The organism is Massilibacteroides vaginae, from assembly GCF_900178525.1.
Lineage (GTDB): Bacteria > Bacteroidota > Bacteroidia > Bacteroidales > Tannerellaceae > Massilibacteroides > Massilibacteroides vaginae.
On the sequence record NZ_FXDJ01000007.1, the window covers coordinates 576,714 to 632,297 of the forward strand.

46 protein-coding genes, 1 tRNA gene and 1 pseudogene (1 of these 48 cut by a window edge) are annotated in these 55,584 nt (G+C 38.6%); 28 read left to right on the top strand and 20 right to left on the bottom strand.

The window, feature by feature from the left end; translation table 11 throughout:
- The 5 genes from B9Y81_RS05265 to mutY form a co-directional block, all read right to left on the bottom strand.
- Positions 1-433: the 5' portion of a 4'-phosphopantetheinyl transferase family protein gene (locus B9Y81_RS05265; protein ID WP_085535939.1), read on the bottom strand. It extends 191 nt beyond the left edge of the window; only the first 433 of its 624 coding nucleotides appear in the window; its start codon is at positions 431-433; its stop codon lies beyond the left edge, outside the window.
- Entirely contained in the window at positions 433-984 is a 552-nt protein-coding gene (gene gldD, locus B9Y81_RS05270) for a gliding motility lipoprotein GldD (RefSeq protein WP_085535940.1), read from the bottom strand. Before gldD ends, B9Y81_RS05265 begins: the two co-directional genes overlap by 1 nt.
- Before the next feature lie 14 nt (positions 985-998).
- Positions 999-2,246: a gliding motility-associated protein GldE gene (gene gldE, locus B9Y81_RS05275; RefSeq protein ID WP_245832400.1), complete on the bottom strand. Its 1,248-nt coding sequence runs from the start codon at positions 2,244-2,246 to the stop codon at positions 999-1,001.
- A 97-nt stretch (positions 2,247-2,343) separates the two neighbouring features.
- Positions 2,344-2,820 (bottom strand): single-stranded DNA-binding protein, encoded by a 477-nt coding sequence (locus B9Y81_RS05280; protein WP_085535941.1) that lies wholly within the window; start codon positions 2,818-2,820, stop codon positions 2,344-2,346.
- Positions 2,821-2,866: 46 nt separating this feature from the next.
- Entirely contained in the window at positions 2,867-3,928 is a 1,062-nt protein-coding gene (gene mutY, locus B9Y81_RS05285) for an A/G-specific adenine glycosylase (protein ID WP_085535942.1), read from the bottom strand.
- Between the two features lie 256 nt (positions 3,929-4,184).
- On the opposite strand from mutY, the gene B9Y81_RS05290 reads away from it, so the two are divergent.
- Together B9Y81_RS05290 and B9Y81_RS05295 are read left to right on the top strand one after the other, a co-directional pair.
- Positions 4,185-4,589, top strand: a complete 405-nt coding sequence (locus B9Y81_RS05290; RefSeq protein WP_245832406.1) for a threonine/serine exporter family protein — start codon at positions 4,185-4,187, stop codon at positions 4,587-4,589.
- A gap of 225 nt (positions 4,590-4,814) precedes the next feature.
- A pseudogene (locus B9Y81_RS05295) lies at positions 4,815-5,093 on the top strand (hypothetical protein); the annotation flags it as partial.
- A gap of 63 nt (positions 5,094-5,156) precedes the next feature.
- On the opposite strand, the gene B9Y81_RS05300 reads toward B9Y81_RS05295, so the two are convergent.
- The gene (locus tag B9Y81_RS05300; RefSeq protein ID WP_085535945.1) at positions 5,157-6,617 is read right to left on the bottom strand and encodes a Gfo/Idh/MocA family protein; all 1,461 of its coding nucleotides are present in this window, start codon (positions 6,615-6,617) and stop codon (positions 5,157-5,159) included.
- A 155-nt stretch (positions 6,618-6,772) separates the two neighbouring features.
- Between B9Y81_RS05300 and B9Y81_RS05305 the strand changes: the two genes are divergently transcribed.
- On the top strand, positions 6,773-8,083 hold the full coding sequence (locus B9Y81_RS05305; protein ID WP_085535946.1) for a Gfo/Idh/MocA family protein: 1,311 nt from the start codon (positions 6,773-6,775) through the stop codon (positions 8,081-8,083).
- A gap of 60 nt (positions 8,084-8,143) precedes the next feature.
- On the opposite strand, the gene B9Y81_RS05310 is transcribed toward B9Y81_RS05305, so the two are convergent.
- A complete protein-coding gene (locus B9Y81_RS05310) occupies positions 8,144-9,670 on the bottom strand; it encodes a DUF4301 family protein (RefSeq protein WP_085535947.1) in 1,527 nt (508 codons plus the stop codon).
- 171 nt (positions 9,671-9,841) lie between these two features.
- Here B9Y81_RS05310 and B9Y81_RS05315 point away from each other — a divergent pair, with 171 nt between their 5' ends.
- Positions 9,842-12,064, top strand: coding sequence for a RelA/SpoT family protein (locus tag B9Y81_RS05315; protein WP_085535948.1), 2,223 nt, complete (start codon positions 9,842-9,844; stop codon positions 12,062-12,064).
- 29 nt (positions 12,065-12,093) lie between these two features.
- Here B9Y81_RS05315 and B9Y81_RS05320 read toward each other — a convergent pair whose 3' ends face one another.
- Together B9Y81_RS05320 and B9Y81_RS05325 are read right to left on the bottom strand one after the other, a co-directional pair.
- On the bottom strand, positions 12,094-13,521 hold the full coding sequence (locus B9Y81_RS05320; RefSeq protein ID WP_085535949.1) for a CCA tRNA nucleotidyltransferase: 1,428 nt from the start codon (positions 13,519-13,521) through the stop codon (positions 12,094-12,096).
- A gap of 55 nt (positions 13,522-13,576) precedes the next feature.
- A complete protein-coding gene (locus B9Y81_RS05325) occupies positions 13,577-14,110 on the bottom strand; it encodes an NUDIX hydrolase (RefSeq protein WP_085536012.1) in 534 nt (177 codons plus the stop codon).
- A gap of 343 nt (positions 14,111-14,453) precedes the next feature.
- Between B9Y81_RS05325 and B9Y81_RS05330 the strand changes: the two genes are divergently transcribed.
- The 11 genes from B9Y81_RS05330 (at position 14,454) to B9Y81_RS05375 (ending at position 27,773) form a co-directional block, all read left to right on the top strand.
- Positions 14,454-16,205 (top strand): hypothetical protein, encoded by a 1,752-nt coding sequence (locus B9Y81_RS05330; protein WP_139822895.1) that lies wholly within the window; start codon positions 14,454-14,456, stop codon positions 16,203-16,205.
- Positions 16,206-16,338: 133 nt separating this feature from the next.
- Positions 16,339-16,698, top strand: a complete 360-nt coding sequence (locus B9Y81_RS05335) for a DUF3244 domain-containing protein (RefSeq protein WP_085535951.1) — start codon at positions 16,339-16,341, stop codon at positions 16,696-16,698.
- Between the two features lie 208 nt (positions 16,699-16,906).
- Positions 16,907-18,466, top strand: coding sequence for a vitamin K epoxide reductase family protein (locus B9Y81_RS05340; RefSeq protein WP_085535952.1), 1,560 nt, complete (start codon positions 16,907-16,909; stop codon positions 18,464-18,466).
- A 97-nt stretch (positions 18,467-18,563) separates the two neighbouring features.
- On the top strand, positions 18,564-18,716 hold the full coding sequence (locus B9Y81_RS15205) for an rSAM-modified peptide (RefSeq protein WP_139822896.1): 153 nt from the start codon (positions 18,564-18,566) through the stop codon (positions 18,714-18,716).
- Between the two features lie 117 nt (positions 18,717-18,833).
- Positions 18,834-20,069, top strand: a complete 1,236-nt coding sequence (locus B9Y81_RS05345) for a 6-bladed beta-propeller (protein WP_085535953.1) — start codon at positions 18,834-18,836, stop codon at positions 20,067-20,069.
- A gap of 14 nt (positions 20,070-20,083) precedes the next feature.
- Positions 20,084-20,785, top strand: a complete 702-nt coding sequence (locus B9Y81_RS05350) for a hypothetical protein (RefSeq protein WP_085535954.1) — start codon at positions 20,084-20,086, stop codon at positions 20,783-20,785.
- Positions 20,786-20,870: 85 nt separating this feature from the next.
- Complete coding sequence (locus tag B9Y81_RS05355; protein WP_176221453.1) at positions 20,871-22,007, top strand: glycosyltransferase; 1,137 nt, start codon at positions 20,871-20,873, stop codon at positions 22,005-22,007.
- Between the two features lie 96 nt (positions 22,008-22,103).
- Complete coding sequence (locus B9Y81_RS05360) at positions 22,104-23,006, top strand: glycosyltransferase family 2 protein (RefSeq protein WP_085535956.1); 903 nt, start codon at positions 22,104-22,106, stop codon at positions 23,004-23,006.
- Between the two features lie 46 nt (positions 23,007-23,052).
- Complete coding sequence (locus B9Y81_RS05365) at positions 23,053-25,266, top strand: peptidase domain-containing ABC transporter (protein WP_085535957.1); 2,214 nt, start codon at positions 23,053-23,055, stop codon at positions 25,264-25,266.
- Positions 25,266-26,573, top strand: coding sequence for an HlyD family secretion protein (locus B9Y81_RS05370; RefSeq protein ID WP_085535958.1), 1,308 nt, complete (start codon positions 25,266-25,268; stop codon positions 26,571-26,573). Before B9Y81_RS05365 ends, B9Y81_RS05370 begins: the two co-directional genes overlap by 1 nt.
- Before the next feature lie 78 nt (positions 26,574-26,651).
- A complete protein-coding gene (locus tag B9Y81_RS05375) occupies positions 26,652-27,773 on the top strand; it encodes a 6-bladed beta-propeller (protein WP_176221454.1) in 1,122 nt (373 codons plus the stop codon).
- Positions 27,774-27,847: 74 nt separating this feature from the next.
- Here B9Y81_RS05375 and B9Y81_RS05380 read toward each other — a convergent pair.
- A tRNA-Met gene (locus tag B9Y81_RS05380) sits at positions 27,848-27,921 on the bottom strand.
- Positions 27,922-28,111: 190 nt separating this feature from the next.
- Here B9Y81_RS05380 and B9Y81_RS05385 point away from each other — a divergent pair.
- The 7 genes from B9Y81_RS05385 (at position 28,112) to B9Y81_RS05415 (ending at position 37,004) form a co-directional block, all read left to right on the top strand.
- The gene (locus B9Y81_RS05385) at positions 28,112-28,486 is read left to right on the top strand and encodes an START-like domain-containing protein (protein ID WP_085535960.1); all 375 of its coding nucleotides are present in this window, start codon (positions 28,112-28,114) and stop codon (positions 28,484-28,486) included.
- Positions 28,487-28,558: 72 nt separating this feature from the next.
- Entirely contained in the window at positions 28,559-30,511 is a 1,953-nt protein-coding gene (locus B9Y81_RS05390) for an LptF/LptG family permease (RefSeq protein WP_245832401.1), read from the top strand.
- A gap of 70 nt (positions 30,512-30,581) precedes the next feature.
- Positions 30,582-31,799, top strand: a complete 1,218-nt coding sequence (locus B9Y81_RS05395) for a bifunctional 3,4-dihydroxy-2-butanone-4-phosphate synthase/GTP cyclohydrolase II (RefSeq protein ID WP_085535962.1) — start codon at positions 30,582-30,584, stop codon at positions 31,797-31,799.
- An 80-nt stretch (positions 31,800-31,879) separates the two neighbouring features.
- Positions 31,880-33,073 carry a pyridoxal phosphate-dependent aminotransferase gene (locus B9Y81_RS05400; protein WP_085535963.1) on the top strand — a complete coding sequence of 398 codons (1,194 nt, stop codon included), beginning with the start codon at positions 31,880-31,882 and terminating at the stop codon, positions 33,071-33,073.
- Positions 33,074-33,257: 184 nt separating this feature from the next.
- Positions 33,258-34,019: a YaaA family protein gene (locus tag B9Y81_RS05405; RefSeq protein ID WP_085535964.1), complete on the top strand. Its 762-nt coding sequence runs from the start codon at positions 33,258-33,260 to the stop codon at positions 34,017-34,019.
- A gap of 62 nt (positions 34,020-34,081) precedes the next feature.
- Positions 34,082-35,146, top strand: coding sequence for a hypothetical protein (locus B9Y81_RS05410; protein ID WP_085535965.1), 1,065 nt, complete (start codon positions 34,082-34,084; stop codon positions 35,144-35,146).
- Between the two features lie 34 nt (positions 35,147-35,180).
- Entirely contained in the window at positions 35,181-37,004 is a 1,824-nt protein-coding gene (locus tag B9Y81_RS05415) for a YgiQ family radical SAM protein (RefSeq protein WP_085535966.1), read from the top strand.
- A gap of 35 nt (positions 37,005-37,039) precedes the next feature.
- On the opposite strand, the gene B9Y81_RS05420 is transcribed toward B9Y81_RS05415, so the two are convergent.
- From B9Y81_RS05420 to purB, 9 genes are all read right to left on the bottom strand, one after another.
- On the bottom strand, positions 37,040-38,047 hold the full coding sequence (locus B9Y81_RS05420; RefSeq protein WP_085535967.1) for a Gfo/Idh/MocA family protein: 1,008 nt from the start codon (positions 38,045-38,047) through the stop codon (positions 37,040-37,042).
- 254 nt (positions 38,048-38,301) lie between these two features.
- The gene (locus B9Y81_RS05425; RefSeq protein WP_085536013.1) at positions 38,302-39,642 is read right to left on the bottom strand and encodes a Gfo/Idh/MocA family protein; all 1,341 of its coding nucleotides are present in this window, start codon (positions 39,640-39,642) and stop codon (positions 38,302-38,304) included.
- Positions 39,643-39,774: 132 nt separating this feature from the next.
- Positions 39,775-40,533 (bottom strand): glucosamine-6-phosphate deaminase, encoded by a 759-nt coding sequence (locus B9Y81_RS05430; protein WP_085535968.1) that lies wholly within the window; start codon positions 40,531-40,533, stop codon positions 39,775-39,777.
- Positions 40,534-40,712: 179 nt separating this feature from the next.
- Positions 40,713-41,885 (bottom strand): XylR family transcriptional regulator, encoded by a 1,173-nt coding sequence (locus tag B9Y81_RS05435; protein WP_085535969.1) that lies wholly within the window; start codon positions 41,883-41,885, stop codon positions 40,713-40,715.
- 126 nt (positions 41,886-42,011) lie between these two features.
- The gene (locus B9Y81_RS05440; RefSeq protein WP_085535970.1) at positions 42,012-43,526 is read right to left on the bottom strand and encodes a peptide MFS transporter; all 1,515 of its coding nucleotides are present in this window, start codon (positions 43,524-43,526) and stop codon (positions 42,012-42,014) included.
- 29 nt (positions 43,527-43,555) lie between these two features.
- Complete coding sequence (locus tag B9Y81_RS05445) at positions 43,556-44,623, bottom strand: DUF4831 family protein (protein ID WP_085535971.1); 1,068 nt, start codon at positions 44,621-44,623, stop codon at positions 43,556-43,558.
- A gap of 203 nt (positions 44,624-44,826) precedes the next feature.
- Positions 44,827-46,257: an asparagine--tRNA ligase gene (gene asnS / locus B9Y81_RS05450; RefSeq protein ID WP_085535972.1), complete on the bottom strand. Its 1,431-nt coding sequence runs from the start codon at positions 46,255-46,257 to the stop codon at positions 44,827-44,829.
- Positions 46,258-46,328: 71 nt separating this feature from the next.
- On the bottom strand, positions 46,329-47,882 hold the full coding sequence (locus B9Y81_RS05455) for a pseudouridine synthase (RefSeq protein ID WP_085535973.1): 1,554 nt from the start codon (positions 47,880-47,882) through the stop codon (positions 46,329-46,331).
- A 59-nt stretch (positions 47,883-47,941) separates the two neighbouring features.
- Positions 47,942-49,285 (bottom strand): adenylosuccinate lyase, encoded by a 1,344-nt coding sequence (purB, locus tag B9Y81_RS05460; RefSeq protein WP_085536014.1) that lies wholly within the window; start codon positions 49,283-49,285, stop codon positions 47,942-47,944.
- Between the two features lie 471 nt (positions 49,286-49,756).
- Here purB and B9Y81_RS05465 point away from each other — a divergent pair, with 471 nt between their 5' ends.
- The 6 genes from B9Y81_RS05465 to kdsA all read left to right on the top strand — a co-directional run bounded on the left by B9Y81_RS05465 (position 49,757) and on the right by kdsA (position 53,784).
- Positions 49,757-49,984 (top strand): YtxH domain-containing protein, encoded by a 228-nt coding sequence (locus tag B9Y81_RS05465; protein WP_085535974.1) that lies wholly within the window; start codon positions 49,757-49,759, stop codon positions 49,982-49,984.
- Between the two features lie 4 nt (positions 49,985-49,988).
- Positions 49,989-50,405, top strand: coding sequence for a hypothetical protein (locus tag B9Y81_RS05470; protein ID WP_085535975.1), 417 nt, complete (start codon positions 49,989-49,991; stop codon positions 50,403-50,405).
- Entirely contained in the window at positions 50,362-50,739 is a 378-nt protein-coding gene (locus tag B9Y81_RS15210; protein WP_139822897.1) for a hypothetical protein, read from the top strand. Before B9Y81_RS05470 ends, B9Y81_RS15210 begins: the two co-directional genes overlap by 44 nt.
- A gap of 233 nt (positions 50,740-50,972) precedes the next feature.
- Positions 50,973-51,977 (top strand): type I glyceraldehyde-3-phosphate dehydrogenase, encoded by a 1,005-nt coding sequence (gap, locus tag B9Y81_RS05480; RefSeq protein ID WP_085535977.1) that lies wholly within the window; start codon positions 50,973-50,975, stop codon positions 51,975-51,977.
- 70 nt (positions 51,978-52,047) lie between these two features.
- Positions 52,048-52,968 carry a tRNA (adenosine(37)-N6)-dimethylallyltransferase MiaA gene (miaA, locus tag B9Y81_RS05485; protein WP_085535978.1) on the top strand — a complete coding sequence of 307 codons (921 nt, stop codon included), beginning with the start codon at positions 52,048-52,050 and terminating at the stop codon, positions 52,966-52,968.
- A 12-nt stretch (positions 52,969-52,980) separates the two neighbouring features.
- A complete protein-coding gene (gene kdsA / locus B9Y81_RS05490) occupies positions 52,981-53,784 on the top strand; it encodes a 3-deoxy-8-phosphooctulonate synthase (protein ID WP_085535979.1) in 804 nt (267 codons plus the stop codon).
- Between the two features lie 62 nt (positions 53,785-53,846).
- Here the strand turns inward: kdsA and B9Y81_RS05495 are convergent, their stop codons facing one another.
- A complete protein-coding gene (locus B9Y81_RS05495; RefSeq protein ID WP_085535336.1) occupies positions 53,847-55,496 on the bottom strand; it encodes an IS1182 family transposase in 1,650 nt (549 codons plus the stop codon).
- Positions 55,497-55,584 lie beyond the last annotated feature (88 nt).

Here is a 55,584-nt window from a genome sequence, read left to right on the forward strand (position 1 = left end):
ACCAACAGATCAGCAGATATCCGGTTTCATTCTCCTGATCAACCATTTCAAGTTCTTCTTCCGACAAAAATTTGTGCTTGATCTTCAGTATTCTGTTTGCCCAGTATTCAATATCTATACCAACCGGTGCGCCTTCTTTACAATAAACCGCCACATAACCTTTCGTATGGGAAACACTGATAGACATATCAGGTCGGTCCGGCAGATACGGCGCACCATCCGAATAATAGGCAATCATCAACTCTTCGCCTAATAATTCTTTTAGCAAAACACGCGTCGCAAGCCATTCTTTTTTGCGTGTTTCCACCTTGTGCTTATTCAAAAAAAGCTGATAAGCCTTATGCGGATCCAGAAGGTTCAATAATTCAGCTTCCGTTTCTTCAATTTTCCATATTCCCAAAAGCAGGGAAGAATGTCTTTTAAGTAATGCCATCAATCTTTCCAACTAAAGGTTTGAACTAATTCTATCATATCCTTTCGTAAATAGTCCGTCACAGGAGCTATTGAGTCTGATTCGGGAACCTTATGGTAATATAATGCTCCACGAAAAAAACGCGAAAGGCTATCCGTCAAAAAAAATTGTAGCGGTGAGGCCACATTGCCGCTTATTTCAAAAAACTTTCCGTAAACCTTTGATTCCGGATTCTCGTAAGCAGAAACTTTGGATGGTTGGCCCATTCGTTCTACAAGCTTATGCGCTTCGCCGGTTAATTCGGGTAGTTTATCGTTTGTTACAAGAAAAAAGCTGCCATATAAAGTAGCGTTAAGCTCCGGGTAAGTAAATGTAATCCACCCTACAGGTTGTTCGTCTGGGAGTTCTATCGTTACTTTATCTGAAATTGAGAAAGAATAAGGTATATCCGTTACAGGCAATTGAACATAAAGAGCTGCTGCCGGTTCGAGTCGGACATACCCTCGTGGTTTAGGTGTATATTCCGAACAGGAAAGCATAAAGAGTAAGCAGATATAAAACACCCGGTACATTGTATATATAAATCTTATGACTGCGTTTCTTGGTCTGTATTGTAAAACTTCACTTTCAGGATTCGCCTGTTGTCAAGTTCCAATATCTGAAAACGGTATTTCTTATACGCAATAATTTCTTTTCGTTGCGGAAAACCGCCTTTTATTTCAAGTAATAATCCACCTAATGTTTCCACTTCTTCGGTCAGATCATCAAACTCATCCGGGTCGACATCGGTCATACGGAAAAAGTTGGTCAACAATATTTTGGTTTTTAGAATAAAACTTCCGTCGGCCAAACGAATACATTGTTTTTCATCTTCATCATATTCATCGAATATCTCGCCTACGATTTCTTCCAGAATATCCTCCATTGTTACAATACCGGATGTACCGCCAAATTCATCTACAACAATGGCCATGTGGATCTTATTCACTCTGAATTCTTCCAACAAATCGTCAATCTTTTTGGTTTCCGGAACAAAGTAAGCCGGACGAATTAACGTTTGCCACTTAAAATCATCATCTTTATATAAATGAGGTAAAAGATCTCTCAGGTAGAGAATCCCCTTCATATTGTCTTCGGAATCCTCATAGACCGGTATACGTGAAAATCCGGATTCCAACACAAAAGCGACAACAGCCCGAAAACTTGTTCTGATATCGATATCCTCAACATCTAAACGGGAGGTCATAATTTCATCGGCTGTTTTGTCGTAAAACTTAATAACCTCCGCAATCATTTCCTTATCCTCCGAATTACGGGAGCTGTTGTAATCAAATGAGCCTGACAATTCATTGGAACTTTCGGCTTTATTTTTCACCAGCTTTTTCTCAAAAAAGGAACCTATAGAGATGAATAATTTCGCAAATGGAAAACAAATAAAATCAACCACACTTATCAGTGGTGCTAAAAAACGAGCGAATTCCAACGGAAAGATCCGCGCATATCTCCTCGGTATTTTACTAAAATAGATCAATAATGTTATTCCCACCAACAATAGGATCAATCCCAAAACAGGAGCAAACGAAAAGTCGAATAATGAATAAAAAGTAAACGTACAAAGAAGAACAATCGCTACCAATAAAAGATTACTTGTAATAAAGACTGAAAGCAGCAAATAATTAGGGCGGGAAAGCAAACGTTTAATAAGCGAATCGGAAGTTTTTCGTTCACTCTGGACTGCATTTACATCTTCCGGAGGTAAAGAAAAATAAGCTACTTCGGCGGCTGATATTAATGCATAAAAAACCAACAAGAGAAAGGCTATAAATAAAGCCACAAAGGGACTTAATGAAGAATTCCAAAATGCTGTTTGTTCGTATAAGCCCGATAAATAATAATCTGAGTCCAAGGGGTATGGCATTAGTTAAACAATATCAGAACGGGAGATCATCCGCGTCACTGGTTTCTGTAATGGAAGAGGCCTGACTTACGTTCGGCTGTTGATAAGAGGATGTATTTCCCTGCGAAGGAGAAGTACTTGCCGCTGCTTGCTGTCCTTCTGCCGGACGCGAACCCGACCCCAGACTAAAGAATTCAACACGATCCGCGTGAATTTCGGTCACATATCGCTTCACGCCATTCTGGTCATCATAACTACGGTTGCGAATCTTACCTTCTACCTGAACGAGTGAACCTTTTTTTACCCATTTTTCAACAAAGTTAACCTGATCACGACGCACCACGATATTATGCCAATCCGTACGTTCCGGAACAACTGTTCCATTCGCAAGTGTATATCCTCTTTCGGATGTAGCCAATGGGAAGTTGGCAACAGCCGCACCACTGTCAAAGTAACGTACATCAGGATCTTTCCCAACGTTCCCTATCAAAATCACTTTATTTAGAGACATAGTTTTTTTATTTATAATATAATAATACAAAGAAACATAAATTCGATTACTTAGCCAACTTTCCTCCTGTTTTCTCCAAATAAATATGTAGCAGACGAGGCATTGCGTAATCAGTTAGATTTTCTATGGAAATCTGTTGATACGCCTCAAGGTTTTGTGCGGCTTTTTGTAGTTGGATCTGATAAAACGAAGCATTCAATGTTTGATGAGACAAAATATGCTTTATTCCGGATAGTGTATAACCAATTTCTATTCCCTCACTTCCGGAAAATAATTCACGGAAAGATTGCGATTGCTCTAATTCCGCAAAGTCCATCTGAACAGAGGTTTCTATCAAAGGAAATTCATATAAGCCCTGCCAGATATCCCCGGAAGGACGCTTATGAAGGTAGGTTTTATTGCCTTCTATTATATGGAAGTAATGAAAGTAACGCGTACGAACCTTTGTCTTACCTTGCTTAAATGGAAGTAGCGAAACCTTATTTTGAGCATAAGCCAAGCAGTTGTCTGAAAAGATACAAGAAACGCAATCCGGATTACGAGGTACGCATTGCAATGCACCAAACTCCATTATCGCTTGGTTATGTTCGCCGGCATATTCGCGATCCATTATCTGTGTAGCTAATTCAGCAAACGCCTTTTTGCCTTTACCTGTATCAATAGGTGTATCCAGTCCGAAAAGTCGCGACAACACCCGATATACATTACCATCTACCACGGCATAAGGCTGATTCCAAACAAAAGAAACGATGGCCGCCGCAGTGTACTCTCCTACTCCTTTTAAAGACAAAACATCGATATATTGATCAGGAAAACGGCCGTTAAAATCAGTCAGTATACATTTAGCTGCGGCGTGTAAATTTCGTGCCCGGCTATAATAACCCAACCCTTCCCAATATTTCAACACCTCATCCTCCGAAGCTTCGGCTAAAGACTGTACATCCGGAAAACGTTCCGTAAATCGCAAAAAATAATCATACCCCTGCGCAACGCGTGTTTGCTGTAGCATGATTTCAGATATCCAGATCACATAAGGATCCGTTGAGTTTCGCCATGGCAAATCACGCTTATTAATCCGATACCACGCTCTTATTTTTTCACTGATCATTTACCTTCTCTCCTATTTCACGGTCAAAGGTAAAAATCAAGAAGGAGAAAACAAAAGTAAATTTTCTCTTCTCTCATTTTGAGCTCTCACGCCATTATTAGATAACTGAAAAACCAAACGGCCAACCATTAGTTTTGTCTATAGAAGTTATCGAATCTTCCGTATGCCATTTCTTTAATGGCTCATTTCGAGAGATAAGAATGTCGCAGATGGACAAATTGGATTTCACGAGGCCTTACACATTTTCGAGAAGATTATCAAATCTTCACCGGAGAACCAACAGTTAGTTTTAATCTTAACATCATTTGCGAACGCTTCCTTTACTCGTCTGTTTGGAGGCGATAGTATTTCCATGTTGATTGTATTTATAGCAACATTAGTCGGTTATCGTATTAAACAAATAATGTTAGAGAATAGGATGGATATTCGTCTTATCTTCTTTTGTTCTGCTTTTTTTCCGTCAGTTATAGCAGCCTCCGGACATCTATTCAGTTTAGGAGAAACTCCCCAGATCACACTTGGAACAAGTGTGCTTTATCTAATACCGGGAATTCCTTATATCAATTCCAGAGTCAAAAAGAAAACCCGGTTGGTGTATGTAATTAACAATTCAGATTCACTTAAAAACAGAAGCGTTTTTTTTATAATACTATGTTTTTAAAAAGATATCCTTTATTTTTCAAAAAATATCCTTTATGTTTGAAAAAATAACCTTTATATTTTTCGCAAATATAAGGCGTTGATTTACAGCAATATAAAAATCGGTCAAAAATAGTAAATTAAGCACTGTTTTTAACTTAAAAAACAAAAAAAATAGGTGTTGCCAACCGGATACTTCATTTGATCCCAATTCCATAAGTGATATGCTTGACGGACATTATAAGCAGAAACATGTCTATTCCCGGCATTGCTTCCTATGATTCCCGGGATGTATGCTTACCGGACAATCACAGCATTATTGCTTTGTCTTTTTCAGCAAGAAGAGAATTTATTTGATCATTATTTATATTTACTTACTTTTAACGGTTTAATATGCATATTTATAATTTTAGGAATGGTAGTAAATATGCTAAAAAAGACGTACAGAAAACGTTCAGCGCAAGAGTTTATCCGATTACTAAGTGAATCCAACGCCATTCGCCAACGCATTCATGAATGGTTATAGGGCAAAAGAGGGTATCCAAAGCTTTCAGATACCCTCTACTATTTTATTTTCCTATTACCTAATTCATTTACAGAAGTAAGGTAATTGATAAGGATTTCTATATTCGTATGCGTATAAACGGTGTGCCGCGGCTTCTTTGTCGTTAACAAATGTGAGTGTTGCCGGATCCCATTTAACCGGACGATTCAACTCGCGGGCGATATTCGCCAGACAGCAAAGTGTATTCGTACTACAGCCAACTTCAACCGGAGCAATCGGATTTTCGCGGGAACGAACACAATCAATAAAGTTTTGCATGTGCGGAGAACTTGTTTCATAGCTTCCTGCCATACCACCTTTCGCCGGTTCGCCTTTTTTCTTCTTTTTCTTACTTTCTTCTTCTTGCTTTTTCTTATACTCTTCCCACATTCTGGTTTGCTCTTCCTTGCTTAAAGGACGTTTTCCGGCCAGATCAGCAGGCACTTTAGAAGGATCCGAACAAGCCAAATAACCGCGTGCTACTTCAATCCAACCATTTGTACCGATAAATTTGATGCCTTGAGCTCCATCGTTATCGTCTAAAAATGGTTGCTCAGTCATTACAATACCGTTGGCGTATTTCATTGCCGCATATTGTGCTCCATTATGTCCCTGAGGGATAAATTCAACAGGTCCCGAACCATCCATTCCTATGGCAGCCTGTGCTATATCAAACATGTGAGCACCCCAATCGGCTGTATAACCGTTGCCGGTTTCTTGATACCAACGCCATGCTCCCCAAAGCTGTTCATTCTGATCCGGATCTAAGGAGATCGGCGGACAAAGGTCTGCATGATAATGAACCTTAGGATCATTTAACGGTCCCATCCATTGATTAAAGTTTAAATTAGCCGGAACAGCCATTTCGGGTAAATCCAATGGTTTAGGAGGTGCGCCTACACGAGCATGTATTTTTTCAATATGTCCGATAGCACCCGAACGAACCAATTCAATGGCTTTCTGAAATTCTTTGCTGGAACGTTGTTGACTACCTACCTGAAGAACACGTTTGTTTTGACGTACAGCTTTCACCATAGCCAAACCTTCCGCGATTGTAAAGGCTAAAGGCTTCTGACAATAAACGTCTTTGCCTGCTTGGCAAGCATGGATCGTGTTCAAGGCATGCCAATGATCCGGAGTAGCAACTTCGATAGCGTCAATATCTTTTCGCTCAAGCATTTGTTCATAAAACTCATACTTATCACAACGAGCAGTCATTCCCTTTGCTTCCTGCCATGAAGCAATACGTCTTCTGAAACGCTCCATCTTTATTGAGTCGACATCGCTGCATGCAGCAACCTGCACGCCCGGGCATCCGGCAAATCCGGCAAAGTCAGACAATCCCTGCTGACCTAAACCGATAAATCCCAAAACTACACGATCACTGGGTGCGACCCGTACGCCATTCATTGCCCAACTTGGAAGAATGGTCAGCCCGGCCAAACCCAAAGCAGAATAGCTTAGAAATTCCCTGCGGCTGATTCCTTTTTTATTTTCTGTTTTCATGGTAAAAAAATTAATATTTAAACAAATCATTCGTGGTTTTACAAAAACAGTCAAATATACTAAAGAATTTAATATGTGAATTAGCGTCAAATCAACTATTATTCCTTTATTTGTATGTATAACCTATCATTACTCATTAATTTTTTAATAAAACCATGACAACACGTAGAGATTTTATTCGCCAGGCTTCACTACTCGGAGCCGGATTAACCATGAGTCCATTTTTAATAAGAGCCGGACAAAGCGTCAGTTCAAACGATAAGATTGCAGTTGGATTAATCGGCTGTAAAGGGATGGGATTTGAAAACCTGAAAGCTTTTCTTCGCAATCCGGAAGTAGAATGCCTTGCATTGGCGGATATTGATGAATCCGTATTAAACGAAAGAGCCGCAGACGCGCAAAAAATAACAGGAAAGAAAGTTAAACATTTATACAAAGACTGGAGACATCTGATTGACAATAAAGACATCGATGTGGTAATTGTAGGTACACCCGACCACTGGCATTGCCTTCAGATGGTTGCTGCTTGCGAAGCTGGGAAAGATGTATATTGCGAAAAGCCGCTGGGAAATAGTATCGAAGAATGTAATATTATGATACGCGCGGCCGAGAAATATAACCGTGTAGTGCAAGTTGGTCAATGGCAACGCAGTGACCCGCACTGGAAAGACGCCATGGATTTTGTTCATAGCGGACAATTAGGCAAAATACGTACTGTACGCGTATTTTCTTACCAGGGTTGGTGTCCGTCCATTCCCGTGCTGGCAGATGAAGCTGTTCCGGCAGGAGTAGATTATAACATGTGGCTTGGTCCGGCACCTGAACGTCCGTTTAACAGGAACAGATTCCACTTTACATTCCGATGGTTCTGGGATTACGCGGGTGGTTTAATGACAGACTGGGGTGTTCACCTTCTGGACTTTGCTCTTTATGGAATGAAAGTTAACGCTCCCGAGTCTATTATGGCGTCCGGAGGTAAATTCGGATATCCGGATGATGCCTGTGAAACGCCGGACTTATTACAGACCATTTACACCTTTAAAGATTTTACCGTTATGTGGGATCATGCCATTGGAATAGACGATGGAGCCTACGGTCGAAATCACGGGTTAGGATTTGTGGGTGAAAACGGCACTTTGGTATTGGATCGTGGCGGTTGGGAAGTTATTCCTGAGAAAGTAAATGGCAAACAACGCATGGATGCTGTGGCCCTAAAAAAACAATATGGCGAAGGAGGTTTGAACCTACACGTTAAGAATCATTTGGAATGTATTAAGAGTCGCAACAGAAACTGTAATGCAAGTGTAGAGATAGGTGCCCATATCGCTAAATTCTCTCAATTAGGAAATATCGCTTATCGTACGGGTAAAAAATTATCGTGGGATGGAAAGAGCTTCCATGATACCGAAGCCGACAAGCTCCTTACAAAAGAATATCGCGCACCATGGCAACTGCCTAAGATTTAATAAAAGAGTAGAGCCGCACGATTTGTGCGGCTCTACTCTTTTATCCTTATATAATGCAAATCAAGATACGGAATGCTCCGGTCTTAATAAATCATTTACTGTTTTCACCGGATTAAAGGTTTCTACCGGAACTTCCACAAACACGGTATTCCAGTCACTCATCGCTCCGTTCCATAAGCCGGGCAATTCCAGCGCTTTCAAATCACGTCCGTCCTTACTCTTTTGAGAAATAAATCCGGTATTCTTATCTACAAACTCAAGCAAGTTAAACTTCTCGTCTTTATAGTTCTTCACGCCACAAACCAGATCTACAGGATTAAAATGCGTTCCTCCTTCAAACAAGGATTTCTTTTCAGGATCACTTAAATCAATCTGCGAGCTTTCCAATATCTGCAAAGAAATAGTTCCATCCGGATTCACGGCAAAGAAAGGTCCTCCTCCGGGCTCACCGGAATTACGTACCATCCCACAGACTCTTATCGGACGATTCAGTTTGCGTTTAAGATAAAGTACCAATTCCACATCTTCAAGCAATTTGATGCCGGGATTACGTACATTCAACTCATTCTGAAGAAAATGGATCATCTCTTCAATCTGACTATGTGAATATTTACCACTCTCAATCAGTCGGAGATAATCAAAAATCTTTTTCTGTAAACGCACAAGCAACCCTGCCAGAAGCTTCTTATAAGCAACGGTTGAGAATTTAAAAGAGTCGGGCACTACATTATCAATGTTCTTTATAAAAACGATATCGCCATCGATATCATTCAGGTTTTCGATCAGCGCGCCATGCCCTCCCGGTCTGAACAGCAAACTTCCGTCCTGATTCAAGAACGGTTTATTTTCCATATCAACCGCAATCGTGTCTGTACTTTCTTTCTGCACACTAAAAGAGATATCGTAATCTACAGAATATTTTTTTTCATACGATTCGCTTTTTTTCCCCACCAACGCTTTGAACAACGCGCGGTGTTCCGGCGATACGGTGAAATGAAGATTTACTTTCCCGAGGTTATTCTTTGCATACAAAGCGCCTTCGGCAAGATGCTCTTCCATCGCGGTGCGAACTTCTTTTCCGGAATGATGAAACAACAGCACCCCTTTAGGCAATTGCCCGTAATTCAATCCGGACTCATCCAGCAAGAGTGATACAATTCGTTTATAACCTTTCATCAACAGAAGCGTAGGAATATCTTTCCCTTCTTTTTTCACACAACAATTATTGAGCTCATCATAAAAAGCGAACTGCTTTAATCCTTCAAAAAACTGTTTTTCAAAAGAGGTAGCAGGTTCATCATAAGGAGCGGATTGAAACTCGTAGAGATTTTTAAACATTCTACTGGCAGCTCCGGAGGCGGGAACGAACTTAACAACTGTTTTTTCTTGCCCTAAATAAGCATCCCAGTCGTTCATCAATCCATCCCGGTCTTCTTTGGAGATTACATTAATGCCTTTTTCTACAGAAGCGGAAGATGTTATTTCCAAAAAAGGAAATCCTTTAGAAAAGCATGCTAATTGTTCCTCAATTTGATTAACTGTGATGCCCTTCGCGGTTACTTGAGTCAGTGCTTTTGAATCCAACATACATATACTATTTTAATTCATAACTCTTAAATTTATCAGCAAACAAGTCATATTCTTACAAATATAGAAAATTGAGAATAGTATTTCATGCTATTTCATGAAAAAAAGATACTTTTACATTAGGTTTAGGTTTGTCCGTCTAAGGACTTGTTTTTGTAAAGGCATATAGTGATGAACAAAACAGAGACATTTTTCACGCCCGAGGAGAAAAGCATCTTCTTTTCGGAATATAAAAAACTATTACGTAACTTATATTCGTCGCTTGAGAAAGAAGACATACGCAAGATGCGTATTTTACTGAATGAAATCGTATCGTTAGATTGTTACGGAAGGGATAGAAACGGCATCAACGGCTTAGTCAGAAATATCAGTACAGCCCTGATAGCTACGTCCGAAATCGGACTTAAGCGCACTTCTATTCTGGCACTCTTGCTTTACAGACCCGTTTTAAAAGGGGCGATCAATCTTGATCAGGTTGAGAAAACGTTTAACGCTGATGTTACGCTGATTATTCGCCGACTACTGAAAACTTCCGATCTGTATGCACGAAATACAGTGATCAATTCGGAAAATTTCCATCGTTTGCTGTTTTCGTTTGCCGAGGATGTGCGCGTGATTCTGATCATGATTGCCGACCGTCTCTGCCTGATGCGTATGGGCAAACAATTAAAAGAGGAAACCGACCGGAAACGGTTGGCCATGGAGGCGTCTTACCTGTATGCTCCGCTTGCACATCGTTTGGGTTTATACACCATTAAAAGTGAGCTGGAAGACTTATCGCTCAAATACATGGACAATAAACAGTACCTCTTTATCAAACAGAAATTAAACGAAACCAAACGCTCGCGTGATGCCTATATTGAAGAGTTTATTCGCCCGGTTCAAGAAAAATTAATCCAGTCGGGACTGGTTTTCGATATTAAAGGAAGAACCAAATCAATCTTTTCCATCAACAATAAGCTGAAGAAACAGCAACTGGAATTTGAAGACATCTACGATCTTTTTGCTATTCGGATTGTTATTGAAACGCCTATAGATAAAGAACGTTCGGATTGTTGGCAAGCTTACTCCATTATCACGGACATGTATCAACCGAATCCCAAACGGATGAAGGACTGGATATCTATTCCTAAATCAAATGGTTATGAAAGTTTGCATATTACCGTACTTGGTCCTCAGAATAAATGGGTAGAAGTACAGATCCGCACCGTACGTATGGACGAGATTGCGGAAAAAGGGTTGGCCGCGCACTGGAAATACAAAGGGGTAAAGGAGGAGAACGGGTTAGACGAGTTCCTCACCAATGTAAGAGCGGCATTAGAGGCAAACAGTAATAATCCGATGGACTTGATGAAAGAGTTCAAAATGGATTTGTATAAAGATGAAATATACGTCTTTACTCCCACCGGCGAATTGATTAAATTACCCAAAGGAGCAACCGTACTCGATTTTGCCTTCTCGATTCATTCTAAGATAGGAAGCCGTTGTATTTCTGCCAAGGTGAACGACAGGAATGTGTCGATCAAGCATATTCTCAATAATGGAGACTCGGTTACGATAATCACCTCTCCTACCCAATCTCCGAAAAGAGACTGGCTGAATTTTGTCAGCACAACTAAAGCGCGCGCCCGAATAAAGCAGGCTTTGCGGGAAGAAGCAGCCAAGACGGTAGATTTTGCGAAAGAGATGTTGCAGCGTCGTTTCAAGAACAGAAAAATCGACCTGGAGGAACCGGTTCTGATGCGTTACATCAAGAAGAAGGGGTATAAAACGGTTACTGATTTTTATCTGGATATCTCCGAAGAGCGGCTTGACCTGAACCAGATCATCGACCAATACATCGAGTTGGATAAAAAAGAAAAGGAAGCTTTTGAGCACACTGAAGTTCGCAGCGCGGAAGATTATATTACCACAACAGAAGTCGAAGAAAGATCTTCTCAGCAGGATGTATTGGTGATAGATAAGAACCTGAGGGGGATAGAATACAAGCTGGCTAAATGTTGTAACCCGATCTATGGAGACGATGTGTTCGGCTTTGTTTCTACACAGGGAATCAAGGTGCACCGCACCGACTGCCCGAACGCGCAGGAATTATTCACCCGCTTTGGCTATCGCATTATTCGTGCACGCTGGAGTGGTAAAGGTGATAGTGGATACGTGGTAACACTACGAGTTACAGGAAGAGATGACATCACGATCGTAACAAACATTACTTCCGTAATCAGTAAAGAAAACGGTGTAACGCTGCGTTCGTTAAATATTGATTCGGTAGACGGTATCTTCCAGGGGAACTTTTCCGTAATGGTGCGAGACACCACTTCACTAACGATTCTGACCAAGAAAATAAAGACTGTAAAGGGCGTTAAAGCCGTAGAGCGTTTAAACAAGTTGTGATGTTTCAACTCCGCGCCATGCGGAGTTCCTTAACATTCTTTCAACCCCATTTCCGCGGCTTTCTGAAGCATAAAGGCACGGGCTGCTTCGTATTCATTCGGGATTATTCCATCCAGAATAGCGTCTTTTATCAACTCTTTCAGTTCACCCACCGGACGGGAAGGAGTGAGACCGAATGTCTTCATTATTTCTTCGCCCGATACAGGTGGCTGAAAGTTGCGAACCCTGTCTTTCTCTTCGATCTCGGCCAATTTGCCTCGCACGATCTTGAAATTATTCAGGAAGCGGCGTACTTTCTCCGGATTTTTGCTGGTGATATCCGCTTCGCAAAGCAACATAAGCTCATCCACATCGTCTCCGGCGTCAAACAGTAATCTGCGTACAGCCGAGTCCGTTACTTCGTCATCTGCCAGGGCGATAGGCCGCATGTGAAGCAATACCATTTTCTGAACAAACTTCATTTTCTCATTCATCGGCAACTTCATCCGTTTAAAAATGGCAGGAAGCATCTTTTCTCCAATAAAATTATGATTGTGGAAAGTCCATCCTTGCTTAGCATCCCAGCGTTTTGTGGCCGGTTTAGCAATATCGTGCAATAATGCAGCCCACCTCAACCAAAGATTATCCGACGTCTTCGCCAAGCGGTCAAGCACCATCAGGGTATGCGAAAAATTATCTTTATGCCCGATCCCTTCCTTTGTTTCCGCTCCTTTCAGCGCATCGAGTTCGGGGAATATAAGCGCAAGCAAACCACATTTATCCAGCAAATCAAAACCCACCGAAGGTTTAGGCGAGAGAATAATCTTATTTAATTCATCTATAATACGCTCACCGGAAATAATATGAATGCGCTCCTTATTACGTTCAATCGCGTCGAAGGTTTCGGGTTCAATATCAAAACCCAGCTGAGTGGCAAAACGAATACCACGCATCATGCGGAGAGGATCATCACTGAATGTTATATCGGGATCAAGCGGAGTACGTATAATACGATCTTCCATATCATACAAACCGTCAAAAGGATCTACCAATTCGCCATAACGATTCCGGTTCAAACAAATAGCCAACGCGTTAATTGTAAAATCCCGCCGGTTCTGGTCGTCTTCAAGCGTACCATCTTCAACAACGGGCTTACGACTGTCGTGTGTATACGACTCCTTACGGGCGCCAACAAACTCAAGCTCGAACTCACGGGTTTTGATCAAAGCGGTTCCGAAGTTTTTAAAGACAGACAAAGAAGCCTTACGCCCGATTTTCTTCGCCACCTGTTCAGCCAGGGCAATCCCGCTTCCCACGGTAACGATGTCAATATCCTTAGAAGGGCGACACAGAAAGATATCCCGCACATAACCGCCCACCACATAAGCCTCAACACCCAATTCATCCGCAGCTTCCGAAACCAAATGAAATGGCTTTGCTGATATATATTGTAATAATTCGTCTTTACTTAAATACATTCGTTTTATTGATCTTTTTCAGGCTGCAAAGATAAATAAAATCCGCAACGCATCCTTATACCCGACAAGACGGATCCGCACAAATCATCCTCACCGCTTGCCTGATCGAAGTAAGTCCGAATGCTTCGGGGTCGAGTTTTTCTTTTGGCACAATCACAATTTCAGCAGCATCATCCCCGGCAACCGCCACATCAAACGAGTCTACCTCACAAAGAAAGAACATATCCACCGTGTGCACATCAAATCCGGAATAAGGATAAATATTCGGCAAAGAAAACAAATACACCAACGACAAAATATCCAAACCCGTTTCCTCCTTCACCTCCCTACGGGCAGACTCTTCAGCAGTTTCATACATATCAGAAAAACCTCCCGGCAGATCCAAAGTACCTTTAGCCGGATCCTTACTACGCTTTACAACCAGAAAATTATCCGCCCTGTCCTTAATAAAACAAGCCACAGCCGCAGAAGGATTAAAATAATAAACAAAACCGCAAGTCGTACACTTCTTAGCTTTCTCATTAACCCCAACAAACCCCTTAGCACCACAGCGAGGACAAAACTCAAATTGAAAAAGAGGGTGCTTTATCGATGCATCCATAAATTATTATTTTACACGTTAAAAAAGACCATTTAAAACCCCCAAAAATCCACCTTAAAAACACATTGAAATTCAAGGACTAAAAACATAAAGGTTATTTTTCAAAAAATATCCTTTATTTTCCGAAAGATAACCTTTGTTTTTTAAAACATAAAGGATATACAAAAAACTCTTCAATAATTTAAGAGCCTTTTACTCGCATAAATTAGTTGTTATTGGTGCTATAATTTTTTCCCGGCAAAGAAGATTATTAACAAGGACTTTTTTGCTTATTTTCATATAAAATCCTATCTTTCGAACGTATTTATGTTAGCCTGTAATAAGTTTGCCAATGAAAAACCGAATGTATTTCTATACACTTGTATTTTTGTTCGTTTTCACTTTTTTCTCATGTGATAAGCAGCACACGCTAAAGGAGTTAGCTCAGGCCGATACCCTGATGCAAACCTCCCCCGACAGCGCCTTATTATTACTTGAATCTATTCCTTCCCCGGAAAAGATGAAAAAAAAAGATTACGCCCTATATTGCCTGCTGCTGACAGAAGCCCGGGATAAGAATTACTATCAATTCACCTCAGATTCGGTGATACGGGTGGCTGCGGAGTATTATGAAGCAACAGATGACAAACGTAAACTCCTCAAAACATATTATTATATGGGGCGTGTCTATCAGGAACTGAAAGAAATACCTTATGCTTTGGAATATTACCTGAAAGCGGAAAACTCAATTCAGAATAATATTGAAGATGCAAGACTGATGTCACGTATATATAATAGTATCGGAAGTATATATACGATGTTGCATATCTATGATGATGCTATGGAGGCTTATAAAAACGCGGAACGCTATTTAGTTGTTTGTGGAGATTCTGTTGGTATTCCTTTTGTGTTGAGAAACATTGCACGGATTTATCATGTGACAGAAAAACAGGATAGTGCTGTTTTATATTATAAACAGACAATTGAAAAAGCAAAAAAAATAAAAAACCAACGTGCTTTGATTTCGTCCTTAATAGAGATTGCAGGACTATACACCGAACGTGGAGATTACAAGAAAGCAAGCGCCTGTCTGTCAGAAGTCTCTGGATTAAAACCAAACAAATCGGACTCCGAACAATTAGCCTCTGTCTATGCCCGCTATTATCACTATACCGGCAAGATCGACTCTGCTTTATTCTTTTTAAATCAATGCTTACAAAGCAGAAACAGCTATACCAAAACGGCATCCTACCACAAGCTCTACCAGATTGCAAAAGATAAACAAGAGTATAAACAGGCACTTGATTACGCTGACCAATATTATGCATATAAAGATACTTTAGCACAGAAAATGGAGAGAGAAGAAAGTTTGCGGATTCAGAACCTGTATAACTATCAGAAAATAATCCGGGAGAATGAACAATTACAACATGAACATAATAAAAAACAACAGCAAATTATTTATTTATTCTGCCTATTCCTTTTCTCCTTCCTTTTAGGTATTCTCTTCTTCTTTTACCAAAAACTGCGTAGAAAAAACGAACGTTTACTTCATGAAAAACTATTACGATTGAAAGAAGAATCATATAAGAATAGTCAAAAACAGCTTACAGAAAATCTAAATCAAATAAAACACTTAGAATATAAACTACAGGAAAACGAACAGAAATTAGATCAAGCAGAAAAAAACTTAATAGAAAAATATAAAGATTTATTACAACAAGATAATATCCGCATTGAATTAGCGAGTGAAAGTAAACAGCTTCAATATGAACGATTCTATTCTACCTCCATTTATAATCAGTTAAAGAATACAACCAGTCAGAAATTTATGCCGGACATAGTTTGGAAAGAACTCAAAACAACTATAGACGAAATCTTTGATCAATTCGGAGGGAAATTGACGAGCCATTACCCAAAGATATCTGAAAAAGATTTAAGGATTTGTTATCTAATCAAAACAAAATTTTCCGTTAATGAAATCGCTGATTTCTTAGGATTAAGCAAATCGGCTATCTCCCAAAGTCGTAAACGTATGTATGAAAAAATATATGGAATCCCCGGTTCCAGTGAAGACTTAGATCGATTTATTGACAGCCTATAATTTTTTCTTTTAGAGTTGACAGTTTGTTGACAAAACACAGCAGAGACAAAATGTCAACTAAATGTCAACTAAAAAACAACACAAAACAAAATAATGGATTTAGTTTTGTGAGAAATCAATCTAAGTAAGAGACATGAAAAAACATCTACATTACATCGCGTTATTACTTTTTTTATTTATCCCCACATTTGTATGGAGTGATACTGTTCCAATTCAAGGAGATTGGACTCAAGGAGATTTACGCTCTGCTGGTTCTATTCCTTTCATTGTTGAAAAAGAAAACAATACATTACACATACTCTCCCGTAAACATGTGGAGAATGTTTTGATACAGATTGTTTCTTTTGAAGGAGTTGTTTTCTATGAAGAGAGACACACACTCCTTAACAACGAAAATATTTCTATTACATTAAATAACCTTCCTGAAGGAAATTATACAATGGATTTTTTTCATAGAAATGGATTTTTGAGTGGTAAATTTAGCAATCCGTGACTTATAAATTTAATTTTAGCTGTTAGAACAACATGAAAATTTTCGGACAATATGATCAAATGCAATTGTCAAACATCATTTTTTCACGGGAAAGAGAAAACTTTATATTAGCTACTCAAAAGATAATTTTGCAGCTAAGTTATTACATCAGTATAGCTATATTCAGGACTTTTCCTCTATAGATTTTTTAGAATAAACACAGAATAATATGATATTATCTAGTTTTTTATATACGAGACACTCGCAACTACTAACTTCTATTCTTAAAATGGAAAAAGTAAAATATACACAAATGTATTCGAGAGAGCTGTTTGACACAAGCCCACGTAACTCTACATTATTCGGGATTTCTGAAATGTTAGACAAGTATAATATTGAAACTGAATCATATCAGATAGAAGAGAAGGAAAAGATTAATCTTATTCCTACACCCTTTGTCGCTGAAACAGAGACTGAAAACATCCTCGTTTTATGTTGTGATAATGATACAGTTACTTTCCTACGACAAGGCAAAAAGGAAAAAATGACTAAAGATTTTTTTATTTCAATTTGGGATGGTTCTATATTATTATTTGAAAAAAACAGCCAATCTATAGAACCTGATTATATATTTAATAGATTAAAAAGTATTTCGATTGATGCATGTCTATTATATCTCTGTGCGTTTATATTTACATTTTTAACATTACATATTATTCCTGTTTGGAATAATACATGGATTTATTATATATTCATACTAAGTAATCTACTGGGAGCATATGTGAGTCTATTGTTATTCATGGAGATGTTTGAAAACACCCAAGAAAGGGCAAATAAAATATGCAAATTATTAAATCAAAAAAGCAATTGTGATGAAATAACAAACTCTGATCAAGGAAAGCTCTTTGGAGTTATAAGTTGGAGCGAAATTGGCTTAGCTTATTTTATAGTAAATGCTCTATTCGTTATTATTTACCCAATTTCTCTTTTTTCAATACTGTTTATTAATTCTTTTGCTCTGCTTTATACTTGTTGGAGCATTTGGTATCAGAATAAAGTAGGAAAATGGTGTGCACTCTGCTTATTAGTACAATCTGTTTTCATTTTTAATTTTATTCTTGGGCTAATCTCTTTCGAATTAGTTTATTTGAAAATTGAATTTAGATTAATATGTTTTATTTTTTTTATATATGCTTTCTTGTTTTCGTTAATATACTTGTCTAAGTATCCACTAATCTGGTTTTTTGAGAGGAATAATTTTAAAAAAGAACTTGCTCACTTTAAATCAGATAAAGATGTTTTTTCGGCATTAGTGGAGAGACTGCCTCAAATACCTACTTATGATTTCAAATCATCTATATACAAAGGAAACAGAAATTCATCTTGTATAGTAACAATTATTACAAATCCTCATTGTACAGCTTGTACTATTTTACATAAAAAACTTAAAAGGGTTGAAAAACACATTGATGCTATTTGTATTCAATATGTGTTGGCAATAAATAATAATGAAAAAGACAATGATGCACGTTTGCTTATAGCTGCAGCACTAAATAAGGACACTGAATTAATCGATCTCTGGTTTCAGACAAAGGACAAAAGTCTGTTATATCAAAAATATAGCTATGATCTGTATACAGACAATATCAACAAGGAGTATTTCAAACATAAGTCATTTGTGGAATACATAAATCCGAAAGGTACACCAACTGTTTTGATTAATGGTGCTCAACTTCCAGATTATTATCATATAGATGACATAATAGAATCAAATTTAATCCCATTATAATCCCCGAAATAATGGGCTGCTTTTAAAGGGGATCATTTTAATTAATAAAATCATGAAAAGGCGAATGAATTTTGGAAAAAAACTTTCAAAAATTGAATTGAAAAAAGTTAAGGGTGGAGGTTGTGGTTATGGTAGTCCATCAGGATCAGATGTTACATGTGTTCCTTATGGTGGAGCAGCAGGTGCTGAGCATATGGCTGGAGCAACAGGATGGTGGTGTTGTGGATGTTCCGCTACTGCTGGTTGCTAATTAATATCTAACTTTAATCGGGAAGTTCTCTGAAATTTTCCGATTAAGGTTTTAGAAATAGTAAATGTTACACAGTCCCTGTTTTAAGAGATATATCTACCTGTAAAATTATATTTTATGTTAAAAAAAATATATAGTTATGCCTTTTGTCTGTCGCTTTTTTTCACTTGCGATGTTCAGAAAAAAAAAGATATTTCATCAGTAGTTCCTATCATAAACATTGAAAACTCTTTGTCTGATTTCAGAATAACTCCGTTGAGTAACTATGTTTCTCAAATTAGATACCTGAAGTTAGAAATGAAAGAAGAATGTTTAGTCACTCAGGAGATCAAAAAAATCTATCTAGAAAAAGGGCAATTGTTTATTCATGATAACGAGCCTTTTCTTAAAGTATTCGATGCGAATACAGGTAGATATCTATATAATATAGGCAAAAAAGGACAAGGTCCCGGTGAGCTTGCTCAATTATACTATTTTGATATTTGTCCTGATAAGGAAGAAATTCTTCTTTCCGGAGATGGGGGAACATATAAATTTTCCATTAATGGTACTTTTATAGGTAAAGTAGAAAAACCATCTATCTACGGTATAGAGCTTGATTCAAATGTTGCATTCCTTAATGACGGTTTATATGGGGCTGGATTAAGATACCCCAAGCAGCCTCAAGAGTATGCTATTGTTTTATTTGATGAACAACAAAATATAGTCAGTTCTTTGAAGAGTTATAAGGATCCGATTCAACATCCAACGATAAAAGCATGGTCAACGTTGATACAAAGTGGTTTTTTCTATCGAAATGGGAAAGAGATTCGTCACTATAGGGGAATTAGTGATACAATTTATACATACAATTCAGAGGAGAGACGCTTTATTCCTGTCTACAGTTTCAATTGGGGAAAACATCAACCTCATGAATATTACGATCCGAAAAGTCAAAATCCAGATGAAATCCACCTATCTCAAAAAACAATTTCAGAAAACAATGAATTTTTCTTCTTTGATTTTTTATCTAAGCGAGCTTCACCTGAACCTTTCAAAGAGATTGTTTTTCGGTTTGATCAATGGCATGAGATTAATAATAATAATATTTATGGAATCTACGATAAGGATAAAAGACAGTTGCACTTTTTGCTTCAACCGATTCCGGGAGTACGTGGACTAAAGAATGATCTTGACGGCGGTATACCTTTCTGGCCAAAGTCAATATCATCCAATTATCAAATGTTGGATTACTATCATGCTGGCAGTTTTCTTGAACTAGCTAAAAAGATTAAGAATCCAAACGAATCCTTTTCAGCATTTGTTCGAACCTGCTCAGAGGAAGACAATCCAGTCGTTATTATTGTAGAATGAATGATCTTTAGAGTATGTATACACAATTCAATTTATCAGAGCGTATTGCACATCATTTGATTTTAAAATACAAATCTATTCAAGATTTAGGATTATTGGAGGGGCGAATGGGAATTGCACTGGGATTTTCAACTCTTTGCTCTTCTTCATCTGACTCCCAAGAGATCTTCTATGATTTCATGTATGATTTGGTTGAAGATATCATTAATAATTTGAATAGAAATTTCGATATAGGTTTTAAATCAGGTTTATCCGGAATTGGTTGGGGAATAGAATATCTTATACAAAAGAACTTCTTTGAAGGAACTGGAATTGATATCTGCCAAGAAATCGACAATTGCATTATGAACAAAGATCCAAGAAGAATCAGAGATTTATCTTTAGAAACAGGTCTGGAAGGAATGCTTCACTATATTTTAGCCCATATTTCAGGAAGTTTAAACAATAGTAATATTTATCCATTTGATAATTACTATTTAAATGATTTGTATGAATTAGTTAAAAATATTCAGAAAAATAGCATCTCTCCTTCTCTTCAATATTTATTACAACAATTCGTTGACTGCATTGAGATAAAAGATTCTTTTAAGTATATTTTTCAAATAAATAAATTTATTCTTATATCAGAATTTGATGAAACCAAACTGACCGATTATCCCTTAACCTTAAGAAATGGCGTAACTGGTGTCTTAATAAAAAAACAGAGAAATGACTAAACAAAGGAATCTTTATATCATTGAGATATATGCAAGTTCACATAAAAGTGGAGTGAATACTTTTGTCTCTGAATTGATACATTGTATGAAAAATTCAAATATTAACATTATTCTAATTGTTTTTAATTCAGATGTTAAAGAATTTTGCATAGAGCGAAATGACAAACTGACAAGAATGTTATTCCCTATTTTTTCATCTGATATGTTTTTAAATCACGTTGATATTATTGATAAATTTTTCAGATTATACATATCCGACTCACCTGAAAATGTGTTCTTAATAAATTATTTACCTTGTGAAACATTTTTAAAGTCCATTAGTTTATCTCATCCATTATCTAAGCGAATATTGATTATTCATGATTTATCTTGGACACATACATATAATGGAAATAAAGACTCGTTTGTTAAAATATTAAATAAAAAACAAAAAAATGAAATAGAAAAAACTTCCTTTAATTTTTTCCGTTTAGAGAGAAGAATGTATGATTATGCAAACAAAATTGTTTGTTTATCTGATGATACATACAACTTGTTGGTTTCAATCTATGGTGTTCCCTTTAATAAGCTGGAATTAATACCTAATGGACTAAGATCTATTGCCCCAACTTCTTTGGCTTATTCAACAAAAAATATACGCAAAGAATTACATATTTCAGAAAATGAATCTATTTTACTTTTCGTTGGAAGACCTACATTGCAAAAAGGATTCTATGCACTATTGAAGGCTTTTGAGAAAACTCTTTTAGAGTTTCCAAATGTTCGATTAGTCGTTGTAGGAGCGGACAGTAATAATAAGTTAGGAAATCTTTTACCAAAGCTAAGTTCTACTATTACAAAAATAGTCTTCACTGGTTTAATAGATAAAAAACTCTTAAGTAAATGGTATAAAATTGCTAATGTTGGAATTATTCCTTCATATTATGAACAATGTAGTTATACGGGGATAGAAATGATGATGTTTGGCTTACCTATAATAGCCTCTGATGGTTATGGGATAAGGAATATGTTTGAAGATAATATTACTGCTAAAGTCGCGAAAATTGGCAATCGTGAGGATTCTGAAGACTTTGTTCGTAATCTATTTAATGCTATTATAGAGTTACTAAATTCTAAGTCTTTTTGTTCAGAATTGAGTATCGAATCGAGAAAAACATTTCAGAATAAATACAATTCTAGATACATGAAAAAAAAGTATATAGATTTAATCATGTCTGTGTAAATATAAAATTTTGTCATGAACAATCAATTACGTACTCTCTATATATAAAGTAGAATATAATTAAATGAGATTGTATTCGGAATAATAAGTTTTAAGATGAAAATACCTTTAGTTTCTGTTGTAATTCCAGTTTATAATACCCCCAAATTATTAGAAATAACACTGAAATCCGTTATAAATCAAACTGTTACTGATGTTGAAATTTTAGTGATTGATGATGGGTCTACAGTTGATATAGAATTTGTTATAAACAGAATAAATGACAATCGTATAAAGTACTATAAATTAGAACATACTAATGCGAATGTTGCGCGTAACTATGGGATACGAAAAAGTGTGGGAAGGTATATTGCAATGCTTGATTCTGATGACCTTTGGTGTAATAATCATTTACAAGAGTGTTTTGAATTGCTTCAAGATAATGCTGATGGGCTATATGGTAGTTTAATATTAAAAAAAGAGGATATATCCCAAGGAAAAACATTTTTTGTACGAGCCTTGAAACAAAAAGAAACTATGGTAGATTATTTGCTTCAGAATGGATATGGTGCGCAGACATCAACCTTTTTTATGACAGCTGATAGTATGAAAGATATATTATGGGACCCTAAGTTAAAGAGACACCAAGATTATGATTTTGTTATTAGATACTCTAAGAAATATAAATTAATTCCCAAATTAAATCCGACAGTAATCTATACAATAAAAAAAAACATAACTAAAATTGACTTTAGCTCTTGTATCTGCTTTATTCAAAGAAACAAACATAATATTACTCCCATGAATTATTTAAGATATTATGTTAATATGCTAATATTGGCTAAGCAATATAGTGAGAACAAGCATATTATAACATACTATAAAAATGAAGCCAGTAGATATAAAGAGCTGTTGTCTTACGCTGAGTACATTGCAATAGTATCACCTCAAAATATTTATCAAAAGGTTAAAGCTAAATTATCTTATCTATTCAGTATTTTATTCGTCACAATAGGATAATTTATTACAAAGTATTGATAAGTAAATTACGCGTAAATTTAATAGAATGTTATTTCAATCCAATACACTTACTCCTTTTCCACATTGGACTCAACTAGACGCCATGGATTGTGGCCCTACTTGCCTTCGCATGATTGCAAAACATTACGGGCGCAGCTATACTTTGCAGTCTCTTCGTGAGCGTTCGTTTATCACGCGTGAGGGAGTGTCCATGTTGGGGATCAGTGACGCAGCGGAATCGATTGGTTTTCGGACTTCAGGGGTGCGTATTACAGTGGATCAGTTGAAAAAGGAAGCGGTTCTGCCTTGTATCCTACACTGGAATCAAAGTCATTTTGTGGTATTGTATAAGGTTAAAGGTGACCAATTCTATATCGCTGATCCTGCATCCAAAAAGGTGGTATTCAATGAGGAAGAGTTTAAGCGGTGCTGGCTGAGTACAAAATCGGACGGAGTGGATACGGGAACAGCTCTGCTCTTAGAACCGGGGCCGGAGTTTTATGACAGGGAGGATGAACGTGAAGTGAGAGTGAGGAATCTTAGTTTCTTCTTCCGATATATCCGCCCCTACCGGAAAGAGTTGTTGCAGTTGATCCTCGGCATGGTCACAGCCAGTATCCTGCAATTAATCTTGCCTTTTTTGACCCAAAGCCTTGTTGATACCGGTATTCGGGATAGTAACCTGAACTTTATTACCCTTGTGTTGATAGCCCAACTTGTCATTTTTGTCGCTAAACTGTCCGTTGATTTTATCCGGAGCTGGATATTGCTTCACATGAACACACGGATCAACATTGCCTTGATCTCGGACTTCTTAGCTAAACTGATGCGACTACCCCTGTCTTTTTTTGATACGAAGATGATCGGAGATATTATGCAGCGTATCGGGGATCATAGCCGTATCGAATCATTTATGACCGGTTCCTCCATCAATACGCTCTTTTCGTTTGTGAACTTTATTGTCTTCGGCTTTGTGCTGGGATATTATAACCTGACTATATTAGGACTGTTCCTTTTAGGGAACGGGCTGTATGTGGCCTGGGTGCTGGCGTTTATGAAATATCGCAGGGAACTTGATATCAAACGCTTTGCTCAGGCTGCAGGAGAACAGAGTAATTTGTTTCAGTTAATTACCGGCATGCAGGAGATTAAGCTGAATAATTGTGAGACAGAGAAACGCTGGCAATGGGAACGTATTCAGGTGAAATTGTTTAAGATCAGTATCAAAGGGCTTGCCTTGGAGCAATACCAGCAATTAGGCTCCGTGTTCTTTCATCAGACTACGAACATTTTAGTTTCTTTCTTAGCTGCCCGTGCCGTTGTATCGGGAGATATGACGCTGGGTATGATGATGTCGCTGACCTATATTGTGGGACAGCTCACGTCTCCCATCGAGCAGTTTATCGGTTTTGCCCGTGCGTTTCAGGATGCCAAGATTAGTCTGGAGCGATTAAGCGAGATTCATGGTAAGGAGGATGAGGAGCAGACGCTATCCCTGAAAGTAACCTCTCTCCCATCCGACCGTACACTTCGCGTGGAAGATGTGAGTTTCAGTTATGACGGAGCAGACCGAGATTATGTATTGGAAGGTGTTAATCTTATAATCCCGGAAAATAAAGTAACGGCTATTGTGGGAGCCAGTGGTAGTGGCAAGACCACCTTAGTGAAGCTTCTACTTGGCTTCTACGAAACGAACAAGGGAACAATCAAGATTGGTGATCTGCCGCTAAAGAATGTCAACCCGCATGTTTGGCGACAGAGAACGGGAGCGGTGATGCAGGACGGTTTTATCTTTTCCGATACGATTGCCAAGAATATAGCCGTTGGTGCAGAGATAATAGATAAGGATCGTCTGTTGCATGCGGTAACAATAGCGAATATCCGGGATTTCATTGACTGTCTGCCGCTTGGTTATAATACAAAGATTGGGATGGAGGGAAATGGCGTGAGTCAGGGACAGCGTCAACGTATCTTGATAGCCCGTGCCGTTTATAAGAATCCGGAATATATTTTTTTAGACGAAGCAACGAATGCGCTGGATGCCAATAATGAAAAGGAGATCATGGAGCAGTTGCACCAATTCTATAAAGGACGGACAGTCGTAGTGGTAGCGCACCGGCTTAGTACCGTTCGTGATGCGGATAATATTGTTGTTCTTGACAAAGGACGCGTAGCAGAAGAAGGTACACATGAAGAACTGACCGCCAAACGAGGCATCTATTATCAGTTAGTTAAGAACCAGTTGGAACTCGGAAATTAATGGAAACGGAAGACAGAAAGCAATGGAAAGATGTGGAACTGCGCAGTGAAGAGGTGCAGGAGGTGATGGGGCAGATTCCGCCGTGGATACTGCGCTGGGGAATAACATTGCTTTTTGTCGTTGTCTTAGCATTAGTTATTGTCAGCATCTTCTTTAAATACCCGGATGTGATCACTTCGGAGATGACCCTTACCGGCCGTTTCCCTGCAACAGGTATCATCGCCAGAAGTTCGGGTAAGATCAGCCATCTGTTAGTAAAAGAAGGAACAAGCGTGGAAAAGGGAACATTATTGGCCGTATTGGAGAATGCAGCCCTTACGGAAGATGTAGCCTGGCTAAAGCTAACCTTAACCGAACATTTATCCAATCCTGACAGTACAGCAATGAAATTAATGGGAAAAGGCGACTTATCCCTTGGAGACGTACAGTCTGCCTACAGTAGTTTTCTATCCCAAATACACGAATATGTGAACTATCGTATGTTAGACTACTATCCAAAGAAAATCACGCAGACACAGAAACAAATAGGGCAGTACAAAGATTATGCCCTTAACGTTGAGCAACAACTGCGGGTGATGGAATCCCAATACGAAATAGCCCGTAGCCAATTTGACCGTGATTCATTGCTTTTCAGCCGTCAGGTCTTGTCGGATTCTGAATATGAGATGGCGAAGGCTACGTTATTACAAAGCCGTCATTCATTAGAAGGAGCGCGCGCTTCATTGGATAACCTGAAAATACAGATCAGTAGCCAAGAGACCACCTTACTTGATCTGGAGTTGCAGCAGGCGGAAAAAGAAAGTGTACTAGCGCAGTCCTATCACCGGGCAGCGGAAGAGTTGCAGAACGCGATAAATAACTGGGAGCTGAATTACTGCCTGATAAGTCCGGTCAGGGGAAAGATCACCTTCACCACTTACCGGACAGAGAACCTCTATGTTACGCAGGGAGAAAACATCTTCACTGTTGTGCCGGAAGAATCGGACGAACTATTGGGGAAGGCCTACCTACCGATCTACCGTTCTGGAAAGGTGAAGGAGGGGCAGCGAGTAATCATTCGCTTCAACAACTTCCCCGACCAGGAGTTTGGTTATGTGGAAGGGCGGATATCTTCCGTTTCCCTTGTTCCTTCGGATGAAAACTATCTGGTTGAGATCACGTTGTCGAATGGATTAATGACCAATTACGACAGGGAGCTTCCAGCTTCTCAGGAAATGAAGGCAACCGCCGATATCGTCACTGAAGACTTGCGACTAATCGAACGCTTCTTTATGCCATTGAAGAAAGTCTTGAAAGAAGGGTTCTGATTTTATGTAAAAAATAATATTGCATTTTACAAAAACAAAGCGACAAGAAGTCTAATGTATATATTAATAAATAAAAAAATGAGAACAATTATTATCCAACTACTCCTATCCTTATTTCTATTTCAATCCGGTTATTCCCAAAAAGTCATTGATCTATACAGCCATTTATCAAAACAGACTGAAGTAAAATTAAGCGATATAGCAAACGGTATCCATTATGTTCCTTTAGAAACATCAGAGAAATGCTTATTAAGCAATGAGCTGCAGGTATACTCTACATCTGACTTTATTTTTATTGGAGATCAATTAACAAACAAGTTTTTTAGATTTGATAAAAATGGAAAATTCCTCAATCAAATTGGAGCAAAGGGAGAGGGTGATATGGAATATGCTAATGCTCTTTTCTTTTTTGTTGATGAAAGCTATAGAGTAGTAAATCTTATTTCACCACAAACAAAGAGCATATATCAATATACCTACGCAGGTGAGTTTTTGAGTAAAATACAGCTTTCCGAATCTCCTTGGATGATAGAAAGTATGGGGGATAATTATGTTTTTTATAACAATCGATTTAACAGAATAAAAGGAAATAAAAATGTAAAGGAGCTTTTTTTGATAAATAAAAAGGGAATGGTGATTAATTCGTTACCAACAACTATAACGAATGAAGAGTTAGATATGGTATTGTTTGAGTTTCCTTTCTTTTACTCATATAATAAACAATTATTTTATAAAAACCCATTGGTTGATGATGTCTTTCAAATTACAGATGATTTTTCACTCAAGAAAAAATATAAAATCAAAACAGGGACACAAAATAGAAGAAAAGATGATTACAAGAATTTAAAACAATATTCAAAACGAATATCTGTCCGTTCTGTTTTTGAGAATGACAATATCCTGTTAACTATTTATGCCTATGAAGACAATTTTCATTTCTTATTAGTTTATAAAGATTCTTGGAAAACTGTCAATGTAGGTGAAAACACACCGGGTTTTGTGGATGATATAGAAGATGGCCCTTTGTTTCGTCCTTATTGGCTCTTTCAGTCTAAATGTAATTCATTGCTATCTATTCTTACTTTTGATGAAATAGAAAAACAGCGTATTTCATTTGATAAAATCAAGACGAAAAATTCCTTTTTGAAGGAAAGATTGCCGAATGATAACCCGGTCTTAGTATTTCTTGAATTAAAATAGAGAACAACATAAAAGCATAAAAAAAAGGAGCCACATAAAATGTAACTCCTTTTCTTTGTTTTTATTTCTTATTGTAGCGAGACCGGGGCATGATCCCGGGACCTCATGATTATGAATCATGCGCTCTAACCAACTGAGCTATCTCGCCATCATTTCTTAAATAACGCTGCAAAAGTAGATGTTATTTTTATACTATGCAACTATTCAATTTAAAAAATGTATTGTTTTAATTCCTATTTTGCACTAACAGCTTTAGTCTTAGACGTTTTTATATGAATATTTTCGTCTTTTCCATTTCTTTTGCGTAACTTGCTGCGGATTTGAAAACACCCTTATTGATGAATAAAGAAAAATTTCATATAGAATATGTTTTTGATAAGGTCTCAAAAAAAAGTTTATGGAATCATCTGACTACACCGCCCGGACTTTCCTCCTGGTTTTCTGATGATGTTATAATTGATGGAGATTCTTATGTGTTTAGATGGGATAAAGAAGAACAAAAAGCGGAAGTTATCTCTTTGAAACCAGAAACAAGTATTCGTTACCGTTGGGAGGATGATCCTTTTTATTTTGAATTTATCATTCATACAATTGAACTTACTGGTTCTATCGCCTTAGAAATAACAGACTTTGCTGACCCAAGTGAAAAGGAAGATTCTATCGAACTTTGGGATACGCAAATTGAAGAATTAAAAAGAACATTAGGCATTTAGGGTTGTTTCACAAAAGACAACGCCTCTTTTAATGTTTTTTGGTTTACCTTTGTCCCTTCAATTTGACAGTAAATGTTTAGGATAAAAAGACTATACACTTTCATGCTGCAAACATTCCTGCCGTTGTTCGTTATGACCTTCGGTATTTGTTTGTTTATTGTATTAATGCAGTTTATCTGGCGGTATATTGATGACATGGTAGGCAAAGGCTTTGATATGGCCGTTTTAGGAGAAATGCTCTTTTACGCTGCCATTTTTTCTGTACCTATGGCTTTGCCATTATCTATTCTGCTTGCTTCACTGATGACTTTTGGCAATCTGGGTGAACGGCTTGAACTTTTGGCGATGAAGTCTGCCGGTGTATCGTTGTTACGCATCATGCGCCCCCTGATTATATTAATTTCTTTTATCAGCGTCGGCGCCTTCTTTTTTCAAAACAACATAATGCCTATTGCGCAAGTTAAGCTTTACTCGTTGCTTTATTCCATGAGGCAAAAATCGCCGGAACTGAATATTCCTGAAGGGGTTTTTTACAAAGATATTCCGGACTATAATGTATATGTTCGTGAGAAAGACAAATCCGGACTTCTCAAAAACCTGATGATTTATAATTATTCTCAGGGCTTTGAAAAAATAGATGTTACCGTAGCCGACTCCGGCAGATTAAAAGCTTCTGCCGACAAACTCTTTCTGGTACTTACGCTTTATAATGGGGAATCTTTTCAGAATATGCCTCAGGATAATAAGCGTGGAAACGACGTGGTGCCCTACAGAAGAGAATCATTTACTACCAAAGAGTTGCTTATTGAATTTGACGCCAATTTCACCCGAACTGACGAATCGTTCCTCCAGAATAATTTCATGGGTAAAAACCTGGAAAACCTTCAGCTATCTATCGATTCCATGAGTCTTCGATTAGACAGTATAAGGAATCTGAACTCCAGTGCGGTTGTTGAGCAATCGTATCGAAAATCGTTTACATCAAGACCACAGCCCGACGTTCAACTAAGTTCTGAAGAACAACTTCAAAACAAGAATACGGATAATTCGTGGGCGCTCATTTCAAACGACACCCGTACGATCGACATAGATAGTCTGTTTATGGCGGAAACACCAAGCAGCAGGGCGGCAATCTTAGGTCGCGTTAAATCTTCAATAGACAATATAAAATCCGAATATTATTTCAAATCATTCAGTTTTGCAGACGAAGCCTACAAATTGCGGCGCCACAATACAGAATGGCATACTAAATTTACCCTTTCATTCTCATGTCTCATATTTTTCTTTATTGGTGCCCCAATTGGTGCGATAATCCGAAAAGGAGGACTGGGAACTCCGGTTGTTATTTCGATCTTCCTGTTCATTTTTTATTACATGGTTAATAATATCGGATTAAAGATGGCAAGAGACGGTGTTTGGCCTGAATGGGAAGGCATGTGGCTGAGTTCTTTTGTACTGGCTCCTATGGGGATATTCCTTACGTACAAAGCAGTAAACGACTCTACAATAATGAACGCAGATACGTATATCAACGCGATAAAGAATCTGTTTGGCAAACGTGCTACAAGAAAGGTGGAAAGAAAAGAAGTCATTATCTTCGACCCCGATTATCCTTCTTTAGTGGGTAAGCTATCTGAGCTCAATAGTTTAAGCAGCGCGTATCTTGATGTAAATAAGAAAAGAGTTAATTACGTAAAGTTCTGGATGCGATTTGGAAAAAAGAACCAGTTTTCTGAAATCTCAGAAAAAATGGAACTGATTGTAGAAGAGTTGAGCAATTCAGACCAGAATCTTATATTGAATAAGCTGATGGATTTACCTTTTCTAAATGGATACAACCTATTGTCGGCGAATAAACTTTCAAAAGCCGGTCCGGTTATCGGTTTATTATTCCCTTTAGGCATCCCCCTCTATTTGGGAGCAACATACCAACGCAATCTATTATTACACGATATAAAAACAATAAAACGGGTTTGTTCTGAATTAGATGAAATGATTGTCAAACTCATTTCACCTATATCGTAAATAAAAACTGCCTGTATTGATATATTACCTAACTTTGTTGAAGAAAACAGCAAATTATACCCTAATTGATATGAGTGAATATAAATTTAACACCATAGAAGAAGCGATAGAAGATTTTCGTGAAGGAAAATTCCTTATTGTTGTTGACGATGAGGATCGCGAAAACGAAGGTGACTTTATTATTGCAGCAGAGAAAGTAACTCCGGAAAAAATTAATTTCATGATGAAATACGGACGAGGCGTTCTTTGTGCTCCAATCACGGAGGAAAGATGTGTTGAACTGGAGCTGGAAATGCAGGTTAGCAAAAACACTTCTATGCTGGAAACTCCCTTTACTGTAACAGTTGATAAACTTGGTGGTGGTTGCACAACAGGCGTTTCGATGTACGACCGTGCACAAACGATCCTGGCACTTGCAAATCCGGAAACAAAACCAACTGAGTTAGGACGCCCGGGACACGTAAGTCCGCTACGCGCACGTTCTAAAGGAGTGCTTCGCAGATGCGGACACACTGAAGCAACTGTAGACATGGCTCGCCTTGCCGGACTTTATCCTGCCGGTGCATTAATCGAAATCATCAATGAAGATGGAACAATGGCTCGTCTGCCTCAGTTAATGCAAGTGGCAAAAAAACACGATCTTAAAATCATTTGTATTAAGGATCTGATCGCTTATCGTTTACAACACGAATCTATTGTAGAAAAAGGCGTTGAGGTTGATATGCCGACACAATTCGGACATTTCCATCTGATTCCTTTCAAACAAAAAAGTAACGGACTGGAACATATCGCGCTTATAAAAGGAGAGATCCATAAGGACGATTCTGTACTTGTTCGGGTACACTCCTCTTGTGCTACCGGAGATATTTTTGGTTCTATGCGATGTGAATGCGGAGAACAATTACATAAAGCCATGAGCCTCATAGAAAAAGAAGGAAAAGGAGTTATCGTCTACCTGAATCAGGAAGGACGGGGCATCGGCTTGATGGAAAAAATGAAGGCGTACAAGCTACAGGAAGAAGGATTGGATACGGTTGATGCGAATTTGCATCTGGGACATGATGCGGATGAACGGGATTATGGCGTCGGAGCACAAATATTGCGCAGCGTAGGTGTATCTAAAATGCGTTTGATAACGAACAATCCGGTGAAACGTGTTGGACTTGAAGCATACGGTCTGACTGTTGTTGAAAATGTTCCGATCGAAGTAGTACCCAACAAATACAACGCGTTCTATATGAAAACAAAAAAAGAACGTATGGGACATATACTACACAATATTAAATAAAGAGCAAAATGTTTTTAAAACTGCTTCATTTTATTAATTTTGTAACCAAATTTTAAAACAATCCACACAAAAGAAACAACATGACACAAGTTTCAGAACGTTTAGCAAGTTTGTCGCCATCAGAAACACTGGCGATGTCTCAAAAAAGTAACGAGCTAAAAGCTCAAGGTATAGATGTAATTAACTTAAGCGTCGGCGAACCTGATTTCTTCACACCGGATCACATTAAGGAAGCTGCAAAAAAGGCTATTGATGCGAATTTTTCATTCTATTCTCCCGTTCCGGGCTACCCTGATCTACGTAAAGCAATCGTAAATAAACTGAAACGCGAAAATAACCTGGACTTTACACCGGACCAAATTGTGGTATCAAATGGTGCCAAACAATCTGTTTGTAATGTTCTGCTCAGCATTGTTGGCCCGGGGGATGAAGTGATCGTGCCCGCGCCTTATTGGGTGAGTTACGTAGAAATGGTTAAACTGGCAGAAGGAACCAATGTTGTTGTTTCAGCAGGTATTGAGCAGGATTTTAAAATTACCGCTTCTCAACTTGAGTCTGTAATAACTCCTAAAACCAAGGCGTTAATTCTTTGTTCTCCATCTAATCCGACAGGAAGTGTTTATAGCAAGGATGAATTAAAGGCTTTGGCTGATGTAATTGCAAAGTATCCCAATATTATTGTTATCGCGGATGAAATCTACGAACACATTAATTATGTAGGAAAACACGAAAGCATTGCGCAATTCGAGAATATCAAGGACAGAGTTGTTGTTGTTAACGGTGTTTCTAAAGCTTACGCAATGACAGGATGGCGTATAGGTTTCCTTGCGGCTCCTTTATGGATAGCTAAAGCGTGCAATAAACTACAAGGACAATATACTTCCGGACCTAATTCTATTGCGCAGAAAGCTGCAACCGAAGCATTCAACGGAGACCAGACTTGTGTAAAGGAAATGCGTGACGCGTTTTTGCGTCGTCGTGATTTGGTTGTTGGTTTGTGTAAAGAGATTCCGGGAATTAAAGTAAACGTACCGGAAGGAGCCTTTTACTTATTCCCTGAAGTTAGTTCATACTATGGCAAAAAAGCAGGAGATCGTTTGATTGCTGATGGTGCGGACTTAGCCATGTATTTACTTGAAGTCGGACACGTAGCTACTGTAGGTGGTGCTGCGTTCGGTGCTCCTGAGTGTATTCGTTTCTCTTACGCTACTTCAGACGAAAATTTAGTTGAAGCAATTAAAAGAATTAAGGAAGCATTAGCTGCTTTAAAATAAAAACAGATCGAATTGCTCTGAATAAGCAGTACGGTTTATTTTCCGATTATTAGAAATCCATGTGTTTTTCTAATAATCGGATTTTTTTGTGCCCATCACAGAAAAGATGACCTTATGTTCATTTTGACGGATACTGTTGCTTTTTATATAAAACACTACCTTTGGAGTCTAAACAAACAGAAATATGCTAACACTTCTTTCTCCTGCGAAAACAATGACCGGGATTTCAAATACAAAAGCACCGATCGCAACTTCTCCGATCTTTCATGCGGAAGCGAATGAGATTGCGCTTAATATGGCTCAATTTTCCAAAGAGGAATTGGAGAAGAAACTCAAACTAAGCCCTAAACTTGCCATTGAAAGCTACAACCGTTATCAAGCGTTCCATTCGCCGGAATTAGTACCTCTACAATCCATTTTGGCATATACCGGTGTAGTATTTAAGCACATAGATCCTACCGACTTTACGATTGACGATTTCCTTTTTGCGCAGGATCATGTTCGTTTTGTTTCGATCTGTTACGGTTTACTTCGGCCATTAGATGGAATCAAGCCTTATCGTATGGAATATGACATCCGCCTACCTGAACTTGGCACCGGAAATATGTATGCGTATTGGAGAGAGATACAAACCGATCGTTTAATTAATCAGGTAAAAAAAGCCGGAGGTATTCTTCTAAACCTCGCAAGTATGGATGTACAACCTGCTTTTGATTGGAAAAAAGTAGAAGAGTCGGTGCGCGTTATCACACCGGATTTTAAAGTGATGAAGAACGGTAAAGCAAAAACAGTTGTAATCTACGCGAAAATGGCACGGGGAAAGATGACACGGCATATTATCAAAAACCGGATAAACAACCCGGAAGAGCTGAAAAACTTCTCGTGGGAAGGGTATCTTTATACAGAAGAAGCATCCGACCTAAATCATTGGTGTTTTTTACAATAGGGATACTCAATATTTAATGATCTGCTCCGTTTTATATATGATACGAAAAAGATTAATCTATCATGAAGCGGACTTTTCTAACTTTGTTTATACTTCTTACTGCCCTCTATGCTAAGCAGGGGTATGATTTGCTGACCTCTGATGGAGTAGAATCGTGCCTGTTGTCCGGTCATCTTTCCGATATAGCGGAAGAGGTAATTGCCATTCCTCTTCAAAACAGTAAGACACACAACATCCGTTACGCTAAGCAGGTACGTAAAGCCGGGAGTAATCTTTTTCTCATTTGCAATGAAACCATTTATCGTTTTAATCGAAAAGGAGAATTGCTCAATGCCATCACTGATCCGCAGAAGATACAGGTGAAAGGGTATATCATCGACCAACGAAGTCATCAACTTATTGTTCTCGGTAATGAAGACGACATACAGTATTATACATTCAACGGCGAATTGGTAGAATCAAAAAAGCTGGGAAGTAAACTGACCGGAAACAAGGTTTATTCTATGGCTATGCATAAGAATAACATCTGGACAACAGAAGAGCACATCAGCTATGATCCGGACACAAACAAAACCTCGATGGAAGTACTGGCTGTAAAATACGACACCTCATTCGTAAAGCTGGAAAGCAAAAAGATAGCGTCTATTGACACCGGACGTGAACAATCACTACTATCCTATTATAACAGTGAGTTTTGCGTTCACCACGATACAGGCAATATATACCTTTACAATCCTCCGCTTTCAACGGAATATTTATTAAGCGACTCCCTTTACATCTTAAATCAAAAAAAATATTGGAACAACACGTATCTCAGTGACACGTATCTCAAAACCTTTCCAACACGTATGGGAACTCGCTTTTGGCTGGCAGCCTGTGGCAACAACCAAAACCCGTTGCACAATTACTTCTTTTGCTATGACACGCATAAGAACCGGGCATGGCAACTAACAAATGGGTTTGATGACGATTACTATAAAACAGGAAGTGTGCCTGATCTCCATCCGTTAGATGCGTTTGGCAGTGATTATTACTTCTGCAAATCAGGAAAAGATTTACAACATTCCTTCCCTCAATCAGCAAAAGAAGACAGTTTGGTTGTTTTTATTGTAAAACTGAAGGCGTAATACAATCTACCAAAAAACCTGTACCTTTGCAGCCATGAACAATACGTGGTTGCCAACAACAAAAAAGGAAGTAGAAGCAAGAGGCTGGGATTACATTGATGTGATTCTTTTCTCAGGAGATGCTTATGTGGATCATCCGTCGTTCGGAGCGGCAGTAATAGGAAGAACGCTCGAAGCGGAAGGTTTACGTGTAGCCATTGTGCCTCAACCCGATTGGAGAGGCGACTATCGTGATTTCAAAAAATTAGGAGAACCTCGCCTTTTTTTCGGTATATCTCCCGGAGCAATGGACTCGATGATCAATCACTATACGGCCAATAAGCGGTTGCGAAGTGATGATGCCTATACGCCGGATCGTCGTGCCGGTATGCGTCCTGATTACCCCAGTATTGTTTATGCAAAAATTCTTCGTGAATTATTTCCGGATACCCCTATTCTGTTAGGTGGTATAGAGGCCTCACTCCGCAGATTAACACATTACGACTATTGGCAAGATAAACTTCGTCCGGGTATTCTGGCGGATAGTCCGGCCGACCTATTAATATACGGTATGGGCGAATTACCACTGAAAGAGTTAATCCATCGCCTGAAAGAAGGAGAGCCATTCAATCAGATGAAAGATATTCGTCAGACTGCTTTTATAACAAAAGAAAAAATTGATGCCAAGGAAGACGACATCCATCTTTACACTCATGAAGAATGTCTTTCCGATAAACTTAAACAAGCGAAGAACTTCCGCCATATTGAAGAAGAGTCCAATAAATATCGCGCATCACGAATCCTGCAAAAGGTGGGAAAACATACGATCGTTGTTAATCCGCCATTTCCTCCGATGACAGAGGAACAGATAGATGCGTCCTTCGATTTGCCGTACACGCGGTTGCCTCATCCGAAATACAAGGGGAAAACGATTTCGGCATTCGATATGATTAAGTTTTCCGTAAACTTGCACCGCGGTTGCTTTGGCGGATGTGCCTTTTGTACAATTTCAGCCCATCAGGGAAAATTTATTGCCTCACGAAGTAAAGAATCGGTACTAAAGGAAGTTAAACAAGTAATTCAAATGCCCGACTTCAAAGGCTATCTAAGTGATCTCGGAGGCCCTTCAGCCAATATGTACCGCATGAAAGGAAAAGACGAACGTATCTGTGCCAAATGCAAAAAGCCGTCTTGCATTTCTCCGGTGATCTGTCCGAACCTGAATGCCGACCATACTCCGTTACTGGATATCTACCGGGAAGTAGATCGCCTGCCCGGAATTAAAAAATCATTTATTGGCAGCGGCGTTCGCTATGACCTGCTTCTTCATGAATACAAAGACGAACAGACAAAAAAGGCAGCACGTACCTATACCGAAGAGTTAATTGCCCATCATGTGTCCGGACGATTAAAAGTCGCCCCCGAACACACGTCAGACGAAGTACTGACACAGATGCGCAAACCGAGTTTTAAACAATTCGGACAATTCAAGCGAATATTCGATGATGTAAACCGTCGGCAAGGATTAAACCAACAGCTTATCCCCTACTTCATATCCAGTCATCCCGGCTGTAAAGAAGAAGACATGGCCGATCTTGCCATTCAAACCAAGCAACTCAACTTTCAGCTCGAGCAGATACAAGACTTCACCCCTACACCGATGACCTTAGCCACCGAAATCTACTATACCGGCTATCACCCCTACACGCTGGAAAAGATTTACACCGCCCGTACCAAAGAAGAAAAATTAGCCCAACGCCAATTCTTCTTCTGGTATCAGCCCGAGTACCGTCAACGCATTCAACAATCCCTCCGCCGCATCGGCCGAAAAGACCTCATCGACCGATTGTTTGAAAATAGCAACAGAAGAAAGAGATGAGGGGTTCAACAAGCAACATTTTTCTATTTAGTTACTTACTTCTTACTCTCAACCAACTTAAGAGCTTGCTTCAACGCAGTTTGATATACAGTCTCCATGGAGATTGCCTTACCACCTTGCGCCTTACTCTGATTTGACGCCTCCATGAAAGTGAAAATCTCTATTGTTTCTTTTTCAAAAACAGGCGGATTCTTTGTTTTAAAGAAAGTAATGATCTCCTTCAGTAAATGACCATATCCATCATAACCTCCTATCTCCGTATTCTCCTTCTCACAGAAAGCCGAACCACCATAACCTTGCTTGCCTGCCCGTATACCCCGGAAAGACCCGATTCTTCCATCATCCCACAAACCAACAACAACATCTGTTCCTTCAGAAGAAACCCGGCTAACTTCCTTACAGCCAACTCCCATTACAGTAAACAATGTCTCAACTCCATGTATACCATACCATGAAAAATCCGGATGCGAAGGTTCTCCCGGTGCAGGAGAATAGGCATCAGCACCCAATACTTTTCCAAAATCACCATTTCTCAAAGCCATATTTTTAGGAACAAATCGTAATGCCGAAGAAGAAAAAACAGGCGTATTATACTTCTTAGCCAACTCAAAAATAGCGATAGCATCCACTAAATTGGCGGCCACGGGCTTATCTATAAACATTGGCTTACCTGTCTTCAAAACCTCCACAGCCTGCTCAAGATGCAGATTTCCGTCATTCGTTTCCAGCAAAACACAATCCACCTGTTTCAGCAGTTCAGCAATCGACTCTACGATTTTCACATCGTATTTTTTCACCTCTTCAATATAACCCGGTATCCGCTTCGCACTACTTTCTATACGAGTAGAACCATAAGGATAAGCAGCAACAATTTTGTAACCGGCATAAACAGGATCATCATTCTCTCCATTCAATATTTTCACAAATGCAGGAGAATGAGATGTATCCAAACCAATTATGCCAACCTTCACTATATTTTGAGCGAACAAAGGAAAGCCTATCAGACTGACACATAACAGAAGAATTAATCTTTTTAGTTTCATGATATTTCGTTTAAATATTGATTCAAAAAAATGCCGACAAACCACGTCGAAAAACATACATCCTTTATCTCTAAAAACATATCCTTTATATTTTCAAAAATATCCTTTATTTTTCAAAAAATAACCTTTATGTTTTTTCCCGCTAAAAACCACTGAAAATCAACACTTTGAAAAACGAGTGTTTTTACCTCAAAAACCACCTGTTTTTAGAATAGAAAAAGCATAATTTTAAGGAGCTATAAAACGCTATTTATCTACAGTTTCATTTCCCAACCTTTTTCATAATCTCTGCCCCAATACGCCATCGCTTCCCGGTCGTGGATGATACGTCCGTTTTCTGCATCTGTTTGTAAAGAGCGACCAACACGTTGAGATATATTGCCTAATTGCATAGACAAAGTGCTCTTATGACCGGAAACTATATCGGAATTCAGTTGTTCGTTTTTACGTATCGCATCAAAGAAATTATTAATATGCAGTGCATCCAAACTCTCCGCCGGATTCATCAGATTTCGGGGATCTATTGTTAGTTTACTGGTTTGTTCTTTTACAACCTTATTATCCGGATCGAATATTGTATAGCCGTCACTTCCAGTAATTAACATGCTTCCTTTATCTCCGAAAAACAAAGAACCTACACTACTGCCTTCAATTGTTCGGCCGTTACAACAACGTCCTTCCCATGAGATCGATTTTGAATTTCCATATTCCAGATTAATCACCTGTGTATCCGGAGTTTCCCAATCGTCTTTGTAGTAATAACGTCCACCGATAGAATTAACCATAGTTGGATATTCCAGATCCATACCCCATCGAAGAATATCGACCATGTGTGTTCCGTTATTCAGCGATTCGGCAGTTCCCCAACGCCAAAACCAGTGCCAGTTATAATGAACGTAGTTATCTTTAAAAGCTACACGTGGAGCTGGTCCTTGCCAAAGATCCCAGTCCAACCAATCAGGAACAGCAACATTTTTGCCAATACCGATTGAAGGTCTGTTATTCGTATACCAGGCTTTTCCAAAATGAACATCTCCAATCACACCTTCTTTTAGTGCCTGAATTCCTTCTTTTACATTGGGCCACGATCTCCTTTGATTGCCCATTTGTAAAACTCGTTTGTATTTGTCGACTGCTTTAATTAATATTTCTCCTTCTTCCGGCGCATAACTACAAGGTTTTTCTAAGTAAACGTCCTTTCCAGCCTGCATAGCCATCAAAGCTGCGGGAGCATGCCAATGGTCGGGAGTTGCTATAATAACGGCATCTACATCTCTATCCTCAAGAACCTTTCTAAAATCCTTTTCTCCTTTTATTTTATCTTTTTGAACTTTAGACACTGCATCAATGCATTTCTCAATTGCCCGGCTGTCAACATCGCAAATATGAGAAATTACACAGCCTTTCTGTTTTGCGAAATTAACGGCTAAAGCTCTTCCTCTGGAGTTAACACCTATAACAGCCACCCTTATCTGGTCGTTTGCTCCTTTTATATTTGAATAACTGCTTGCGTTTACATTGTTAACAAAACCGCCAAGAGATAAAGTTGATACTCCCAGTGCCGCCTTTTTTATAAAATCTCGTCGTGTATTCATGGTTATTAGATTTAATTTGTTTCTATTTTTTACTGTAATTACAAAGAAATGTCTTTTGTCAACAAAAGCATAGGCAAAAACCGCTACACTTTCCTCTAAAAACGTCAAACTGAATTCTCGTTTTACGTAAAACTATCTTGTCAATAATGAAGCACTATCAGCATCAAGAAACAACATTGCTCCTTTTTTTCTCCTTAACACTGATGCCGGACAATTTTCAGAAATGTCTCCATTCAGCGTTTTATATACAGCTTGTGCTTTCGATTTATAAGGAACTATGCAATAAATATAAGGAGCAGATAAAATTGTCGGTATAGTCAATGTCAACGCATGTGTGGGCACATCTCCCAACTTTTCAAAACATCCGTCATTGACTTGTTGCTGTCTGCACATTTGATCCAATTCCACAATTTTCACTGCTTTTTCATCACAAAAATCAGCTACGTGGGGATCATTAAACGCAATATGTCCATTTTCACCAATTCCAATACAGGCAATATCTGTCGGATATTGATTCAAAACCTCGGCATACCTTTCACATTCTCCATTCAATGGTTCCTGTCCATTTAAATAGAAAATACTTTTAAATGGCAGGTAATCAAACAGTTCTATTTTCAGAAAATTCCCAAATCGCTGTGTAGCATCTTTCTCTAAGCCTATATATTCATCTAAATGGAATGCATTTATTCTATTCCATTCTACACCTTTGGACTCGATTAATGATTTAAAGAAATCAGACTGAGAAGGTGCAGCAGCAAATAACATATTAATGGTCTCTTTTTCCTTTAATAGTTCTTTTATTTTATTTGAAACTTCCTGTGCGGCTGCGCAAGACATTTCTCTGGTAGCAGAAAAAATATGGACAGTCAAGTTATCTTTTGTGACAATCATAATTATTACTTTTTTTTGTATATTATTTTTCCTTCGACAATATGCTCCTACGGTGTTATCCATAAAATATCCGGAGTTCAAAAATATTGATTCGAAAAAATATCACAGGTATATAATGCGAACGAAAGTTCTCATAAGACGTCAATCTAATCTGTTGCTGGAATTTAGGTTAAAGACAGCTACTGCAATGGTTGCTGTTTTTCCTTTTTATATAGCTTTCTATATTCTGCCGGGGAGATAGACTTATATTTACGAAAAATACGGGAAACATTTTTATAATCCTCAAATCCGGACTGAATGGCAGCGTCCGGCAAATGATAATCGGTACTCAATAATAGTTTAATGAAATGGTTGATCCTATGGTCTAATACACATTGATAAATCGATGTTCGCATTGTTTCTTTGAATCTTTTCTCAAGCACTCTTCTGGAGTACGGAACGAGGTCAACCACATCATCTACGGAAATGGGCTTATGAAAGTTTTCTTTTATATAGTTCAATACTTTTTGAAGGTATTCATCCGACACGGCATATTTTTCTGTTGAAGCTCGGTTTTCAACATATAATGGTTCAACTACAATGTTAAAGGCTTCTTTTGTTCCGCTAATAATGGATTTATACAGAAGTTTTGCTGCCTGATAACCTCCGTTTTCTACATCTAAGACGATAGAAGATAAGGTAGGAGAAGAAAGATTACACAAAAGCTCGTCGTTATCAACGCCCAACAGAGCGATCTCGTCAGGTATGGCTATGTTTAAAATATTACATGTTTCTGATATTTGTAATGCGTAATAATCATCACAGGCAAAAAGAGCTACCGGTTTAGGCAATGCTTCCAACCAACTTCCTACTTGTTTTGTGTTGTAAAGCCATTCTTTTGTGTTCGGGTTTTTATTTTCCAACACCTCGCAATGAAAACCTGCCCGTTCGATGTGTTCTTTAAAACCGATTCCTCTTTCTCGCGACCATATTGCATTCTGATAACCGTAATAGGCAAAATGTCGATATCCGCGATTAAGGAAATAATCAGCAGCCATAACACCCGTATTGTAGTAGTCTCCTGTTAGATTAGATATATGTTTACTGCGTTCATGATAATTTTGGACAATAATCGGAATATCCAATGTATTTAATTGTTCTAAATTAACATCCCTCAATTGCGCGATTATCGCATCAGCTTTCCATCTCTTGGCAAATGAAACTACAGCATTCTCACCATGCATCATTTGGTAATACAATGGCATTCTTAAAAAAGACCAGGTACCGGCCTCTCTGGAATAACGAATAATCCCTTCCAGCAAACGCCTGCTATATCCACTGGAAAAATCAGTAAGAACAAGTATTTTCAACATAATGGTGATTTAGATTTAAAGTCAATGACATCCTTCCGAAAGAAAGAAAGAAGATAAAAACACAAAGCCACCCGTTTTATTCTTTTGGATTACAGGTGGCCTTTGTTTATATTATTTCAAGCGTGCTTATTTAGTAATTCGCTCAAGCCATTTCAACATAAATAGCATTGCAAACATAGAAATCAAACAAGCAACTACAAAGACAGTCCATGTCAACCAGATTGGAATCTGTTCGTAAAGGATAGCTCCAATAAACAACAATTGATTGCCAAGTGCTGTTGCACCTAACCAACAACCTTGCATAATTCCCTGATATTGCGGAGGTGCTACTTTAGAAACGAATGAAATACCCAACGGACTAATAAATAGTTCAGCGACAGTTAATATCAGATAGGTGCCAATTAATAAGAACGGAGTAACACGTTGAGCATCCGGCAGCCCTCCCATAGCACTTACTTCTGAAGAAGAAGGTAAGTTTAATGAGCCTAATACCATCACAACATAAGCTATAGCTGCAATACCCATCCCTATAGCGATCTTACGTGGTGCTGATGGTTCTTTACCATTTGCGCGCAACCAACCAAATACGGCTAACACAATCGGAGTCAGGAATACAACAAAAAACGGATTAGCCGATTGGAATAACTCGGCGGTTATGTTCCAGCTGCCGATTTTAAGTAAGGTATAGTCATTCGCAAAGAAAGTCAAAGTTAAACCATTCTGATGGAATGAAAACCAAAAGAATATTACGACACCAAAAACAGCAAACAAAGCATACAAACGTTGCTTTACTTCTTTTACATCCATCACTGGTGCTTCTACGGAAGAACCGGCTGCGGTTTTGATACTTGGTTCCGGGAAGTATTTCTTATTTAGCACAAAAACAAATAATGAGATCAAAAGAGCGATGATCGCAATTCCAAAAGCATAATGGAACCCTGTATTAAATACATTCAAATAAGTGTTTGCAAAAACAGTTGGATCCGTTATGGTTTGTCCTACGCTTACTTGAGTCATTAATTCATTATATCTGTTAGTAGCCTCAGGCGAAAGAGTTCCCGACAGGAATTGATGACACAAAGCAGATAAATCAGAATTATAAAGAAAGCCATTATTTTCTAACCACCAATTTCGTACTGCAACAGCACACATGGGAGCAAAAATAGCACCAATATTAATGAACATATAAAACAATGAAAAACCTGAATCACGCATTTTTGAGTATGTTTCATTATCATACATCTGCCCAACAAGTGCTTGAAGGTTTCCTTTAAACAATCCATTTCCAAAAGCAATCACAAACAACCCTATACAGGTAAGCGTCAAGAACAATGGGAGGTTAGATACGGGTGTATCTGTTGGTATAGCGATGATCAAATAGCCAACAGCCATCAGTATGATACCAAGCATGATCGTTCTTTTAAAATTCTTGGTTTTATCCGCAATAATACCACCTACTAATGCTAAAATATAAATTGAAAAATAGAAAACGGAATAGATAATTCCAGAATTCGTTTTATCCAATCCGAACTTCGACATTAAAAATAACGACAAGATGGCCATCATGGTATAGAAGCCAAAACGCTCCCCCATATTAGCTAATGAGGCTGCAACTAATCCTTTTGGATGATTTTTAAACATTGTTTTTTAGGTATTATTATTGTTTATACTTATTGAATTATCTGCTTTATTGCTCCTGTTTCAGGGTAGAAGTAAACTTTTACAGGAGATCTTTTATCTTCAAACATAACAGGAGCAAGCCCTTCTTGTGTTCCAAATTGGGTAATCTGAACTTCTCCTTTGTATAGTGTTTTTTTGTTCATTTGTATATCCACATTGGCTTTACCGGGGATATTATAGATAATTCCCTTTAAGGATTTTTCTTTACGGGCTGCTTCTTTTTCATCAAGCATCGGAGCACGGTCTGTTGCTTTCAAATTGAAGTAGACCGGAGTTCCTCCCAAGTCATCGGCATCTACAATGCCTAAGAGTGATGAAAAACGGAAGATGATCTCTTTATCTAAATCATCATGAGGAGTGAGGGTTACATCATAATCGATAACTTCCTCTACAATAATTCCGGTAAAAAGATTTACCAACGCTTTTTCTTGCTCTTCCAGCTGCTGTATAACCAATTTCATGGCTTCTCCATCGGGTGGAAGATTATCCGCGTCGCCGGTCAGTATGTTTAAACGGCTTTCACGTATACGATAAATTTGTTTGGCGGCAACTTCCGCTTGCTTAGCTACAGAACCGGCCATCAACAGTTCTTCCGAATAGACCGAAGCATCTGCTACGCGCACTGCTTTTGACTTGTTCTTCCGCGCGATATCCATTTCTGATTCTACCGGAGCATATTCCGCATTAATAGAACAGAGCAGTCCTTCTTCCGTCAGATATGCGTAAGGAGCTACTGTTCCTCCTTTGAATTCTACAATATAAGTTTGTTCCGGATCCGGCACACCTTTATTAAACAAGGTGATTTTGCCTAATTCGTAAAACACTTTATCTTCTGTAACAACTTCCTTTACTCCTAAATATTTTTCGGCATATTTATAATAAGGTCCGGCCTTGCAGGTCGATTTCTTTACTTCCGCGTTTATGATCAACGAGGTTTTTGGCAGTGAATAAGTTATTCCGAAGTTATTGCTCTTCAATGCATTTCTTTTTACCACTTTAGTCTGTGCAAAAAGAGGTAATGAAATCAACAAACTTGCAACAATGATGAGATTCTTCATTTCCAATTTGTATTATGTCAATATAAAGATTTTACAAATCTATAAAAAACTACAGAAAGTACATAATAATTCGAGAGAGGATGCCGGGATTTTAGATTTTAAATTTTCACCTATGTTTCGCTTCTTTCAAGGCTTCACATCAAACAAAAGGGCGCCCAATAGATTTTGGACACCCTCTCTCATTTTATTTTTATTTTTCAAGCTTAAAACTCCGCATTATTCGGCGTACGTGGAAATGGTATAACGTCTCTGATGTTGGCCATTCCGGTTACAAACAACAGCAAACGCTCAAAACCAAGACCAAACCCCGAGTGAGGAGCTGTTCCAAAGCGGCGTGTATCCAGATACCACCAGATATCCTTCATCGGTATATCCATTTCTTCAGCTCTCTTATACAGTTTATCGTAATCTTCTTCACGCTGAGAACCTCCGATGATTTCACCGATTTTAGGGAATAACACATCCATCGCGCGCACCGTTTTTCCGTCTTCGTTCTGCTTCATATAGAACGATTTGATCTCTTTTGGATAATCGGTCAGAATTACGGGGCATTTGAAATGTTTTTCCACCAGATAGCGTTCGTGCTCGGAAGCTAAATCGGCACCCCAGAAAATCGGGAATTCAAATTTATGTCCTTTAGCTACTGCTTCTTCCAGAATTTTCACTCCTTCAGTGTATGATAAACGGATGAATTTATTGTCCAGAATAAATCTCAGACGTTCTACTAAATCATCATTGTCTTCGTTTTTATAAAGAAGCTTTCTGGCGCCGTTCAGGAATTGTATATCATCCAAACAGTTATCTAAAGCCCATTGAATACAATATTTGATAAAGTCTTCGGCCAACTGCATGTTTTCTTCTATTTCGTAGAAGGCAACTTCCGGTTCTACCATCCAGAACTCTGCAAGATGTCGGGGTGTATTTGAGTTTTCCGCCCTGAAAGTAGGGCCGAAAGTATAGATCGATCCTAAAGCCATGGCAGCAAGTTCTCCTTCCAATTGTCCGGAAACAGTCAGGCTGGCTTGCTTTCCGAAGAAATCGTCTTCATAAGTTATGTTCCCATTTTCATCCTTCTTCAGATCGTACAGGTTTTTGGTTGTTACCTGAAACATTTGTCCGGCGCCTTCACAGTCTGAAGCGGTAATAATAGGGGTATGAAAGTAGAAGAATCCTCTCTCGTGAAAGAATCGGTGAATAGCCATTGCCATGTGGTGACGAATACGGAACACGGCTCCGAATGTATTGGTTCGAGGTCTCAAATGAGCTATTTCACGTAGAAACTCTACAGAATGCCCCTTCTTTTGAAGCGGATAAGTCTGTGGGTCGGCCGTTCCGTATATTTCAACTTCAGTAGCTTGTACTTCCACGTTCTGATCTTTCCCCTGAGATTCTACCAAAATACCGTTTACATTAATACACGCACCGGTAGTTATCGGCTTCAGGTATTCCTCACCGAGTTTTTCCACATCAACAACGATCTGAACATTATGTATTGTAGAACCGTCATTCAGAGCGATAAAGTTTACCATTTTACTACCACGACGAGTACGAACCCATCCTTTTACGTTTACTTTCTCTCCAAACGACTTGCTTTTAAGCAGGTCTGCAATCTTTGTTCTAGTAATTGTTTCCATGATTTATTTTTAACTTATAATTGAAATAAGTTAGCCGGTCTTTATTAACCGGCTAACCTAAAAAATCAGTTTTATTCAAAAGCACCCATTCGGAGTGCATTTACTTCTCTCTCATTCAGGTAGCGCCATTTTCCGCGACCCAGATTTTTCTTGGTCAGGCCGGCAAAATAAACACGGTCGAGTTTGATAACATGATAACCTAATGATTCGAAAATACGACGAACGATACGGTTTCTGCCGGAATGGATTTCGATACCAACCTGGCTCTTATCAATTTCATTCGCATAACTAATTGCATCCGCATGGATTTCTCCATCTTCAAGTTCTATACCATTAGCTATTTTTTCCATATCCTCAATGGCCACATTCTTGTCTAACCAAACATGGTAGATTTTTTTCTTCTTTAATGATGGGTGCGTTAATTTCGACGCCAAATCGCCATCGTTTGTAAGAAGTAAAACACCTGTTGTGTTACGGTCTAATCTTCCTACCGGATAGATTCTTTCCTTACAAGCATTTTTCACCAAATCCATTACCGTAAGGCGTTCCTGCGGATCGTCTGAGGTAGTTACACAGTTCTTCGGTTTGTTCAGAACAATATAAACTTTGCTTTCAATCTGCACCTGACGATCATTGAATACTACTTTATCCTGACGTGTGATTTTTGTTCCCAACTCGGTGATAACAACATCATTCACTTTCACAGCTCCTGACTGGATAAATTCATCCGCCTCGCGACGCGAACATACGCCTGCGTTAGCCAGGAATTTATTCAATCGGATTGGTTCGTTAGGATCGGCCAATACTTCCTTATACTTTAATTGTTTTTGGAAGTTGTATTTTGCATTCGGATTGTAATCACCCGTATGTCTGTTTTGAGGGCGACCCATTCCTCCACGGTTATTACTGTATCCACCACCCTGGCGGTTGTTTCCATATCCACCGCCTTGACGGTTATTTCCGTATCCACCGCCTCCTTGGCGATTATATCCGTATCCACCGCCACTGCTTTGACGGTTGTTTCCGTATCCACCGCCCTGGCGGTTGTCACCGTATCCACCCTGACGATTGTCTCCGTATCCACCTTGACGATTATTTCCGTATGAAGGACGGTTTCCATAAGAAGGTTGTTGTTGATCGTAAGCGCTTACGCGTGTGTCGCCCACTCTTGGTCTTCTTTTCTTTTCGCCCGTTCCATCATCAGACGGACTGGCAGAATAGGCTCTTGCCGGCCTGTTCTCGTAATTGCCTCCCTGACGATTTCCATACTGGTTCCCTCCCCCATAAGAGGAACGGTTATTGTCATAATTATTCCCATACGACGGTTTATTATAACCTCCGTCTCTGTTATACGGTCTGTTATACCCTCCTCCATCACGATTATCATAAGATTGTCGTGGTCTGTTTGAGTAATCATTGTAGTTCGATGAAGATCCATATCCCCCACGGTCGTCTCTTTGGGGTTGGTTGTACGATCTTCTCTCATAATTGCCACCTTCTGACCTTCCATAACCTCCTTGGTTATATGGTCTTCTTTCACCTTCAGGTTCTGTGTTTTCCCGTCTGACACTAGGTATTACTTTTCTAGGACGAGGTTGAGTTTCATCTCTTTCTTCTGTACTCATTTTTCTAAATTAAATAATTTACTAAATCAGCAACCTCACGGTTACTTTCATGTTTCACTCTAAATACCGGTATAGTTGTGAGGCGTCATTGCCTTCAGTTCTTCTTTTATTTTTGCACTAACGTTTAAAGTATCGATAAAACTTGCTATTGACTGTTCTGTTATGCCTTCGTTCGTACGGGTCAAAGCTTTCAATGCCTCATAGGGCTTTGGGTAACCTTCACGTCTCAACACGGTTTGTATTCCTTCAGCTACAACAGCCCAGGATTCTTCCAAATCAGCATATAATGCCTTCTCATTTAATAACAACTTACCCAGCCCTTTTGTTAAACTTGCAATTGCAATTTCTATGTGAGCAAGCGGCACACCTACATTTCGCAACACGGTAGAATCCGTCAGATCTCGCTGCAGGCGCGAGATTGGCAGCTTTACAGCCAGATGGTCTAATATCGCATTTGCTATACCCAGATTGCCTTCTGCGTTTTCAAAATCAATCGGATTAACCTTGTGTGGCATAGCTGATGATCCCACCTCGCCGGCTTTGATCTGTTGTTTGAAATACTCCATCGATATGTATTGCCAAAAATCTCTTGACAGATCTATAAGAATTGTATTTATGCGTTTCAGTCCATCAAATATAGCTGCCAAATTATCATAATTGGATATCTGTGTTGTAAACTCTTCCCTTTTTAAATTCAGGACATTGTTCACAAAATGATTTCCGAAATCTTTCCAGTTCACCTCCGGATAAGCTACGTGGTGGGCATTAAAGTTTCCTGTGGCACCTCCAAATTTAGCAGAAACCGGAATCGCGCGGAGCAAATTCAATTGTTGTTCCAGTCGATAAACAAACACCATGATTTCCTTGCCCAATCGGGTTGGAGACGCAGGCTGTCCGTGGGTTTTTGCCAGCATAGGGATAATATCCCAACGTTCGGCAAAGCCGGTCAAAACGGCAATAATTTCTTTCAGATGCGGATAATACGCCTCGTTCAGCGCTTCTTGCAATGACAAGGGAACAGCTGTGTTATTTATATCTTGCGAAGTAAGCCCAAAATGAATAAACTCCTTGTATTCTTCCAGCCCTAAACGATCAAATTGTTCTTTAATAAAATATTCAACCGCTTTCACATCATGATTTGTCGTAGCTTCTATTTCTTTAATCCGAAGAGCATCTTGCTCAGAAAAATTTTGATAAATAGCCCGCAAATCATTCTCCACAGCCTTAACAGCATCACTTTTAAGTTGGGGAATATATTGAGAAAGCACGATAAAATATTCAATTTCAACCCGCACCCTATATTTTATAAGCGCATATTCAGAAAAATAGGCGGCTAAACATACTGATTTATTCCTGTATCGTCCATCCACTGGTGAAATGGCAGTTAGTGTCGAAAGCTTCATAATATACATTATTATATAGGCATGCAAAGATAATTCATTTCTCCATACTATTAAATATAATATGGCATAATTCACCGCATTAAACATTATTTATTAAGTGATTCCATCAACAAAAACAACACATCCCCAGAATCAATCTAAACAAAGTAAATTTAAAAAATGTTTACCTTTAAAAATCAAAGGATAACCTTTGTTTTGTTATTTCGACAATTGTCGAACAGTTTTTCTATATATATGGTAAAGTTTTTCTACATATATAGAAAGCTTTTTCCATATATATAGAAAAAGAAATAAATAGTATGCAAACACAAAAAACAAAGGATAAAAATGAAATTATAACCAGATCTATATAAATACAAACGAAGGCAATCTTTCGATAACAAAAATTAAGTATTAGTTTTATGCCAAATAGAACATCTTCAACAAAAAAAGAGTTATATTAGTGGGATAATAACAAAAATAAGATGAATTATGAAAAATGTAGATTCAAAATTATTATTGGGATTAGTTGTTGGTGCTGCAGTAGGTGCAGCAGTTGGTTATCTGGCAGCTACAGATAAAAGAGAACAACTTCTCGGTGAATTGAACAACGTTGTTGATAAAGTGAAAGAAGGATTTAACACGGCAGTCAGCAAATATAAAGACACAAAACACGAACTGGTTAACAAACTGGAAGAAGCAAACACTCCGGCTGAATAAGTTCATGGAAAAGGATTCTGAACAGGTTTTCAATCGCATAAAAAAAGATGTTATTGCTTTTTTTGAGCTAAAATTTGAACTTCTCAAATTAAGCACATACGAAAGAACGGGCAAAGTTTTAGGCGTTCTTTCGTATGGCTTAATATTACTTTTTACTGCTTTCTTCGCTTTTTTATTCATTTTCCTTGCCCTTGGTTTTTTCTTAGGCGAATTATTTAACTCTGAAGCAATGGGGTTCGTAAGCGTAGCTATGCTTTACGTAATTCTTATTTTAGTGATAATCGCTAATAAAAACAAGGTGGTAGAAAAGGTTGAGAATGAAATCATCGCGGCGCTAATGTCTAACGATGAAGAAAAGAATAACGACACAGAAAAAAATGAACAGCAAGCCTCAGACCCCTCTGGAGAAATTAACAGCTGATAAAAACAGAATCAAGCGGTTAACCCAAGAACAGGAAGTAAAGTTAAATGAGCATATTGTCTATGTACAAAAAAATGCAGGAAGCTTGCTTTTATCACTCGTCTCCTCCATGCTCTTCGCACCTTCTGCAAAGAAAGAAAACAAACAGGCAATCCCTACAGGAGAACAACCGGAAACGATTGCCGCCGGCAAACTTTCACTGGCCGATTTCATACCGGTTGGTAAGCTTTTGCTGCCCGTTGCATGGGATATTGCCAAACCAATTTTACTTTCATGGGGACTAAAAAAAGTTACCCAGATCACAACAGGTCTGTTTTCACGCAAAAAAGTGTAGTTTTAAGAATTATTTTATGTTAGAGGACATACTTTTCCTCCGTATATATAAGGACATTCGGAAAAACATAACTAAATTTGCAGTAGATAAAACAAATACATAATGAAACAAAAAACTGTTGTTTTCGTAACATTTTGGTTTATGTTTATTTTATTTGCTTCTTGCGCAACCCCCTGTGGTTGTTAATGATAAGAAATTGTTTTTTTAATAAACCCAAATAAAGTTTTATTACAATGATTAAAGTAGGTATTAACGGTTTCGGCCGTATCGGACGTTTAGTGTTCCGTGCTGCTCAAAGCAGAAACGACATTCAGGTAGTTGGTATCAACGACCTTATCAGTGTTGATTACATGGCTTACATGTTAAAATATGACACTATCCACGGAAGATTCGACGGAACTGTTGAAGTAAAAGACGGAAATTTAGTCGTAAACGGTAACTCAATCCGCGTAACAGCAGAAAGAAATCCTGCTGATTTGAAATGGAATGCAGTTGGCGCAGAATATGTAGTTGAATCAACTGGTTTGTTCTTGTCAAAAGAGTCAGCTCAGGGTCATATCGACGCTGGAGCGAAATATGTTGTAATGTCAGCTCCTTCTAAAGACGACACGCCTATGTTCGTTTGCGGTGTGAACTTGGATTCATACGTAAAAGGAACTCAATTCGTTTCTAATGCTTCTTGTACAACTAACTGTTTGGCTCCTATCGCTAAGGTATTGAACGACAAATTCGGTATCAAAGATGGTTTGATGACTACAGTACACGCTACAACTGCTACTCAAAAAACAGTTGACGGTCCTTCAGTAAAAGACTGGAGAGGTGGTCGTGCTGCTGCAGGTAACATTATCCCTTCTTCTACCGGTGCTGCTAAAGCTGTAGGTAAAGTTATTCCTCAATTGAATGGCAAATTAACTGGTATGGCTTTCCGCGTTCCTACTTTGGACGTTTCTGTAGTTGACCTGACAGTTAACTTAGACAAAGCAACTACATACGCAGAAATTTGTGCTGCTATGAAGGAAGCTTCTGAAGGTGAATTAAAAGGTATCTTAGGTTATACAGAAGACGAAGTAGTATCTTCAGACTTCTTGACTGACCCACGTACTTCTATCTTCGACGCTAAAGCCGGTATCCAATTAACTCCTAACTTCGTTAAGGTTGTTTCTTGGTACGACAACGAGTGGGGTTATTCAAACAAAGTTCTTGGTTTGATCGCTCACATGGCTCAAGTAAACGGATAATTCCGGGGAAAATAAATCTAAAAAGCCGCGCCCTCAATGGACGCGGCTTTTTTATTATCTTTGCTGTATCATGAAGGGATACGAACTAATAACAATCATAGGCCCAACGGCTTCCGGCAAAACTACCCTGGCGGCTCACTTGGCCGATCGCTTAAATACAGAGATCATCAGCGGAGATTCCCGTCAGGTTTATAGAAACATGGATATCGGAACCGGGAAAGATCTGTCAGACTACACCGTTAACGGAAAAGAAATACCTTATCATCTGATCGACATTTGCGATCCGGGTGATAAATACAATGTATTCGAATATCAGCACGACTTCCACAAAGCGTTTGAAAGTATCAGAAACAAGAATAAAATGCCTATTTTATGTGGTGGTACCGGCATGTATATTGAAGCCGTATTAAAAGGATACAAACTTTTAGATGTTCCGGAAAATAAAGAGTTACGTATTTCTTTGAAAAGCAAAAATTTAGATGAACTAACGAATATTCTTGCCGGCTACAAAACACTGCATAACAAAACGGATGTTGACTCAGCCCAGCGTGCAATACGCGCAATTGAAATAGAGGAGTATTACAAACAAAACTCTTCGCCGGAACAAAACGAATATGCTCCGATAAATAGTCTGATTATCGGCATTAATATAGACAGGGAGCTTCGCCGCGCAAAGATATCCGGACGACTCCGCGACAGATTAAACGAGGGTATGGTAGATGAAATTAAAAACATCCTAAACACCGGTGTTGCAGCAGATGATTTGGTTTATTATGGCTTAGAATATAAATTCGTTACGCTTTATGTAACAGGAGAAATCAGCTACGACACGATGGTTAACGAATTGGAAATCGCCATACACCAATTTGCAAAGCGTCAAATGACCTGGTTCAGAGGGATGGAAAGACGTGGGTTTAAAATTCATTGGATTGACTCCGTAACATCCACGGAAGAAAAAACAAACCGGATTCTTACTTTATTGAATGAATAATATAAAAACAGAATGATAACGATCAACGATTTCAAACAAAACGAAAACTTCTTCCTAATGGCCGGACCATGTGCCATAGAAAGTGAAGAGTCCGCCATGCATATAGCAGAGCGCATTGTAGAAATTACATCTAAACTTAATATCCCTTATATATTCAAGGGTTCATACAGAAAGGCAAACCGTTCACGCATTGATTCTTTCACAGGAATTGGCGACGAGAAAGCACTTATAATATTACGTAAGGTCAAAGAATCATTCAATGTTCCTGTAGTAACCGACATCCACGAAACGGCAGAGGCCTCAATGGCTGCGGAGTATGTGGATATACTTCAAATACCTGCATTCTTATGCCGGCAAACAGATCTGCTTTTAGCTGCAGCAAAAACCGGTAAAATCGTGAACATCAAAAAAGGACAATTTCTTTCACCTGAAGCCATGAAATTCACAGCTCAAAAGGTCGTGGATGCCGGTAATGAAAATGTAATGCTCACGGAAAGAGGAACAACTTTTGGCTATGGAGATTTGGTAGTAGATTATCGAGGAATACCAACTATGCAACAGTTTGGTTTTCCTGTAATTATGGATGTTACACATTCCTTACAACAACCAAACCAGACATCCGGAGTAACAGGAGGATTACCCGCACTTATCTCGACTATTTCTCAAGCCGCTGTAGCCGTAGGAGTAGACGGTTTATTCATCGAAACACATCCTAACCCTGAAATTGCAAAATCAGACGGAAGCAACATGCTCAAACTTGACCTATTAGAAGATCTATTAGTACGACTTCTAAAAATCCGTCAGGCCATTAAATAATAAACACAAACCGTTCAAAATACAGAAGAGGGTGTCCCACAAGGGCACTCTCTTTTATCTTTTTATGCTGCGTTCTTTTGTTGATTTAGCTTTGTCAGATTTATAATCTGAGTTTTTCTCTCTTCGTGGTGTTGATAGACTCTAAAAAGTTCTACATTCTTGTTTTTTACCGTTCTTTTTTGAGCAAAAACTGCCTTTTTCTGCTTTCGATATAGTTTGAGCAGGTTAAAGGCTATAGCAAAGACAGCAAAATCCATTGCCACTTTCTCTTTTGATTGATGGCGGAACCGATTGTAAGCTTTATTGTATTTGATTTGACCGAAAACAGCTTCGGGTTCTATGGGGCGTCGCTTTCGCATTCGTAGACCTTCTTCCGAGGTAAGCCTTTCACGGGCTTTCCGTTTATACTCCCTTAGCTTATGATTAACCTGTATTTGTCTGTCGTTTTCTGACTTATGGCATAAACTCCTGAGCGGACAACCTTGACAACGGCTGGCTTTGTAAACACTTATCTCTGAAACAAAGCCACTTTGAGTTTTACGATTTGTCGTATAAATCTTTTTCATTTGTTGCCCCATCGGACAGATGAAATAGTCTTTCTCCTTATTGTAATAGAGGTTGTCCTGTAGAAATGCATTGTTTTTAAAGGAACGTTTCTCTTCTTTGTGAAAATAATTGTATTTTACATAAGCCTCGATTTCTTTCTTTTCCAGGTAAGTATAATTCTCTTCACTTCCATAACCCGAGTCGGCACAAAGCTGTTCAGGACGTATCTTGTAGTTGCTTTCAAATCCATTCATAAAAGGGATAAGAGTCAATGTGTCTGTTGGATTAGGAAAGAGATCATAGTGTGTTATAAATTGGTTTTCTGTACCTATTTGAAGATTATACGCGGGCTTTAACTGTCCGTTTCTCATATGGTCCTCTTTCATGCGCATAAAAGTTGAATCCGTATCGGTTTTGCCAAAGCTATTACGCTCCCCCAGAGTATCCAACTTTTCTTCGTACTCCTGAAGTTTTGGCAAATGTTTATCTTCCAGCGTTTTGATTTGTTTAAGTTCTTCTTTACTACGGTTCTCCCGGTTTATCTGCTGTATCCTTTCTTTCAATTCCCGACTGTTGATGGGGGTAGGAGGCTCATCATCGGGAGCATTGTCTTGAGTAATACCGTCTTCTATCTGAGAGAGAATACCATGTATTTTAGATTCCAGCTTAGCCTTATTTCTTTCAACGCTTTTGCGCCATACAAAAGTGTATCGGTTAGCACGGCTCTCCAACTTAGTGCCATCTACATAGAGTTCTTTCAAACTGATGTAGCCCATATCTACCAGAATGAAGACGATCTGAACAAATAGCTTATGGATACTCTGCTTTAGACGAAGCGAACGGAAGTTGTTTATTGTCCTGAAATTAGGCTGTTGATCGCCAGAGAGCCAGATGTAATAAATGTTTTGTTCTAATTGAGCGGCTATTTTTCGACAGGAATAGACATTGTTCAGATAGGCGTAAAAAAGAATCTTTAGCAACATCCGGGGGTGGTAACTACTATTGCCTCCTCCTTTATATCCAAAATCAATGTCGGATAAGTCAAGCTCGTCAACAATATGATTGACTAAACGAACGGGGTGATCTTCAGGTATCTTACTGTCTATACTTACCGGAAAAAGAACACCTTGCCCCTGATTGTAGGGTTTCCATGATATTTTGGCCATAAAGCAATGATTGTCTTTGTTTTATGACTTAAATATAATAAAAAAAGAGCAATAAAAAAAGGATGTCCAAAACTTTTTGGACACCCTC

Excerpts from the sequence above, each read along its gene's own strand:
- B9Y81_RS05465 (WP_085535974.1), top strand. The coding sequence starts at position 49,757 with ATGAAAAATGTAGATTCAAAATTATTATTGGGATTAGTTGTTGGTGCT.
- B9Y81_RS05425 (WP_085536013.1), bottom strand. The coding sequence starts at position 39,642 with ATGAATACACGACGAGATTTTATAAAAAAGGCGGCACTGGGAGTATCA.
- miaA (WP_085535978.1), top strand. The coding sequence starts at position 52,048 with ATGAAGGGATACGAACTAATAACAATCATAGGCCCAACGGCTTCCGGC.
- B9Y81_RS05385 (WP_085535960.1), top strand. The coding sequence starts at position 28,112 with ATGAATAAAGAAAAATTTCATATAGAATATGTTTTTGATAAGGTCTCA.
- asnS (WP_085535972.1), bottom strand. The coding sequence starts at position 46,257 with ATGGAAACAATTACTAGAACAAAGATTGCAGACCTGCTTAAAAGCAAG.
- B9Y81_RS05345 (WP_085535953.1), top strand. The coding sequence starts at position 18,834 with ATGTTAAAAAAAATATATAGTTATGCCTTTTGTCTGTCGCTTTTTTTC.
- B9Y81_RS05365 (WP_085535957.1), top strand. The coding sequence starts at position 23,053 with ATGTTATTTCAATCCAATACACTTACTCCTTTTCCACATTGGACTCAA.
- gldD (WP_085535940.1), bottom strand. The coding sequence starts at position 984 with ATGTACCGGGTGTTTTATATCTGCTTACTCTTTATGCTTTCCTGTTCG.
- B9Y81_RS05445 (WP_085535971.1), bottom strand. The coding sequence starts at position 44,623 with ATGAAGAATCTCATCATTGTTGCAAGTTTGTTGATTTCATTACCTCTT.
- B9Y81_RS05370 (WP_085535958.1), top strand. The coding sequence starts at position 25,266 with ATGGAAACGGAAGACAGAAAGCAATGGAAAGATGTGGAACTGCGCAGT.
- B9Y81_RS05350 (WP_085535954.1), top strand. The coding sequence starts at position 20,084 with ATGTATACACAATTCAATTTATCAGAGCGTATTGCACATCATTTGATT.
- B9Y81_RS15210 (WP_139822897.1), top strand. The coding sequence starts at position 50,362 with ATGAACAGCAAGCCTCAGACCCCTCTGGAGAAATTAACAGCTGATAAA.
- B9Y81_RS05335 (WP_085535951.1), top strand. The coding sequence starts at position 16,339 with ATGAAAAAACATCTACATTACATCGCGTTATTACTTTTTTTATTTATC.
- B9Y81_RS05300 (WP_085535945.1), bottom strand. The coding sequence starts at position 6,617 with ATGAAAACAGAAAATAAAAAAGGAATCAGCCGCAGGGAATTTCTAAGC.
- B9Y81_RS05405 (WP_085535964.1), top strand. The coding sequence starts at position 33,258 with ATGCTAACACTTCTTTCTCCTGCGAAAACAATGACCGGGATTTCAAAT.
- B9Y81_RS05320 (WP_085535949.1), bottom strand. The coding sequence starts at position 13,521 with ATGTATTTAAGTAAAGACGAATTATTACAATATATATCAGCAAAGCCA.
- B9Y81_RS05310 (WP_085535947.1), bottom strand. The coding sequence starts at position 9,670 with ATGTTGGATTCAAAAGCACTGACTCAAGTAACCGCGAAGGGCATCACA.
- mutY (WP_085535942.1), bottom strand. The coding sequence starts at position 3,928 with ATGATCAGTGAAAAAATAAGAGCGTGGTATCGGATTAATAAGCGTGAT.
- B9Y81_RS05415 (WP_085535966.1), top strand. The coding sequence starts at position 35,181 with ATGAACAATACGTGGTTGCCAACAACAAAAAAGGAAGTAGAAGCAAGA.
- B9Y81_RS05435 (WP_085535969.1), bottom strand. The coding sequence starts at position 41,885 with ATGTTGAAAATACTTGTTCTTACTGATTTTTCCAGTGGATATAGCAGG.
- B9Y81_RS05440 (WP_085535970.1), bottom strand. The coding sequence starts at position 43,526 with ATGTTTAAAAATCATCCAAAAGGATTAGTTGCAGCCTCATTAGCTAAT.
- gap (WP_085535977.1), top strand. The coding sequence starts at position 50,973 with ATGATTAAAGTAGGTATTAACGGTTTCGGCCGTATCGGACGTTTAGTG.
- B9Y81_RS05360 (WP_085535956.1), top strand. The coding sequence starts at position 22,104 with ATGAAAATACCTTTAGTTTCTGTTGTAATTCCAGTTTATAATACCCCC.
- B9Y81_RS05430 (WP_085535968.1), bottom strand. The coding sequence starts at position 40,533 with ATGATTGTCACAAAAGATAACTTGACTGTCCATATTTTTTCTGCTACC.
- B9Y81_RS05355 (WP_176221453.1), top strand. The coding sequence starts at position 20,871 with ATGAAAAATTCAAATATTAACATTATTCTAATTGTTTTTAATTCAGAT.
- B9Y81_RS05410 (WP_085535965.1), top strand. The coding sequence starts at position 34,082 with ATGAAGCGGACTTTTCTAACTTTGTTTATACTTCTTACTGCCCTCTAT.
- purB (WP_085536014.1), bottom strand. The coding sequence starts at position 49,285 with ATGAAGCTTTCGACACTAACTGCCATTTCACCAGTGGATGGACGATAC.
- B9Y81_RS05395 (WP_085535962.1), top strand. The coding sequence starts at position 30,582 with ATGAGTGAATATAAATTTAACACCATAGAAGAAGCGATAGAAGATTTT.
- B9Y81_RS05470 (WP_085535975.1), top strand. The coding sequence starts at position 49,989 with ATGGAAAAGGATTCTGAACAGGTTTTCAATCGCATAAAAAAAGATGTT.
- kdsA (WP_085535979.1), top strand. The coding sequence starts at position 52,981 with ATGATAACGATCAACGATTTCAAACAAAACGAAAACTTCTTCCTAATG.
- B9Y81_RS05390 (WP_245832401.1), top strand. The coding sequence starts at position 28,559 with ATGTTTAGGATAAAAAGACTATACACTTTCATGCTGCAAACATTCCTG.
- B9Y81_RS05305 (WP_085535946.1), top strand. The coding sequence starts at position 6,773 with ATGACAACACGTAGAGATTTTATTCGCCAGGCTTCACTACTCGGAGCC.
- B9Y81_RS05330 (WP_139822895.1), top strand. The coding sequence starts at position 14,454 with ATGAAAAACCGAATGTATTTCTATACACTTGTATTTTTGTTCGTTTTC.
- B9Y81_RS05340 (WP_085535952.1), top strand. The coding sequence starts at position 16,907 with ATGATATTATCTAGTTTTTTATATACGAGACACTCGCAACTACTAACT.
- B9Y81_RS05420 (WP_085535967.1), bottom strand. The coding sequence starts at position 38,047 with ATGAAACTAAAAAGATTAATTCTTCTGTTATGTGTCAGTCTGATAGGC.
- B9Y81_RS05280 (WP_085535941.1), bottom strand. The coding sequence starts at position 2,820 with ATGTCTCTAAATAAAGTGATTTTGATAGGGAACGTTGGGAAAGATCCT.
- B9Y81_RS05315 (WP_085535948.1), top strand. The coding sequence starts at position 9,842 with ATGAACAAAACAGAGACATTTTTCACGCCCGAGGAGAAAAGCATCTTC.
- B9Y81_RS05375 (WP_176221454.1), top strand. The coding sequence starts at position 26,652 with ATGAGAACAATTATTATCCAACTACTCCTATCCTTATTTCTATTTCAA.
- B9Y81_RS05455 (WP_085535973.1), bottom strand. The coding sequence starts at position 47,882 with ATGAGTACAGAAGAAAGAGATGAAACTCAACCTCGTCCTAGAAAAGTA.
- B9Y81_RS05495 (WP_085535336.1), bottom strand. The coding sequence starts at position 55,496 with ATGGCCAAAATATCATGGAAACCCTACAATCAGGGGCAAGGTGTTCTT.
- B9Y81_RS05400 (WP_085535963.1), top strand. The coding sequence starts at position 31,880 with ATGACACAAGTTTCAGAACGTTTAGCAAGTTTGTCGCCATCAGAAACA.